The organism is Rhizobium sp. CCGE 510, from assembly GCF_000292525.1.
Taxonomy (GTDB): domain Bacteria; phylum Pseudomonadota; class Alphaproteobacteria; order Rhizobiales; family Rhizobiaceae; genus Rhizobium.
Window position 1 is genome coordinate 1 of record NZ_AEYF01000029.1, and the last position, 57,166, is coordinate 57,166.

Annotated in this window: 52 protein-coding genes (1 of these 52 cut by a window edge); 27 read left to right on the forward strand and 25 right to left on the reverse strand. The window is 60.6% G+C overall.

The genetic code is table 11. From position 1 onward, the window contains the following. The coding region (locus tag RCCGE510_RS14485) for an IS110 family transposase (protein WP_007629678.1) at positions 1-753 on the reverse strand (753 nt) is incomplete at its 3' end. Between the two features lie 270 nt (positions 754-1,023). Between RCCGE510_RS14485 and RCCGE510_RS14495 the strand changes: the two genes are divergently transcribed. Continuing rightward, positions 1,024-2,208, forward strand: a complete 1,185-nt coding sequence (locus RCCGE510_RS14495) for a YbfB/YjiJ family MFS transporter (protein ID WP_192815312.1) — start codon at positions 1,024-1,026, stop codon at positions 2,206-2,208. 217 nt (positions 2,209-2,425) lie between these two features. Next, entirely contained in the window at positions 2,426-3,691 is a 1,266-nt protein-coding gene (gene sbmA / locus RCCGE510_RS14500) for a peptide antibiotic transporter SbmA (protein WP_007630971.1), read from the forward strand. A 245-nt stretch (positions 3,692-3,936) separates the two neighbouring features. Here the strand turns inward: sbmA and RCCGE510_RS14505 are convergent, their stop codons facing one another. Continuing rightward, entirely contained in the window at positions 3,937-4,926 is a 990-nt protein-coding gene (locus tag RCCGE510_RS14505; RefSeq protein WP_007630973.1) for a hypothetical protein, read from the reverse strand. 122 nt (positions 4,927-5,048) lie between these two features. On the opposite strand from RCCGE510_RS14505, the gene RCCGE510_RS14510 reads away from it, so the two are divergent. The 3 genes from RCCGE510_RS14510 (at position 5,049) to der (ending at position 7,962) form a co-directional block, all read left to right on the forward strand. Next, positions 5,049-5,633, forward strand: a complete 585-nt coding sequence (locus tag RCCGE510_RS14510; protein WP_007630975.1) for an NnrU family protein — start codon at positions 5,049-5,051, stop codon at positions 5,631-5,633. Positions 5,634-5,840: 207 nt separating this feature from the next. Continuing rightward, positions 5,841-6,524 (forward strand): tetratricopeptide repeat protein, encoded by a 684-nt coding sequence (locus RCCGE510_RS14515; protein ID WP_007630976.1) that lies wholly within the window; start codon positions 5,841-5,843, stop codon positions 6,522-6,524. A gap of 16 nt (positions 6,525-6,540) precedes the next feature. Beyond that, a complete protein-coding gene (gene der / locus RCCGE510_RS14520; RefSeq protein WP_007630977.1) occupies positions 6,541-7,962 on the forward strand; it encodes a ribosome biogenesis GTPase Der in 1,422 nt (473 codons plus the stop codon). 245 nt (positions 7,963-8,207) lie between these two features. Here the strand turns inward: der and RCCGE510_RS14525 are convergent, their stop codons facing one another. Further along, positions 8,208-8,645 (reverse strand): MarR family transcriptional regulator, encoded by a 438-nt coding sequence (locus tag RCCGE510_RS14525; protein ID WP_007630978.1) that lies wholly within the window; start codon positions 8,643-8,645, stop codon positions 8,208-8,210. A gap of 159 nt (positions 8,646-8,804) precedes the next feature. Between RCCGE510_RS14525 and RCCGE510_RS14530 the strand changes: the two genes are divergently transcribed. Further along, complete coding sequence (locus RCCGE510_RS14530; RefSeq protein ID WP_007630979.1) at positions 8,805-9,818, forward strand: alpha/beta hydrolase; 1,014 nt, start codon at positions 8,805-8,807, stop codon at positions 9,816-9,818. Positions 9,819-9,824: 6 nt separating this feature from the next. Here the strand turns inward: RCCGE510_RS14530 and RCCGE510_RS14535 are convergent, their stop codons facing one another. Both RCCGE510_RS14535 and RCCGE510_RS14540 read right to left on the reverse strand, forming a co-directional pair. Next, positions 9,825-11,006, reverse strand: coding sequence for a glycosyltransferase family 1 protein (locus RCCGE510_RS14535; protein ID WP_007630980.1), 1,182 nt, complete (start codon positions 11,004-11,006; stop codon positions 9,825-9,827). Positions 11,007-11,244: 238 nt separating this feature from the next. Then, complete coding sequence (locus RCCGE510_RS14540) at positions 11,245-12,285, reverse strand: glutamine synthetase beta-grasp domain-containing protein (protein WP_007630981.1); 1,041 nt, start codon at positions 12,283-12,285, stop codon at positions 11,245-11,247. Between the two features lie 430 nt (positions 12,286-12,715). Between RCCGE510_RS14540 and gstI the strand changes: the two genes are divergently transcribed. Then, on the forward strand, positions 12,716-12,907 hold the full coding sequence (gstI, locus tag RCCGE510_RS14545) for a glutamine synthetase translation inhibitor GstI (RefSeq protein ID WP_007630982.1): 192 nt from the start codon (positions 12,716-12,718) through the stop codon (positions 12,905-12,907). A 50-nt stretch (positions 12,908-12,957) separates the two neighbouring features. On the opposite strand, the gene RCCGE510_RS14550 is transcribed toward gstI, so the two are convergent. From RCCGE510_RS14550 to RCCGE510_RS14580, 7 genes are all read right to left on the reverse strand, one after another. Further along, a complete protein-coding gene (locus RCCGE510_RS14550) occupies positions 12,958-13,878 on the reverse strand; it encodes a sugar kinase (RefSeq protein ID WP_037078735.1) in 921 nt (306 codons plus the stop codon). Between the two features lie 140 nt (positions 13,879-14,018). Further along, positions 14,019-14,360, reverse strand: coding sequence for a hypothetical protein (locus RCCGE510_RS14555; RefSeq protein ID WP_007630984.1), 342 nt, complete (start codon positions 14,358-14,360; stop codon positions 14,019-14,021). 337 nt (positions 14,361-14,697) lie between these two features. Continuing rightward, on the reverse strand, positions 14,698-15,684 hold the full coding sequence (locus RCCGE510_RS14560; protein ID WP_007630986.1) for an oligopeptide/dipeptide ABC transporter ATP-binding protein: 987 nt from the start codon (positions 15,682-15,684) through the stop codon (positions 14,698-14,700). Then, positions 15,677-16,684: an ABC transporter ATP-binding protein gene (locus tag RCCGE510_RS14565; protein ID WP_007630988.1), complete on the reverse strand. Its 1,008-nt coding sequence runs from the start codon at positions 16,682-16,684 to the stop codon at positions 15,677-15,679. Before RCCGE510_RS14565 ends, RCCGE510_RS14560 begins: the two co-directional genes overlap by 8 nt. 1 nt (position 16,685) lies before the next feature. After that, complete coding sequence (locus RCCGE510_RS14570; RefSeq protein ID WP_007630989.1) at positions 16,686-17,603, reverse strand: ABC transporter permease subunit; 918 nt, start codon at positions 17,601-17,603, stop codon at positions 16,686-16,688. Beyond that, complete coding sequence (locus RCCGE510_RS14575) at positions 17,600-18,523, reverse strand: ABC transporter permease subunit (RefSeq protein WP_007630990.1); 924 nt, start codon at positions 18,521-18,523, stop codon at positions 17,600-17,602. The genes RCCGE510_RS14570 and RCCGE510_RS14575 overlap by 4 nt, the downstream gene beginning before the upstream one ends. 48 nt (positions 18,524-18,571) lie before the next feature. After that, the gene (locus RCCGE510_RS14580; protein WP_007630992.1) at positions 18,572-20,152 is read right to left on the reverse strand and encodes a peptide ABC transporter substrate-binding protein; all 1,581 of its coding nucleotides are present in this window, start codon (positions 20,150-20,152) and stop codon (positions 18,572-18,574) included. A gap of 284 nt (positions 20,153-20,436) precedes the next feature. Between RCCGE510_RS14580 and RCCGE510_RS14585 the strand changes: the two genes are divergently transcribed. The 3 genes from RCCGE510_RS14585 to RCCGE510_RS14595 are packed head-to-tail and all read left to right on the forward strand — an operon-like array spanning position 20,437 to position 22,814. Further along, complete coding sequence (locus RCCGE510_RS14585) at positions 20,437-22,083, forward strand: alpha-glucosidase family protein (protein ID WP_007630994.1); 1,647 nt, start codon at positions 20,437-20,439, stop codon at positions 22,081-22,083. A 60-nt stretch (positions 22,084-22,143) separates the two neighbouring features. Continuing rightward, entirely contained in the window at positions 22,144-22,557 is a 414-nt protein-coding gene (locus RCCGE510_RS14590) for a putative toxin-antitoxin system toxin component, PIN family (RefSeq protein WP_240539657.1), read from the forward strand. After that, positions 22,554-22,814, forward strand: coding sequence for a toxin-antitoxin system HicB family antitoxin (locus RCCGE510_RS14595; protein ID WP_007630996.1), 261 nt, complete (start codon positions 22,554-22,556; stop codon positions 22,812-22,814). Before RCCGE510_RS14590 ends, RCCGE510_RS14595 begins: the two co-directional genes overlap by 4 nt. A gap of 36 nt (positions 22,815-22,850) precedes the next feature. Here RCCGE510_RS14595 and ade read toward each other — a convergent pair whose 3' ends face one another. Then, entirely contained in the window at positions 22,851-24,548 is a 1,698-nt protein-coding gene (ade, locus tag RCCGE510_RS14600) for an adenine deaminase (protein ID WP_007630997.1), read from the reverse strand. Positions 24,549-24,607: 59 nt separating this feature from the next. Between ade and RCCGE510_RS14605 the strand changes: the two genes are divergently transcribed. After that, entirely contained in the window at positions 24,608-25,000 is a 393-nt protein-coding gene (locus RCCGE510_RS14605) for a TonB C-terminal domain-containing protein (RefSeq protein ID WP_157179911.1), read from the forward strand. Between the two features lie 68 nt (positions 25,001-25,068). Here RCCGE510_RS14605 and RCCGE510_RS14610 read toward each other — a convergent pair whose 3' ends face one another. Further along, positions 25,069-26,172, reverse strand: a complete 1,104-nt coding sequence (locus tag RCCGE510_RS14610) for a branched-chain amino acid ABC transporter substrate-binding protein (RefSeq protein WP_007631000.1) — start codon at positions 26,170-26,172, stop codon at positions 25,069-25,071. Positions 26,173-26,652: 480 nt separating this feature from the next. Between RCCGE510_RS14610 and RCCGE510_RS14615 the strand changes: the two genes are divergently transcribed. Then, positions 26,653-27,567 carry an HD-GYP domain-containing protein gene (locus tag RCCGE510_RS14615; RefSeq protein WP_007631003.1) on the forward strand — a complete coding sequence of 305 codons (915 nt, stop codon included), beginning with the start codon at positions 26,653-26,655 and terminating at the stop codon, positions 27,565-27,567. Between the two features lie 80 nt (positions 27,568-27,647). On the opposite strand, the gene RCCGE510_RS14620 is transcribed toward RCCGE510_RS14615, so the two are convergent. The 6 genes from RCCGE510_RS14620 to RCCGE510_RS14645 form a co-directional block, all read right to left on the reverse strand. After that, positions 27,648-28,973, reverse strand: a complete 1,326-nt coding sequence (locus RCCGE510_RS14620) for an aspartate aminotransferase family protein (protein WP_003592983.1) — start codon at positions 28,971-28,973, stop codon at positions 27,648-27,650. 332 nt (positions 28,974-29,305) lie between these two features. After that, positions 29,306-29,623, reverse strand: a complete 318-nt coding sequence (locus tag RCCGE510_RS14625) for a metalloregulator ArsR/SmtB family transcription factor (protein ID WP_007631005.1) — start codon at positions 29,621-29,623, stop codon at positions 29,306-29,308. Positions 29,624-29,740: 117 nt separating this feature from the next. Then, positions 29,741-30,490, reverse strand: coding sequence for a pyridoxamine 5'-phosphate oxidase family protein (locus tag RCCGE510_RS14630; protein WP_007631006.1), 750 nt, complete (start codon positions 30,488-30,490; stop codon positions 29,741-29,743). 31 nt (positions 30,491-30,521) lie between these two features. Continuing rightward, the gene (choV, locus tag RCCGE510_RS14635) at positions 30,522-31,574 is read right to left on the reverse strand and encodes a choline ABC transporter ATP-binding protein (RefSeq protein WP_007631007.1); all 1,053 of its coding nucleotides are present in this window, start codon (positions 31,572-31,574) and stop codon (positions 30,522-30,524) included. Continuing rightward, positions 31,571-32,416: a choline ABC transporter permease subunit gene (choW, locus tag RCCGE510_RS14640; protein WP_037078742.1), complete on the reverse strand. Its 846-nt coding sequence runs from the start codon at positions 32,414-32,416 to the stop codon at positions 31,571-31,573. Before choW ends, choV begins: the two co-directional genes overlap by 4 nt. A 73-nt stretch (positions 32,417-32,489) precedes the next feature. Continuing rightward, positions 32,490-33,446, reverse strand: a complete 957-nt coding sequence (locus tag RCCGE510_RS14645; protein WP_007631010.1) for a choline ABC transporter substrate-binding protein — start codon at positions 33,444-33,446, stop codon at positions 32,490-32,492. Between the two features lie 236 nt (positions 33,447-33,682). Here RCCGE510_RS14645 and RCCGE510_RS14650 point away from each other — a divergent pair, with 236 nt between their 5' ends. The 3 genes from RCCGE510_RS14650 to RCCGE510_RS14660 all read left to right on the forward strand — a co-directional run bounded on the left by RCCGE510_RS14650 (position 33,683) and on the right by RCCGE510_RS14660 (position 36,811). Then, positions 33,683-34,285: a thymidine kinase gene (locus RCCGE510_RS14650; protein WP_007631011.1), complete on the forward strand. Its 603-nt coding sequence runs from the start codon at positions 33,683-33,685 to the stop codon at positions 34,283-34,285. Between the two features lie 137 nt (positions 34,286-34,422). Further along, entirely contained in the window at positions 34,423-35,496 is a 1,074-nt protein-coding gene (locus tag RCCGE510_RS14655; protein ID WP_007631012.1) for a hypothetical protein, read from the forward strand. A 184-nt stretch (positions 35,497-35,680) separates the two neighbouring features. Continuing rightward, the gene (locus tag RCCGE510_RS14660) at positions 35,681-36,811 is read left to right on the forward strand and encodes a DUF2333 family protein (protein ID WP_007631013.1); all 1,131 of its coding nucleotides are present in this window, start codon (positions 35,681-35,683) and stop codon (positions 36,809-36,811) included. Between the two features lie 8 nt (positions 36,812-36,819). Here RCCGE510_RS14660 and RCCGE510_RS14665 read toward each other — a convergent pair whose 3' ends face one another. After that, complete coding sequence (locus tag RCCGE510_RS14665) at positions 36,820-37,281, reverse strand: PAS domain-containing protein (RefSeq protein ID WP_007631014.1); 462 nt, start codon at positions 37,279-37,281, stop codon at positions 36,820-36,822. 46 nt (positions 37,282-37,327) lie between these two features. Next, a complete protein-coding gene (locus tag RCCGE510_RS14670; RefSeq protein WP_037078745.1) occupies positions 37,328-38,053 on the reverse strand; it encodes a helix-turn-helix transcriptional regulator in 726 nt (241 codons plus the stop codon). A 327-nt stretch (positions 38,054-38,380) separates the two neighbouring features. On the opposite strand from RCCGE510_RS14670, the gene RCCGE510_RS14675 reads away from it, so the two are divergent. Beyond that, entirely contained in the window at positions 38,381-40,042 is a 1,662-nt protein-coding gene (locus tag RCCGE510_RS14675) for a hypothetical protein (protein WP_037078748.1), read from the forward strand. Between the two features lie 186 nt (positions 40,043-40,228). On the opposite strand, the gene RCCGE510_RS14680 is transcribed toward RCCGE510_RS14675, so the two are convergent. Then, positions 40,229-40,759 (reverse strand): TIGR00645 family protein, encoded by a 531-nt coding sequence (locus RCCGE510_RS14680; RefSeq protein ID WP_007631018.1) that lies wholly within the window; start codon positions 40,757-40,759, stop codon positions 40,229-40,231. 160 nt (positions 40,760-40,919) lie between these two features. Here RCCGE510_RS14680 and RCCGE510_RS14685 point away from each other — a divergent pair, with 160 nt between their 5' ends. Beyond that, positions 40,920-42,599, forward strand: coding sequence for a formate--tetrahydrofolate ligase (locus tag RCCGE510_RS14685; protein WP_007631020.1), 1,680 nt, complete (start codon positions 40,920-40,922; stop codon positions 42,597-42,599). 157 nt (positions 42,600-42,756) lie between these two features. Here the strand turns inward: RCCGE510_RS14685 and RCCGE510_RS35980 are convergent, their stop codons facing one another. Then, positions 42,757-43,773 (reverse strand): extensin family protein, encoded by a 1,017-nt coding sequence (locus RCCGE510_RS35980; protein ID WP_346426504.1) that lies wholly within the window; start codon positions 43,771-43,773, stop codon positions 42,757-42,759. A gap of 236 nt (positions 43,774-44,009) precedes the next feature. Here RCCGE510_RS35980 and RCCGE510_RS14695 point away from each other — a divergent pair, with 236 nt between their 5' ends. The 7 genes from RCCGE510_RS14695 (at position 44,010) to RCCGE510_RS14725 (ending at position 52,115) form a co-directional block, all read left to right on the forward strand. Next, the gene (locus RCCGE510_RS14695; protein WP_007631022.1) at positions 44,010-46,259 is read left to right on the forward strand and encodes a TonB-dependent hemoglobin/transferrin/lactoferrin family receptor; all 2,250 of its coding nucleotides are present in this window, start codon (positions 44,010-44,012) and stop codon (positions 46,257-46,259) included. Positions 46,260-46,526: 267 nt separating this feature from the next. Continuing rightward, a complete protein-coding gene (locus RCCGE510_RS14700) occupies positions 46,527-48,716 on the forward strand; it encodes an anthranilate synthase (protein ID WP_007631023.1) in 2,190 nt (729 codons plus the stop codon). Between the two features lie 118 nt (positions 48,717-48,834). Beyond that, entirely contained in the window at positions 48,835-49,071 is a 237-nt protein-coding gene (locus RCCGE510_RS14705) for a hypothetical protein (protein ID WP_037078786.1), read from the forward strand. Positions 49,072-49,081: 10 nt separating this feature from the next. Next, positions 49,082-49,753, forward strand: a complete 672-nt coding sequence (locus tag RCCGE510_RS14710; RefSeq protein ID WP_007631025.1) for a DUF2161 family putative PD-(D/E)XK-type phosphodiesterase — start codon at positions 49,082-49,084, stop codon at positions 49,751-49,753. A 203-nt stretch (positions 49,754-49,956) separates the two neighbouring features. Further along, on the forward strand, positions 49,957-50,871 hold the full coding sequence (gene emfA / locus RCCGE510_RS14715) for a CDF family cation efflux transporter EmfA (protein WP_007631027.1): 915 nt from the start codon (positions 49,957-49,959) through the stop codon (positions 50,869-50,871). Then, a complete protein-coding gene (gene queF, locus RCCGE510_RS14720) occupies positions 50,871-51,335 on the forward strand; it encodes a preQ(1) synthase (RefSeq protein WP_007631029.1) in 465 nt (154 codons plus the stop codon). Before emfA ends, queF begins: the two co-directional genes overlap by 1 nt. Before the next feature lie 207 nt (positions 51,336-51,542). After that, positions 51,543-52,115: a cytochrome b/b6 domain-containing protein gene (locus tag RCCGE510_RS14725; protein ID WP_007631030.1), complete on the forward strand. Its 573-nt coding sequence runs from the start codon at positions 51,543-51,545 to the stop codon at positions 52,113-52,115. 39 nt (positions 52,116-52,154) lie between these two features. On the opposite strand, the gene RCCGE510_RS14730 is transcribed toward RCCGE510_RS14725, so the two are convergent. Then, a complete protein-coding gene (locus RCCGE510_RS14730; protein ID WP_007631031.1) occupies positions 52,155-52,937 on the reverse strand; it encodes a DUF2076 domain-containing protein in 783 nt (260 codons plus the stop codon). 278 nt (positions 52,938-53,215) lie between these two features. Here RCCGE510_RS14730 and RCCGE510_RS14735 point away from each other — a divergent pair, with 278 nt between their 5' ends. The 3 genes from RCCGE510_RS14735 to leuA form a co-directional block, all read left to right on the forward strand. Next, positions 53,216-53,800 (forward strand): ATP-dependent Clp protease proteolytic subunit, encoded by a 585-nt coding sequence (locus RCCGE510_RS14735; RefSeq protein ID WP_007631033.1) that lies wholly within the window; start codon positions 53,216-53,218, stop codon positions 53,798-53,800. 194 nt (positions 53,801-53,994) lie between these two features. Continuing rightward, positions 53,995-55,194, forward strand: coding sequence for a benzoate/H(+) symporter BenE family transporter (locus RCCGE510_RS14740; RefSeq protein ID WP_007631034.1), 1,200 nt, complete (start codon positions 53,995-53,997; stop codon positions 55,192-55,194). A gap of 361 nt (positions 55,195-55,555) precedes the next feature. After that, on the forward strand, positions 55,556-57,166 hold the 5' portion of the coding sequence (gene leuA, locus RCCGE510_RS14745; protein ID WP_007631035.1) for a 2-isopropylmalate synthase. It continues 123 nt past the right edge of the window; only the first 1,611 of its 1,734 coding nucleotides appear in the window; its start codon is at positions 55,556-55,558; the stop codon falls past the right edge of the window.

A 57,166-nucleotide genomic window follows, 5' to 3' on the forward strand; every position in this document is an offset into this window, starting at 1 on the left:
TCTGACGGTGGCGCGACCGCCGGCAATGTGGCGTTGTCCGCGCCAAGTGCCGCTGTCGTGGGCCATCGGTGCGACACCGACGAGGGCGGCAAGCTTCTTGTCGTCGATGGCGCCGAGTTCGGGCAGTTCGGCGATGAGCACGGCGGCGCCGACCTCGCCGATGCCCGGGATGGTCAGCAGCAGGTCGCGGCGTGCGGTCATATCGGGCTCGGCGTCGATGGCGAGCGCGATGGCGGCATCGACGCGGGCGAGCTGGGCCTTGAGGGCGGCGAGGGTCTCGGCAATCAACACGGCGACGGCTTGAGGGGCATGTTCGAGGCGGTTCTTCTCGGCGACCGCCATATCGACGAGCTGGCGGCGGCGGGTGACGAGGGCAGCAAGCGCGATGCGGCCGTCGTCGATATGGGGGATCTGTGCCGGCCGCATCGCTCTGGCGAAGTGGCGAATGACGCGGGCATCGACCTGATCGGTCTTGGCCAGACGTCCGCTGGCCCTGGCGAAATCGCGGATCTGGCGGGGATTGACGACGGCAACGGCAATGCCGGCGGCCATCAGTGTCCTGACGATCGCCATCTCGTAACCGCCGGTGGCTTCGACGACGACAAGCTCTGCGCCGATCACCGCGGCTGCGAGTGCGGCACAGCCTGCCGCATCGTTGTCGAAGCGGACAACGGCGGCTTTACCCTCGATGGCCACATCGAGATGGGCCTTCGAGACATCGATACCGACCATGAAAGTTTTGGGGGCATGCATGGGGTGCTCCTCCTTGCAACGCGGGCTCAAAGCCCAACCAACCGTTCGAGCGAAGATATGGCGACGGAGATGCTTGCTGAGGTACGAGTTCAAAACCCAAGGATGACACGCATCCCCGTCGCACAGCCGCATTATACAGCAACGGCAACGTACAAGGATGAGGCTCTCCTGGAGGCTGCGCCCATCCTCCTGCGCCTACTTTCGCAGAATTGATCAATTGATCAGAAATACTCGTTTGCAGTGCAGATGCTGCGGCGCGATAAGCGCTGCATGCTCGAGCGCATCCGTCACTCCCCGCCGAATCTTGTTTCCACCGCCGCTGCTGGCGCCGTCGCTATGGCCGCCGCGATGGGCTTCGGGCGCTTCTCGTACACGCCGATCCTACCGGGTATGATCAGCGGCGTGCCCCTTTCGGCGGCGGATGCCGGCTTCATCGCGTCGGCGAATTTCGTCGGTTATCTCGTCGGGGCCGTGCTTGCGGCTTATGGGTGGGCTGCGGGGCGCGAACGGCTGGTGGCGCTTCTGTCGCTGCTGGCGACCGCGATCCTGCTTGCGGCCATGGCCGCCACTCAATCCGTCGCGGTCTTTGCCGTCATCCGGTTCCTCGCCGGCCTTGCCAGCGCGTTTGCGATGGTCTTCACCTCGTCGATCGTGCTCAGCCACGGCGCTGCTGCCGGCAACGACCATGTGCAGGCGGCGCATTTTGGCGGGCCGGGGGCGGGCATTGCGCTGTCCTCGGTCATGGTATTTCTTATCGGCCTTGGTTATCACGACGGGCCGGGCGGCTGGCGAGCCGACTGGATCGGCGGCGCGCTCTATTGCGCGGCAAGTCTCGTCGTCGTGTTCCTATTGCTGCCGTCAGCCCCGGCGCAATCGGCGCAGGCGGGCAAGGAGCCGGCGCTCGTCTGGAACCGGCCGATGGTGCTGCTGACGCTGTCCTACGGCCTGTTCGGCTTCGGCTACGTTATCACCGCGACCTTCCTCGTCACCATAGCGCGCCTTTCTGCAACCGGGCCCTTCGTCGAATTCCTCTGCTGGTTTATTGCCGGGCTGACGGCGGCCGTGGCGTTGTTTGCCTGGAAGCCGCTGGTCAGGCCGCTCGGACTGGGCGGCGTGTATGTCGCGGCGCTTATGATTGAAGCCGCCGGCGTGCTCGCGACCGTGGCGCTGCCGCCTTCGGTCGCGCCGCTGATCGGTGGCGCGCTGTTCGGGGCGACTTTCCTGGCGATTACGGCTTACGGGCTGCAGATCGGCCGCAAGCTTTCCCCCGACAGCCCGCGTCGGATACTGGCGATGATGACGGCCGCCTTCGGTGTCGGCCAGATCGTCGGGCCTGTTGTTGCCGGCTGGATTGCCGAGCGCAGCGGCAGTTTCACCGTCCCGACGGTGATCGCCGCCATCGCGCTCGTCGCCTGCGCCGCGCTGGTGATGCCGGTGATCAAGAAAATCGCATAGAGCGGTTCAGCTTCGCAGAACCGCTCCATTATCTTGTCTCTACGCAATTCCGGACGGAAAACCGCGTCGCACTTTTCCTGGAATTGCTCTAACCCGTTACATCTCCGTAACAATGGGCCGAACCCATTGCTGCTTCCTTCGAACTGCCTTAGTTTCCGGCAAAATCAGTGTTCCATGACACTCCCGAGACTCACAGTTCAGGAAAGCAAAGCTCCCCGTGTTTCATTCCTTTTTTCCGCAGCCAAAGGCGTTCTTTACTTCGCTCGTGGTTTGGACCCTGATTTCCATTGCCGGCTGGTATCTCTTTGCCGCCGGTCTCGGTGCATCGCTCGGCTATGTGCCGGTTGCCGAGGAACAGCAGCCGATTGACCTCTCGTTCTTCCTGCTGCCCGAAAATATCTGGTTCTACAGCTATTTCCTTCTGTCGGCGGTAATCTTCTGCGGCGCATGGCATCTGAAGGCGTTACGCCACCCTTGGAAGCTGTGGTCGATCTGGGGTTCGGCGCTGATTATTTTCGTCACTTACTTCGGCGTCCAGATCAGCGTCGTGATCAACAACTGGCGCCGGCCATTTGGCGACCTGCTGCAGAACGCATTGTCGAAGCAGCCAGGCATTTCCGTCGACAATTTCTACAGCTTGATGTGGGTCTTCTGTCAGATCGCGTTCCTCAGCATGTTCGTGTCGATCATGACCGACTTTTTCACCAGCCACTACATCTTCCGCTGGCGCACGGCGATGAACAATTTCTACATGTCGAAGTGGGAAAAGCTGCGCCATATCGAAGGCGCCTCGCAGCGCGTTCAAGAAGACACGATGCGCTTTTCGAGCACGCTCGAAGGTCTGGGCATCAGCCTCATCAACTCGGTGATGACGCTCGTGGTCTTCCTGCCGATCCTTCTGGCGCTGTCGCATTACGTGACGGAACTGCCGTTCATTGGACCGGTGGCGAATTCGCTCTTCTGGCTGGCGCTCTTCTGGTCGGCGTTCGGCACGGTTTTGCTGGCGGTCGCAGGTGTCAAGCTGCCGGGCCTGAACTTCCGCAACCAACGCGTCGAAGCGGCCTATCGCAAGGAACTGGTCTATGGCGAGGACCATGCGGAACGGGCTCAGCCGCTGACCGTCACGGAACTCTTCGGGAACGTTCGCCGCAACTATTACCGCATGTATTTCCACTACATGTATTTCAATGTCGCCCGCTATTTCTACATCCAGGCCGACGCACTCTTCGTGGTCTTTATGCTGGTGCCGACGATCGTGGCGGGCACCATCACTTACGGTATCTTCCAGCAGATCTCGACTGCCTTCGGGCAGGTCAGCAACTCGTTCCAGTACCTGGTCAACTCCTGGACAACGATCATCGAACTGCTCTCCATCCACAAGCGCCTCAAGGCCTTCGAGGCAGCAATCGACGATGAGCCGCTGCCGGATATCGACCAGCGTTATCTGGAGCGTGATGCGGGTGTCGTGCACGCCGACGGCTGATGGGTAAGGTTTGGCCGGATGGGATTGGCTTCAATGCCTGGTGAGGCGCGTGGCCCCCTCATCCGGCTGCCGCCACCCTTCTCCCCGAGGGGAGAAGAGATTCGTGGCAACCTCGTCTCCATCTATCATTCCGGAGAGTATGTCTCGACGGTGCCTCATTCCCTTCTCCCCCAGCGGGGAGAAGGTGGCCCGAAGGGTCGGATGAGGAGGCCGCACGGCACCATGCCTCATCCCAAGATAACTTATTACAGTCCCGACGTCCGTTCCAGTTTCCCGCGCGCCTCGATCATCGGGATCGCTTCCGAGTAGCTGACGCAGGCGACGTCGGTGCGGTGGCAGACGTCGCCGACCAGGCGGTCGAGGGCGCGCCAGTAGGCGCCGCCGTTCATTTCGACGAAGTGGAAGCCGAGTTGGAGGGGGATGCGACCGCCGGCATATTGTTTGTCGAAAGCCTCTTTGAAGGCTGAATAGGCGCGGTCCTCGAATTCCTTTGAATCCGCGCTGTCTTCCTCACCCTTGGAGTGCCGCACGAAGAGATTGTAGTCCATGCCGATGATCGGCCTTTCGTTCGGGCCCTCGGGGATCAGCGGCAGACCGAAGCGGATGATGCCGTCTTCTTCGACAGGCATGGCCGGACCTTTGGTGACGAGGCTCGCATCATAGCTGAAGCCCGCCTTCTTTTCGGCGGCGATCATGTCGGCGCCCGCCGTTGCGGAAAGATAGGGGGCGCGAAAACCCTTGATGTCGTGATCCACAAGATCCTGCCAGCCGGCCGGCTCCTCAAGGCCGACGCTTTTCCAGGCATTTTTCAGGGTCGCGTGGAAGGTGGCATATTCGGCCGACCAGTCGGCCTCGCTCCAGAGACGGCCGTCGAAATGGCCGCAGGCATGGCTCGATATGTCGTGGCCTTCGAGATGAGCATGCCAGATATTGCCGAGCCTTTCGCGGATCTCGTCGTCGCTCTGGGCGAAGCCGACATTGGATTTTCCGCGCTTCTGGTGCGGTGCCTGGTAGGCCCTCTTGGCCGCCTCGTTCATCAGGAAAGTGCAGGAGAGGAAATAGCTGAAGTGGGCGCCGTTCTTCGCGGCCATCTCGCGGCTCTTCAGCCAGAGCGCATTGTCGTGGGCTCCGTCGAACGAGATGATGACCAGCTGTTTCGGCCGATCGGCCGCGTCTGCCGCCGTCGGCAGGAGGAACGATGCAGCCAGACAGGCGGAGAGGAAAGGACGAGACATGGACACCGCGACAATTTGTTCGCGGTTTCCCTCCGATAGAATTGCGGCGAAGCTGCGGTCTCAACTGGTATTTTTTCCCGCCAGCCGGTAAGTCATGACAAACGGCACGGAAGGGACCCGCCATGACTTTGCTTATCGTCGGCATCATACTTTTCCTCGGGGTGCATCTGGTGCGGGTGGTGGCCCCCGGCTTCCGCCGTTCGATGATCGCAAGCCTCGGCGAGAAGGGCTGGCGGGTGGCCTATTCGATCGCGAGTCTCGCCACGCTGATCCTGTTGATCTATGGCTTCGGGCAGGCCCGTGACGTAACCGGCATGCTCTACAATCCGCCGGTCTGGATGGCGCATATCACGATCACGCTAATGCTGATCGCAATGATCTGTCTCGTCGCCTCGCTGCTGCCTGCGGGGCATATCGCGACCAAGACCAAACATCCGATGGTGCTGTCAGTGAAGATCTGGGCGCTGGCGCATCTGCTCGCCAATGGCGAAACGTCGTCGGTGCTGCTGTTTGCGGCCTTCCTGGCCTGGGGCGTCATCCTGCGCATTTCGCTGAAAAGACGACAGAGGGCGGGAGATATCGTGCTCCGGCCGTTCGTCTCGGCCAAATACGATCTCTACGCGGTTATCATCGGCGTCGTCGTCTGGGCGCTGATCATCTGGAAGCTGCACGAATGGTTGATCGGCGTTTCGCCGCTCGTCATCTGACCTGCGCATACTCCCGAAAATCGATTCCGATTTTCGGAAAGGATTATGCGCGGATTCAAAGTGTTAGAGCGTCCTTGGCGCATCCTGTCGGATGAGCGGCGCTCTAATCTTTCATATCCCCCTTACAACGGCGGCAAAATGGGGTAGAAGGCCCGACAATGTGCGTTTTGCACAACGTATGGGTATTTTCCGCGGCCGGAGACGAGAATGGCATTCAACGACGACAGCTTCATCCGTGAAGTCAATGAGGAATTGCGCTCGGACCAGATGAAGGGCGTCTGGCGCCGGTTCGGCCGCTATATCATCGTCGTCGCCATCCTGATCGTCGCAGGCACCGCCGGCAAGGTTCTCTTTGAATATTGGGACGATACCCGCTCCTCGGGCGCCGGCGACCAGTTTCTGGCGGCGATGAAGCTTGCCGACGAGAACAAGAATGACGAGGCGCTGGCCGCGCTCGACAAGCTCGAAAAGGAAGGCCACGGTGCCTATCCGGTGCTGGCGCGCATGCGGGCCGCGACTGTCGAGGTCCAGAAGGGGGATACCGCCGCGGCGATCGCTTCCTTCAACGAGATCGGCAAGGACAATGGAGTTCCGGCCGCTGTGCGTGATGCCGCCAAAATGCGGGCCGGCTGGCTGCTGATCGAAAACGGCTCTTACGAACAGGTTTCGGCCGCGATCGAGGAAATGGCCGTGCCGGGCAACGCTTTCCGCCATTCGGCACGCGAAGCGCTCGGCCTTGCTTCCTATAAGGCCGGCAACATGGCGCAGGCGCGGCAGTGGTTCCAGTCGATCGTCGATGATACCGACAGCCCGCGCAATGTTGCCAATCGCGCCCACATGATGCTTGATCTCATTACCGCATCCGGCAAGGCGCCCGCCGCGCAGGGCTGAGTTTTAAGGAAAAAGAATGAGTTTCACGGTCGCGATCGTCGGTCGTCCGAATGTCGGCAAATCGACGCTTTTCAACCGCCTGGTGGGGAAGAAGCTGGCGCTTGTCGACGACACGCCGGGTGTTACCCGCGACCGTCGGCCGGGTGATGCGCGGCTGATGGGCCTGACCTTCACCATCATCGATACAGCTGGTCTGGAAGAGGCCGACGCGGAAAGCCTGCAGGGCCGGATGCGGGCGCAGACGGAAGCGGCGATCGACGAGGCGGATCTTTCGCTTTTCGTCGTCGACGCTAAGAGCGGATTGACGCCCGTCGATACCGACCTTGCCGAAATGCTGCGCCGGCGCGGCAAGCCGGTGGTGCTCGTCGCCAACAAATCCGAAGCGCGCGGTTCCGACAGCGGCTTCTACGACGCCTATACGCTTGGGCTTGGCGAGCCGACGCCGATTTCGGCCGAACACGGCCAGGGCATGCTTGACCTGCGCGATGCGATCGTCGCGGCAATCGGCGAGGAGCGGGCCTACCCCGCCAAGGAGGATGCCGCCGTCACCGACGTCGACATTCCGCAGTCTGAAGAGGGCAGCGACGAGGACGAAGAGCCCGCCTATGACGACACGAAGCCGCTGCGCGTGGCGATCGTCGGGCGGCCGAATGCCGGCAAGTCGACGCTGATCAACCGTTTCCTCGGCGAGGACCGGCTTTTGACCGGGCCGGAGGCGGGCATCACCCGCGATTCCATCTCGGTCGAATGGGACTGGCGCGGCCGCACCATCAAGATGTTCGATACGGCAGGCATGCGCCGCAAAGCACGGGTGATCGAGAAGCTGGAGAAGCTTTCGGTTGCCGACGCGTTGCGTGCCATCCGTTTTGCCGAGACAGTGGTCATCGTCTTCGATGCGACCATCCCTTTCGAAAAGCAGGATCTGCAGATCGTCGATCTGGTGCTACGCGAGGGCCGCGCCGCGGTTCTCGCTTTCAACAAGTGGGACATGATCGAAGACCGGCAGGCTGTGCTTGCCGACCTGCGCGAAAAGACCGACCGGCTGCTGCCGCAGGCGCGCGGTATCCGCGCCGTGCCGATCTCCGGTCAGACCGGTTGGGGCCTCGACAAGCTGATGCAGTCGATCATCGACACGGACAGGGTCTGGAACAAGCGCATTTCGACGGCGAAGCTTAATCGCTGGCTGGAGACGCAGCAGATCCAGCATCCGCCACCGGCCGTTTCCGGCCGCCGCATCAAGTTGAAGTACATGACGCAGGTCAAGGCCCGCCCACCGGCCTTCATGATTTCCTGCACCCGCTCCGACGCGCTGCCGGAATCCTATACGCGTTATCTGATCAACGGGTTGCGTGCCGATTTCGACATGCCGAGCGTGCCGATCCGTATTCATTTCCGTTCGGCGGAGAATCCGTTCGAAGGCAAGAAGAGACGGACCTAGGGTTTTTTTGGGGCGCTGGTTGGCGTTTGCGGAATGTCCGTTCACGTCGTGCCGTGGGGCGCCCCCCTCTGCCCTGCCGGGCATCTCCCCCACAGGTGGGGAGATCGGATGGGCGGACCCGCTCGCTCCAACATCAATTGCTTGGGGAGATACTATCCGCGAGTCGATCTCCCTCCTTGTGGGGGAGATGCCCGGCAGGGCAGAGGGGGGTGCCTCAGGCACGACCTATCTCGATCGTCTTGAACCTAAGCCACACTCTTGTTCAACGCCTCACGCAGCGCCACGATCTCGGCCTGGAGCCGGGTGAGATCCGCTGCATCGCGGCCGCTCGCTTCCACGATGCAGCCGGGGACGCCGATCGCTTTTTCCTTCAGTCGCTTGCCTTCGTCGCTGAGGCGGATGACGACGACGCGTTCGTCCTCGCTGCTGCGCTCGCGTCTGATGTAGCCGGCGCTTTCCAGGCGTTTGAGCAAAGGCGTCAGCGTGCTCGATTCCAAGAAGAGCTTTTCGCCCAAACCGCCGACGGTCTGGCCGTCCTGTTCCCACAGCGCGACCATGGCCAGATATTGCGGATAGGTCAGGCCGAGCGCGTCGAGAAGCGGCTTGTAAACGCGGTTCAATGCGTGGCTTGCCGTATAGACGGCGAAGCAGATGAAATTATCGAGCTTCAACTGATCCTGCATGGGTATCTCCACAACTGATCGAACTTATATCGCGCGATAAATAATCGCAAACGTCTTTTACGCATGGCAGGCATGCAGAAATTTTAATTGTCCAATAAATAATCGTGCGCGATATAAAAACGGTGTTCACGACGAACACCAAACCGAGAGGAGAAGACAATGTCGACCATCAAGACCGCAGTTTCCGCAGCAGCACTCCTGGCAGCCTCCGCCGTCGGCGCGCTTGCCGATCCGGTACTCGAGCCGACAACGCAGAAATTCATCGACGCCCTTGCCGGCGGCAAGCCGATCTACACGCTGTCACCGGCCGATGCCCGCAATGTTCTGGCCGGTGCGCAGAAGGGCGACGTCAAGAAGCTTGCCGCGCAGGAAGAGGATAAGGTCATCAAAACAGGCCCGACCGGCAGCATCAAGCTGCGCATCGTCCGCCCGGAACATGCCAAGGGCACGCTGCCGGTCATTCTCTATTTCCACGGCGGCGGCTGGGTGCTGGGCGATGCGGATACGCATGACCGCTTGGTGCGCGAGATCGCCAACGGCGCTGATGCCGCCGTCGTCTTCGTCGATTACGAACGCTCGCCGGAGGCCCGCTATCCCGTTGCCATCGAGCAGGCCTATGCGGCGACAAAATATGTCGCCGAGCATGCCAAGGAGTTCAACGTCGACGCCAGCAGGCTGGCGGTCGCAGGCGATAGCGTCGGCGGCAATATGGCGGCGGTGGTGACACTGCTTGCCAAGGAGCGCGGCGGTCCGGCCATCGACCAGCAAGTGCTGTTCTACCCGGTCACTGACGCCAATTTCGACAATGGCTCTTATAACCAGTTCGCCAATGGCCCGTGGTTGACCAAGGAAGGGATGAAGTGGTTCTGGAACGCCTACCTGCCGGACGAGGCCAAGCGCAAGGAGCCGACGGCTTCGCCGCTGCAGGCGTCGCTGGAGCAGTTGAACGGCCTGCCGCCAGCGCTCGTCATCGTCGACGAGAACGACGTGCTGCGCGACGAGGGCGAGGCCTATGCCCGCAAGCTCAGCCAGGCCGGCGTCCGCGTTACGTCAATGCGTTACAACGGCACGATCCACGACTTCGTGCTCCTGAACGCCATTGCCGAAACGCCTGCTGCACGCAGCGCGATTGCGGTTGCGAACGACACGCTTCGTAACGCCCTTCATAAGTAAGACGGGTCAGTCTGCGGATGGCAGAGGCCCGGCGGTTTCGCCGGGCTTTCTGCTTCTTGGCAGCGACTTGGCAAACTGCCAGGCCTTTTTCCATTTCGGCGTGATGACGCCGTTGGCAGCGCGGATGTTGTTGATGAACTGCAGCGTCGCCGCTTCCCAGGAATATTGCATGGCAAGCTCGCGCGCCTTGCCGCGCGAGCCGGAGATAGCGGCAAGGCAAGCGGCCTGAAGGTTTTGGTCCAGCGCGCCGACCTCGCTATCTTCGCCGATGATGTCGAGCGGGCCGGTCACGGGATAGGCTGCGACCGGCACGCCCGATGCCAGCGCTTCAAGGATGGTATTGCCGAAAGTGTCGGTGAGCGAGGGAAAGACGAAGACGTCGGCCTGGGCATAGGCTTTCGCCAGATCCTCGCCGAACTTCACGCCGGTAAAGTGCACATCGGGATACCGCTGCTCCAACTCAGCGCGTGCCGGTCCGTCGCCGACGACAACCTTCGAACCGGGCAGGTCGAGATCGAGAAAGGCCGGCAGGTTCTTTTCCAGCGCGACGCGGCCGACGGTCATGAAGATCGGGCGAGGGAGGCCGAATGGCTGCTCCTCAAGCGGCATGGGGTGGAATTGGGTGGCGTCGATGCCCCGGGTCCAGGGCATCAGGTTCTTGATGCCGCGTGCCGACAGCTCGCGAGCAAGGCTCGGGGTCGCGACCATGCAGCCGGCGCCGCCGTTGTGGAACCAGCGTACGAAGGCATAAAGCCAGCTCTGCGGTATCGGCAAGCGGGCGGACACATATTCGGGAAAGCGCGTGTGATAGCTGGTGGAGAAGGGCATGCCCTTGCGCAGGCACCAGCGGCGGGCGGTCAGCCCCAGCGGCCCTTCGGTGGCGATATGCACATAGGAAGGATTGTGTTTTTCGATCTCGCGGGCGATGCGGTGGTAATTGGCGATCGACAGGCGGATCTCGGGATAGGTCGGGCAGGGGATGCTGTTGAAGCGCTCCGGCGTGACCATCGAAACCGCAACGCCCATCTTCGCCAATTCGCGATTGGTGTTCTCGATTGAGCGCACGACGCCGTTGACCTGTGGATGCCAGGCATCGGTGACGATCACCAGACGTTCGGGCAGGTTGCCGGCGGCTGCAGCATTGGCCCAGCTCTCGCCATGATGAGTGTTTGCCGGACGTTGCAGCATGTCACGATTTCCATCCGCGTTGCCTCGATATGCCAACGCTTAGCCCCAAAGCGGGGTTCCGGAACGGCGATTCCCGCCTGCCTATTTTGAGACATGATCATGATGGAAATATTACAGCCGCATGCCAGCGTCTGCAGGGCTTTCAGCGGCCGGGTTTCCGCGAATATGTCAGCGGTCGATCCGGGTCTCATGCGGAGAGAATGACGGCGCCGGTCGTGGACCGGCGCCGTTTGGGAGGTTAAGCGGCAGCGGAAGCCGAGCTTGCAGTCGGAACTTCCGAAATCGTCTTCAGAACCTGCGAAGCGATCTGGTAGGGGCAGCCCTGAGAGTTCGGACGGCGGTCTTCCAGATAGCCCTTGTAGTCGTTCTTGACGAAGGAGTGCGGGACGCGGATCGAAGCGCCACGGTCGGCAACGCCGTAGGAGAACTTGTTCCACGGTGCCGTTTCGTGCTTGCCGGTCAGGCGCTTGTCGTTGTCAGGACCGTATACGTCGATGTGGTCCATCAGGTTCGTTTCGAACTGCGCCATCAGCGCTTCAAAATAGGCCTTGCCGCCGACTTCGCGCATGAACTTGGTCGAGAAGTTGCAATGCATGCCCGAACCGTTCCAGTCGGTGTCGCCGAGCGGCTTGCAGTGATACTCGATGTCGATGCCGTACTTTTCGGTCAGGCGCTGCAGCAGATAGCGGGCCATCCAAATCTGGTCGGCGGCTTTCTTGGAGCCCTTGCCGAAAATCTGGAACTCCCACTGACCCTTGGCCACTTCGGCATTGATGCCTTCGTGGTTGATGCCGGCAGCGAGGCAGAGGTCGAGATGTTCTTCGACGATTTCGCGTGCAACGTCGCCGACGTTCGAATAGCCGACGCCGGTGTAATAGGGACCCTGCGGAGCCGGGTAGCCCTGCTCGGGGAAGCCAAGCGGACGGCCGTTCTGGTAGAAGAAGTATTCCTGCTCAAAACCGAACCAGGCATCTTCATCGTCGAGAATGGTCGCGCGAGCGTTGCTCGCGTGCGGCGTGACGCCATCGGGCATCATGACTTCGCACATGACGAGCGCGCCGTTGGTGCGGGCCGGGTCGGGATAGATGGCGACGGGTTTCAGCACGCAATCGGAACTGCGGCCTTCGGCCTGCAAGGTCGACGAACCGTCGAAGCCCCAGAGCGGAAGCTGTTCCAGCGTCGGGAATACGTCGAATTCCTTGATCTGCGTCTTGCCACGCAGGTTCGGTACCGGAGTGTACCCATCGAGCCAAATATACTCGAGCTTATATTTTGTCATCGTGACTCTCTCAATGCGACAAAGGTGAGCAAATCCGGAAGCGATTTTGGCGCGCAAGCGCATCCGACCGCCAGGGGATGACACTTTAAAAGCACGTAGCATGCCAGTTTGGCTGAGGGAGAAGAAAAAATCGCAAATCGGCAGGCCAATATGCGTTTTGTTTTGCCAAAACCACCCCGTTTTGACGGCGGAAGGCCGTATCATCAGCAGGAAACCGAGTTTTTCGCTGCGGAACCGGATGAAAATTTCAGCGTTAGCTTAGGAGTGATGAAGTGTTGAACAAATAGGCGGACGCTCTCGGCATAGACAGCATATCGATCAATCATAACATGGTGATGCATATAATTTGTGCAATTTGCATAAACTATGTGCACCGTGCTATGGTCACGGCCTTGAATGTTGATGCGCCGAACTGAATGGAGGCGATCTCATGCCCACCGGTTTCTACCGTGAATCTGCAACGATCTACCAGTTTCCCGTCAATCCGACGCGGACCGCCAACCGGTTCGAACGCGCCCGGCTGATGGAGCGCGAGGCAGCCGACGTCTGCGACGCGGCGCTCGACAGCTGCTGGTACCATGACGAGGCGGTTCGCGAGTCCGATCGGCCGACGAAGTCCTGATTTTTTATCCCATCAACCCGGGGTAAAAACTTCAACAAGCGCGCGCGGATTTAGCCGCCCTTCAATCCAAGTTTGTCCTTCGCCACCAACGCGCCGTGTTCACTGACGACGCGGGCTGCAACGCCTGCGGCGAAACCGGCTGCTGCGGTTGCGTCTTCTGTTTCAAGATAGTGTGCGAGGAAGGCGCCGTTAAAGCTGTCGCCTGCGCTGGTGGTATCGACCACTTTCTCCACCTTTTCTGCCGGAACGAAGCTCTCTTCGCCGGCAAAATTCAGTCTGACGCCGTCCGCGCCGTTCTTGACGACGACGTTGGCAGCGCCGAGTCCGTGATAGCGGTGGATCGTCGCCTCGATGGAATCGTCACCGAAATGGGCAGCCTCGTCATCGAAGCTCGGCATCACGAGCACGGAGGAGCGGGCGCCCTCGCTGATCGTCGCGTGCATGATGTCATAGCTCGACCACAGGCGCGGGCGGATGTTCGGGTCGAACACCACCAGCTTGCCGGCGGCCTTGGCGCGGCGGATTTCGGCAAGCAGCGTCGCGGCATCCTCCTGCGGCAGGATGGCGAGGGTGATGCCGGAGAAGTAGACGACATCAGCACTTTCCACCGCCTCACGCAGGTGATCGGGATCGGCCGCGAGGCTGCGGGCAGCCGAATTATCGCGCCAGTAGCTGAAGGAGCGCTCGCCGTTCTTCAGGTTGATCATGTAAAGGCCGGGCGTCTTGCCCTTGATGCGGTGAATAAGGCTGGTGCCGATGCCTGCCTTGTCGATGAAGGCCACCATCTCATCCGACATGGCGTCTTCGCCAAGGGCGGTGAAATAATCGACCGACCAGTCGGATGCAAGGCAGGCGCGGGCATACCAGGCGGTGTTGAAAGTATCGCCGGCGAACCCTTTGCGCAGCAGGCCGTCACCTGCCTGCGACAGTTCCACCATGCATTCACCGATCGATAGAAACCGTCTGCTCACCTTGTCCTCCCGGCATTGCTCTGCATCGCTGATACGCGGAGCCGGGCGGAGTGACAAGCGCTGATATCATTGGCGCTGATATCGCCGGAGGTTAAGGCTCGCCCTCGCTGCGAGGCGAAGGCGAGCGCTGCGAAGGCTCTCTATTCGTGGATGGTGTAGCTGCCCATCTGGCAAAGATCCTGCGTATCTTCGGTGGTATCGAGGTTTGATCCTTCCTCGAACTCGAAGCGCATATCGTATTTGCAGACGGTGCGGCCATCGGCGATGGTGATATCCATGCTTTCGCCCGGGTTGAGAACCTCGTCGCCGAAGACGTCTTCTTCCCAGTTGTCGACGCCGGTCGGAGCGCTGTAGAAGCGCGCCAGGACGGAGTTCGTGCCGTTGGTCAGCTTGAACTTCAGATCTTCGGCATGTGACGAAACGGCGGAGGCGGCGATTATCGCGGCCGCAACCGCGATCAATCCTGATAGTTTCGATTTCATATATGCGTTCCCCAGCCCCTGATTGGGCGGAGACAGGGATAGCATATTGCATCTAAATCTTTGTTATCGGAGACTATAAATTCCGAAATAGGTCTGCTTTCGGAACACTTCACCCCCAAATGGATGGCCTAATATTCTGAAATCAGTGAAGGCGCTGCGCGCGACTTTCAGGCTTCGGAAAAGACAGTAAATCCGTCTTTCGTCATGCTTGAGCTTGTCCCGAGCATCTGCCTCCGGTCGATAGGGCAGCGGATCCTCGGCACAAGGCCGAGGATGACGTGCTGGGAGCAAGATTTGTCATCAACCCGAAGGCTGCAACACTCAGCCCTCACTCCATTCATGGCCTGTCCATATGATAACAGGCGGCCTTCTGGCCGGGGCGGACTTCCTCGGTCGGCGGCATTTCGGTGCGACAGATATCGGTCGCCTTCCAGCAGCGCGGCGAGAAGACGCAGCCTTTCGGCGGGTTGAGCGGCGAGGGCGGATCGCCCTGCAGGCGGATGCGGGTGCGCAGCCGCGCGAGCTTCGGATCCGGGATGGGTGCTGCGGAAAACAGCGCCTGCGTATAGGGATGGGCCGGATGATCGAAGACGGTGGCGCAGTCGCCGGCTTCCACCACCCTGCCGAGATAGAGCACCAGCACGTCGTCGGAGATCAGCCGCACGACGGAAAGGTCGTGGCTGATGAAGATCAGCGTCAGGCCGAATTCCTTGCGCAACTTGCGCAGAAGCGTGATGACCTGGCCCTGGATGGAAACGTCGAGGGCCGAAACCGGCTCGTCGCAGATGATGAGCTTCGGTTTGGTGATGACGGCGCGGGCAATGCCGATGCGTTGCGCCTGGCCGCCGGAGAATTCGTGCGGATAGCGGTTGATCATCTCCGGCACCAGACCGACGGCGGTCATGATCTTGCGGACACGGTCGGTGCGCCCCGCCTTCGAAAGCTTCGGCTCGAAGACCGTAAGCGGCTCGGCGATGATGTCGCCGACCGTCATGCGTGGGTCGAGCGAGGCGATCGGATCCTGGAAGATGATCTGCATGTCGCGCCGCGCGGCGCGCATTTCCTCTTCCGACAGGTCGAGAAGGTTGCGGCCCTGCCAGAGGATGCGGCCCTTCTGCGATTTCAAGAGCCGCAGGATCGAGCGGCCGAGTGTGGACTTGCCGCAGCCGGATTCGCCGACGATGCCGAGTGTGCGGCCTTCGCTCAAGTCAAAGCTGACATTGTTGACGGCGGTGAGGAAGATCGGCGGCTTGAAGAGGCCTTTCGCCGGCAGCTCGAACTGGGTCGTCAAGTTCTCGACCCTCAGAAGCGATCTTTCAGCCATGGCTCAGCAGCTCCTCACGACGCGGGAAGGGGTGGTAACAAGCGGCGCAATGGCGCGGCGCCAGGATCTCCAGCAGCGGCGGGCGGTCGATGCAATCGTCCTGAACCTGCGAACAGCGCGGCGAGAAATTGCAGCCCTTCGGCAGGTGCTGCAGGTTCGGCGGCCGCCCGGGGATGACGACGAGATCGTCGACATCCTGGTCCGGCCGCGGGATCGAGGCATGCAGCGCCGCGGTATAGGGATGTGCCGGGTTGTCGAAGAGCTCATCGACCGGCGCCTCCTCGACGATGCGGCCGGCATACATGACGGCGACACGGTCGGCGAGGCCGGCGACGACGCCGAGATCGTGGGTGATCATGATGAGAGCGGTGTTCATCTCCGCCGTCAGATCGTTGAACAGATCGAGGATCTGCGCCTGGATGGTGACGTCGAGCGCCGTCGTCGGTTCGTCGGCGATCAGCAGCTTCGGCTTGGTGAGCAGCGCCATGGCAATGACAATGCGCTGGCGCATGCCGCCGGAGAGCTCGTGCGGATAGAGGTGGAAGCGCCGCGTCGGGTCGGGGATGCCGACGCGTTTCAACATGTCGAGGGCGGCGTCGGATGCGGCTCGCGCCGTCAGTCCGTGGTGAACCTCGAGTTGTTCCGTCAGCTGCCGGGAGATCTTTAGCGACGGGTTCAAGGCGGTCATCGGGTCCTGGAAGACCATCGCCATGTCCTTGCCGCGGATCTGGTCGAGCTCGCGCGGCTTCAGCGACAGTACGTCCTTGCCTTCGAGCAGGGCCTGACCGGTGGTCCTGCCGTTCTTGGCGAGCAGGCCCATGATGCCGAGGAAGGTCTGGCTCTTGCCTGAGCCGGATTCGCCGACGATGGCGATGCGTTCGCCGCGCCGGACGGTGAGGTTCATGCTCGAGACCGCCTTCACCTCGCCGTCGGGCGTTTTGAAGATGATCGAATAGTCCTTGAGTTCAAGGAGTATGTCTTTTTGGGTTTCGTGGGGCATTCTAGCGATCCTTCGGGTCGAACGCGTCGCGCAGGCCGTCGCCGATGAAGAGCAGGCTGAGCAGCAGCGCCACGAGGAAGCTTGCCGGGAAGATCAGCAGCCACGGCATGCTTTCCATCGCATCGCTCCCCTCGGCGATCAACGTGCCGAGCGAGGTCAGCGGTTCCTGGACGCCGAAGCCGAGATAGGAAAGAAAGCTTTCGGTGGCGATGATCTCCGGCACGGTCAGTGCTGCGAAGATCACCACGGGTCCGACGAGGTTCGGAATGATGTGCTTGAGGATGATCTTGAGCGGCCTCTGCCCGGAGGCACGGGCCGCCTCGATAAATTCCCGGTGCTTGATCGACAGCGTCTGGCCACGCACGATGCGGGCCATGGTCAACCATTCCAGCGCGCCGATCGCGGCGAAAAGCAGATAGACGTTGCGGCCGAAGATCACCATCAGCAGGATGACGAAGAGGATGTAGGGGAACGCGTACATGATGTCGACGAAGCGCATCATGATCGCGTCCAGCCTGCCGCCGATATAGCCCGAAATCGCACCGTAGAGCACGCCGATGACGACCGAGACGACGGTCGCCGTCAACGCCACGGCAAGCGAGATGCGGGTGCCGTAAAGCACGCGGGCGAGAAGGTCGCGGCCGTTCGGGTCGGTGCCGAAATAATGGCCGGTCTCGATCGAGGGCGGGATGCGGAAGGCGGCCCAATCCGGATCCTCGTAGTTGAAAGGAACGAACCAGGGGCCGAGGAAGGCTGCGAGGATCAGCAGCGCCAGGACCACGATCGATAAGACGGCCGCCTTGTTGCGCCCGAGACGGCGCAGTGCATCCTTGGTCAGCGAACGGCCTTCGGGTGCGAGACCCTCCGCTTCGAGAAGCTCCTGGGCGAGCAGCTCGCGTTTTGCGGGGTTGAGAATCATCGGTTTCTCACTTTCGGGTCGAGCCAAGCATAGGCGATATCGACCAGAAGGTTCAGGAATACGATCAGCACCATGTAGAAGATGACCGTACCGAGAACCATGCCGTAATCGCGGTTCAGCGCTGCGTTGACGAAGTAGCGCCCGATGCCGGGCAATCCGAAGATGCTTTCGACAACCAGCGAACCGGTGAGAAGGTAGCTTGCCGCCGGCCCGAGATAGGAGACGACAGGCATCAGCGCCGGTTTCAGCGCATGACGCATCACCGTCAGCCGTGGGCCGATGCCTTTGGCCTTGGCGGTGCGGATGAAGTTCTGGTTCATCACCTCGATCATCGAGCCACGGGTGATGCGCGAGATGCGGCCTGCATGCGGCAGGGCCAGAACGACGATCGGCAGGATCAGGTATTTGATCGAGCCGTCACCCCAGCCGCCGACCGGAAACCAGGCGAGATGGATGCCGAAGATAAGCTGCAGGATCGGCGCGATCAGGAAGTTCGGCAGCACGACGCCGACCAGGATGAGAGCGCCGAGAATGTAGTCCGGCGTCTTGTTCTGGTAGAGCGCCCCAAGACAGCCAACGGCGACGCCGATGATGATGGCGAGCAGGAAAGCGGCCGTCCCGATTGTGAAGGTGTAGGGCAGACCGATCATGATCTGCTGGGCGACGGTGAAATCCTCGCTGGCGAAGGAGGGGCCGAGATCACCACGCAGCAGGTCGCCGACATAGATCAGATACTGCTGGATCAGCGGTTTATCGAGGTTGTAGTGGATAGCGAGGTTTTTCAGGATCACCGGCGGCAATGGCCTTTCGCCATCGAACGGGCCGCCGGGGGCAAGGCGCAAAACGAAAAAACAGGCTGTGACGGCGATCCACAGTACGGGGATCGTCGATAGCAGGCGACGGAGGGCGTATTTGATCATGGTCGTGGGCCGGCCCTTCCCGCTAGAGACGGGAAGGGCCGTTTTCCCTTACTCTTTCATCGACAGCCAGCGGGTGCGGTGGATGTCCTGAATATTGTCGACGAAGCCTTCAATCTTCGGCGAAACGACGTTTTTCGAAACGTAGTAGTAGATCGGCAGGGCGGCAGAATCATCAAGCGCCAGCTGCTCGGCCTTCTTGAAGATTTCGGCCCGCTTCTTCAGATCCGTCTCGGCGTTGCCGTCCTTGATCAACTTGTCGTACTCAGGATTGGACCAACGGCCGTAGTTCATCTGGACGCCTGTAACCAGGAGGTTCAGGAAATTGTCCGGATCGTTGTAATCGGCGAGCCAGCCGGCACGGCCGATCTGTACTTCGCCGCGCTGCAACTGGTCATAGTGCACTTTGGTCTCGGCATTGACGAGTTCGACATTGACGCCGAGCGGCTTCCACATCGAGGCGATCGCCACGGCGATGCGTTTGTGGTTGTCGTTGGTGTTATATTTGAGCTCGGCAGTCAGCGGATGATCCGGACCGAAACCGGCTTCCTTCAGCAGCTTCTTGGCTTCTTCGACCTTGTCCTTATAGGGAAGATCCTTCCAGGAGACGTAGGCCGGTTCGCCGTAGTTTGCCGTGCCCGGCGGGACCCAGGAATAGGCCGGCAGTTCGCCGGTTCCGAGAATCTGCGGGCCGATGACTTCGCGGTTGATCGCCATGGAGAGCGCCTGGCGCACCCGCTTGTCGGCGAAGGGCGGTTTGGTCGAATTGATGACATAGTAGTAGAGGCCGGAAAAGGGCGCGACATGCGCCTGGCCAGGCAGGTTCTTCTTCATCCACTCGTACTGGTCGGTCGGGAAGTCGGTGAGGATATCGAATTCGCCGGCGCGGTAGCGTTTCAGCGCGGCTTCCTGGTCTTCGAGTACGAAGAACTTCGCGCCGTCGATCTTCAGATCCTTGGCGCCGTACCACTGATCGTTCTTGACCGTGGTGACATGCGAACCCGGAACCCATTCGACCGGCTTATAGGGACCGTTGGTGACGATGTTGCCGATCTTGACCCAATCCTGACCCTTCGCCTCGACGACGTGCTTGGGCAGCGGATAGGCGGTGTAATGCATCAGGGCATTGAGGAAATAGGGGGTCGGATTTTCGAGGGTGATTTCGAGTGTCTTGTCGTCGATCGCCTTGACGCCGAGTTGGTTGAGATCGGTGATCTCACCCTTGTTGATCTTTTCGGCATTTTTGATGGTGAACTGCAGATAGGCATAGTCGGCGGCGTTCTTCGGGTCGACGAGGCGCTGGAAGGCGAAGACGAAGTCTCCCGCCGTTACCGGCTGGCCATCGGACCACTTGATGCCGTCGCGAAGCTTGAAGGTGTAAACCTTGCCATCAGGCGAAATCGTCCAGCTTTCTGCCTGGCCGGGGACCGGATTGTCCTTGGCGTCCTCGGTGACGAGGCCTTCGAAGATGTCGCCGGCGATACGGTTTTCCCAGTCGCCGGAAAGCTTCTGCGGATCGAGCGACTGCGGGTCGCCACCATTGTGAATATTCAGCGTGGCCGCATGCGCCGAAAACGCCAGCAAAGTGCCAAGCATTGCGGAGGCGAGAAATTTTTTCGTGAACTGGTTCATGGTGGGTCCACCTTTCTAGGCTTTGCGCCTTTATTAGATATCTGTTCCCGACATTTGACCTCTTACGTGCAGGTCAGCGCGCACCTTATCGCAAAGGAATCGCGTTGCAACCCCAAATGCGGAGCTGGGAACGGGTTGTGGGCAAGCCTGTATACGTCTCCTCCTTGTCGGATCGCGACGATCTGTCGCTACCGCGTAACCGCCGCCATTAAGGCCCCACCCCGGTTGTCTTTTGCCCCGTCCGCTTTAGTGTGACGAGCGCAAACGAGCAGGAGATGTAGCTGATGGCATTGCAGGCAGGCGGGAATGCGGACTGGTGGCGCGGCGCGGTGATCTATCAGGTATACCCGCGCTCGTTTCAAGACACCAACAGCGATGGGCTCGGCGACCTCAAGGGGATCACCCGCCGGCTGCCGCATATCGCCAGCCTTGGGGTCGATGCGATCTGGCTCTCGCCCTTCTTCAAGTCGCCGATGGCCGACATGGGCTATGACGTTTCCGATTATTGCGATGTCGACCCGATCTTTGGGACGCTCGCCGATTTCGACGAGATGATGGCCGAGGCGCACAGGCTCGGCATCAAGGTCGTCATCGATCAGGTGATCTCGCACACATCAGACCGGCATCCGTGGTTCGTCGAGAGCCGGACCAGCCGGACCAATCCGAAGGCGGACTGGTATGTCTGGGCCGACCCGAAGCCGGATGGCACGGCGCCGAACAATTGGCTGTCGATCTTCGGCGGGCCGGGCTGGGAGTGGGACGGCGTGCGCCGGCAATATTACCAGCACAATTTCCTGACCTCGCAGCCGGACCTGAATTTCCACAGCAAGGAAGTGCAGGATGCGGTGCTGGAGACGGTGAAGTTCTGGCTTGACCGTGGCGTCGACGGTTTTCGGCTGGATACGGTCAACTATTATTTCTGCGACCAGCAGCTCAGAAGCAATCCGCCGCACGAGCCTGATGAGGATGACGCCGGTCTCGATGCGCCCGACAGCAATCCCTACGGCATGCAGAACCACCTCTACGACAAGACGCAGCCGGAAAACGTCGATTTTCTCAAACGCTTCCGGGTGCTGCTCGATCAGTACGAGGATCGCACGACCGTTGGCGAGGTGGGCGACGGTGCGCGTTCGCTGAAGACGGTGGCCGCCTATACGAGCGGCGGCGATAAGCTGCATATGTGCTACACGTTCGATCTCTTGGGACCGGATTTTACCGCCGAGCATATTCGCGGCTGCGTCGAGGCTTTTCAGAAGTCGGTGACCGACGGCTGGGTCTGCTGGGCTTTCTCAAACCACGACGTCATGCGTCATGTCAGCCGTTTTGCGCTGACGGCCGATGAGCGCCCTGCCATCGCTAAGCTGGCGATCTCGGTGCTTGCGGCGCTGCGCGGCTCGATCTGCCTCTATCAGGGCGAGGAACTCGGTCTGCCGGAGGCGGAGCTCGCCTTCGAGGATCTGCGCGACCCCTATGGCATCCGCTTCTGGCCGGCCTTCAAGGGACGCGACGGATGCCGCACACCGATGCCCTGGGAGGCCGGCAAGGCGCATGCGGGCTTCACGTCTGCAGAAAAGAGCTGGTTGCCGGTGCCCTACGAACAGGCGGCACTTTCCGTAGATACGCAGGAGGGAAGCAACAGCTCGGTGCTGCACCACTACCGCAGGACACTCGCCTTCCGGAAGAGCCACCCGGCGCTGACCGACGGCGAAATGACCTTTATCGGCACCAATCAAGACCTGCTGGCGTTTACCCGCGAGAAGGAGGGGGAAAAGCTACTTTTCGTTTTCAACCTGACGCGCGAACCGGCGGAATTCCGCCTGCCTGAAGGCGTGGTGCTCGGGGAACGGCTTGAACTGCCGGGCTTTGAAGCGGTGGCAGGTTCGGGGCTGGTGAAGCTTGCGGCGCTGGACGGGTTCTGTGCGCGAGTGTGACGTCCAATTCCAATTGAAACATCCCATGGGATGTATCATGTTAGTTCTATGAAGAGGGTCGTGCTTGATACCAACATATTGACCGCCGCTCTTCGCAGCAGAACCGGTGCATCTTTCGCAATATTGCAGCTGACAGCGAAGAGGGCGATCAGGCCGCTGGTCACGACGGCGCTTTTTCTGGAGTACGAAGCGGTGCTGAAGCGTCCGGAGCACGTCGCAGTTCATCGGTTTACGCCGCCGGAGATCGATGACCTGATGGCGGAAATGGCTGCGTTGGCCGAGGCGGTGGATGTGCATTTCCGCTGGCGGCCCCAACTGTCGTATCCGCAGGACGAACTGGTACTCGAGGCGGCGGTCAATGGACGTGCGGATGCGCTTGTGACGTACAATATCCGGGATTTCGAAGCGGTGAAGGACCGGTTCGGGCTCCGGGTGATTCGTCCCTCGGAGTTGCTGGAGGAAATCAGGAAATGAGCACGAACACCTATCCGCTCAAACTTCCAAGCTCAATCAGGGCGGCTGCTGCCCGCCTTGCGAGGGAAGACGGCGTGTCTCTCAATCAGTGGATCGCATCGGCGGTCGCGCAAAAGGTCGGTGCCGTCGAAACTGCCGAGGAATTTCTCAAGAGACGGGCAGGCGGCGCGACTGGTGATGGTCTTTTGAAGCTGCTCGACAACGTGCTGGAAGCAGAACCCGCCGAGAATGATGAATTACCGGAAGGCTGGCGATAGGCACAGTCTGTCTTCCTCCGTTGCTCGGCAGGCAGATCACCCGATCAGCGCGAACTTGTTTACGTCGACCATTCCCTTGTCCGAGATCTTCAGGTGCGGGATGACCGGCAGTGGCAGGAAAGCGAGTTGGAGGAAGGGTTCCTCCAGCGTGGCGCCGAGCGCGAAGGCGGCTTTGCGCAGATGGTGCAGCGTATCGCGGACCGTCTCATAGGGCTCGAGGCTCATCAGGCCGGCGATGGGCAGGGCGATTTCGCCGGTGACCTTGCCGTCTTCGACGACGACGAAGCCGCCCTTGATCTCGCCAAGGCGGTTTGCGGCGCGCGCCATGTCGTCCTCGTCGACGCCGACGACGCAAATATTGTGGCTGTCATGGCCGACGGTGGAGGCGATCGCGCCCTTCTTCAGACCGAAACCCTGGACGAAGCCGTTGGCGTGGTTGCCGTTCTTGCCGTGGCGCTCGATGACGGCGACCTTGATGATGTCGTTGGCAAGATCGACCGATGTTTCGTTGCCCCTGACAGGCAAGCGGTAGCGGCGATGCTCGGTGATGATCTTGCCCGGCATGACGCCGATAACCGGCGTTTCGCCTTCGGTGACCGGCACGCCGAAATGGGCGGCGTTGACCGGCCGGGCCTTGACGCTGTCGAGGCCGATTGGCGCAACCGGCCTGCGTGAGGAAAAGAGCGCATCGGTGACGCGGCGGCCGGCGGAGAAGACCATGTCGGCACGGCAATCTTCCAGGCTGTCGAGTACCACCAGATCGGCGCGCCAGCCCGGCGCCACCAGGCCGCGGTCCCTGAGGCCGAAGGCGCGGGCGGCTGAGATCGAGGCGGCGCGGTAGATCGCCAGGGGCTCGACGCCGCTTGCGATGGCCGTGCGGATCATGTGATCGAGATGACCCTGTTCGGCGATGTCGAGCGGATTGCGGTCGTCGGTGCAGAGCGCCAGGTAAGGCGAAAGCCGCTCGGTGATAATGGGCATCAGCGCGGCAAGATCCTTGGACACCGAGCCCTCGCGGACCAGGATATGCATGCCTTTGCGGATCTTTTCCAGCGCCTCGGTGGCGGTCGTGCATTCGTGCTCTGTGCGGATACCGGCTGCGAGGTAGCCGTTGAGGTCGTTGCCGGTCAGCAGCGGCGCATGACCGTCGATGTGGCCGCCCTGGAAGGCGTCGAGCTTGGCCAAGCAGACGGGATCCTTGTGGATCACGCCGGGGAAATTCATGAATTCGGCAAGGCCGATGACCTTCGGATGGTGGCGGTAGGGCAGGAGGCGTTCGATCGGCAGGTCGGCGCCGGAGGTTTCGAGATGGGTTGCCGGAACGCAGGAGGAGAGCTGGACGCGGATGTCCATGATCGTCTCGAGTGCGGATTGGAGAAAGAACTCGATGCCGGCGGCGCCGAGCACATTGGCGATTTCGTGCGGATCGCAGATCGCGGTGGTGACGCCGTAGGGCAGGACGCAGCGGTCGAATTCATGCGGTGTGACGAGCGAGGATTCGATATGCAGATGCGTGTCGATAAAGCCGGGAACGACTGTTTTTCCCGATATGTCGATCTCGGTTTCGCCCTGATAATTGCCCGAAGTGCCGACGATGCGATCGGCGCCGATGGCGATGTCCGACTGGACGAGTTCACCGGTGACGAGGTCGAAGAAGCGGCCACCCTTCAGCACGATATCGGCAGGCACCCGGCCGACGCCCTGGTCGATGAGACGTTCGAGTTTGGTGGTCATGATCTACCTCTTCGACTGATTTCTACCTCTGACGCCGGGTGAATGATGGAAAACATCGAGTGGTATTTTCAGCTGCTTTTATCCTGGTGTCAGCGGTGCTAGTGACGCGAGAATACAGATCTCAATTCCCAACTCAAGGTCATGATATGAAAGCAATTATTTCGACGGTCTGCGCGGCGGTTTTTCTGTTGAGCGGCTGTGCGACTACAACGACAACTCAGAATTGGGCCAAATTCACAATCGATAAGCACGGAAGAGTTAGTGACGTCACCTTCGAAAAGCCTTCTGGAAGCGACATTATGGATGCAAGCCTCAAGCGCAATGTCGTTTCTCGTTTCTATGAGATAGTTCCAAGGCCTCTACCCAACAGGACCTATCTTCAGCCGCTGGTTCTCGTTACACCCACGACGCTGGAAGACTATATGGATCAAGATGCGAAAAAGCCGGACTGATCTGCAGTCTAGGCCTGCAAAACCGGGCGCCGCGAGGCGCCCGATCCTGCTTCCGTCAATACTGCCTGTCACTCAGCGGCGACGATCTTGCCGCCTTCCCATTTGTAGAGCGAAAAGCTCTGCGAAGTCAGGTCGCCGGTCTCGCCATAGGTGACCTTGCCAATCGCGGTCGGGATTTCCTTGCCGTCTTTCAGCGCGGCCGCGACGGCTGTACCATCCTCGGCGCTGCCTGCCTTCTCGATGCCGGCCTTCAGCACTTCGACGGCGGCATAGGCGTTGAGTGTGAAGGCTTCGGCCGGGATGTTCTTGGCAGCGAGCGCTTCGGCAGCGGCCTTGGAATCCGGGCTCTTCGTGGCGTCCGAGGCGTTGGTGAAGACGGTTCCGGCGGCGGCATCCGTGCCGATTGCCCAGAATTCGGTGTTGGAGAGGCCGTCGCCACCGATGATCGTGGCGTTGGCGGCGAGGTCATGCAGCTGGCGGGCGAGCAGGCCGCCTTCCGGATGATAGCCGCCAAAATAGACGACGTCGACTTTCTCCGACTTGATGCGGGTGGTCAGCGCGCTGAAATCTTTGTCGCCGGGGGTGATCGCGTCATTGACGACTTCGGTGATGCCGCCGGCGTTCAGCGTCGCCTTGAAGGCGTCGGCGAGGCCTTTGCCATAGGCGCCCTTGTCGTTGACGATGGCGACGCGCTTGTCCTTGAAATTCTTCAGCACGTAGTTGGCGGCAACTTCGGCCTGCTGGTCGTCGCGGCCGCAGGTGCGCAGCACGTTGGTGAGACCGCGCTTGGTCAGGTCGGGGGCCGTCGCGGTCGGGGTGACCATCAGCACGCCGTTTTCAGCAAGCACGTCCGAAACCGGAATGGCGACACCCGAGGTGACCGGGCCGACGACGAAGCGAATGCCGTCGGCGACGACCTTGTTGGCGGCGGAAACGCCCTGCTTCGGTTCGCCGGCATCGTCGGCCAGTTCAAGGACCACCTTCTCGCCGAGAATGCCGCCCTTCTTGTTGATCTCGTCGACGGCGGTCTGAGCGCCGTTCTTCACCTGGTCGCCATAGGCAGCGACGGGGCCGGTCAGCGGCGCAATCAGGCCGATGGTGATATCGGCGTGGGCTAGCGGCGCAAAGGCGAGCGACGCAACCAGGGTCGCCGTCAAGGTCTTGAGGGTCATAGTCTGTCTCCTTGGATGGGGTCATTGACCCGCGATGAGGTGCCGCGCCGGTTTTCCGGATCGTTCAACAGCGCCAGGCTGTGCCAAGGACGATCGATTTTGGCGCGATCAATACGCCCTCCGGCCATATTTGGCTCGGATGGGTGCAACGGCAAGATTTCTAGGAATTTTGGTGAGATTCCGCAAGATCATAACAAAATGAAACGAAAATCGAGGCGGTCCGGCACGGTTTCGTCGAAAATCGTTCGATCCGGCGCCGTTTTCCGCTTTTCGGAGGAGACTCGGGGAGCCCGTATCAGCGATGAGCGGATGAAGGCTCTCGAATTTCGCGGATGTTCTCTCATATCTGGAACTTCAATTTTGTTTGAGATTAACATTTGATTCTACCAATCGGAGTAGAACCATTGTTCGTGCATATATTGTTGCGATGCAAAAACGGTCGACGACAAATAGAGAGATATTTCAGGAACAGAGATCTGCATGCTCAAGCGTATCGAAGCCAGACAGGTGCGCACCGGAATGTTTGTCGAGGCGATCGAGGGTGTATGGCAAGATCCTCTTCTGTCCAAGAGAAGATTTCTCCTGCGCCGTGAAATGGATGCCGTGACTCTTCGCAAGAGTGGCATTCCAGGCGTGGTCATCAATACCAGCAGGGGCCTCGATATTGATGGCCTGCCAGGCGGCAATCTCGAGATCGACACCAAGGCCGCACACGAGACGATTCAGAAATCCGTGCAGGTGCTGGAGAACGTTTTCGGTCGGTTGCAGCATGGCGATGGGATCAGCGTCGATCAGGTGGCGCCGGTGATTTCCTCGGTCTCCAAGTCGATCGATCAGAACCCGACCGTCTTCCTAAGCGTTACGCGCCTGAAATCCAGGGACGAGGTGACGTTCCTGCATTCCATTTCTGTGAGTGCGCTGATGATCCTTTTCAGCCGCCATCTCGGACTTGACGAGACAACCGTGCAGATGCTCGGCACAGCAGGATTACTGCACGACGTCGGCAAGCTCGAAATTCCGCTGGAGGTGCTCAACAAGGAAGGACGTCTGGATGAAGACGAGATCAAGATGATCCGCGACCATCCGGAAAAGGGACACGCAATCCTGTCGCGCCAGGAAGGCATGTCGGAGATCGTTCTCGACGTCTGCCTCAACCATCATGAGCGGATCGACGGCAAGGGTTATCCCCGCAAGCTTTCTGAGACGCAGGTCAGCTTTCATGCACGTCTTGCGGCGATTTGCGACGTGTATGACGCCGTCACCTCGGTGCGGCCCTACAGGGCGCCATGGAGCGCCAGCCAGGCACTGAAATGGATGCTTGGCAATGAAGGGCATTTCGATCGCCGGCTGCTGAAGAAATTCGCCCTCTGTCTGTCCGTCGCCGCCGTGACCTGAGGTCGATCCATCGCGGCAACAAAAGGCCTGCGTGGGTTTGAGTCCCCGCAGGCCATGATGCCGAAAGCTTGAGAGTTTTCTCAGATGTTGTTCTGCAGGATGGTCCGCAGCTTGCCGAAAAGCTCGTCGATATGCTGCTTCTCGATGATCAGCGGCGGAGAGAGCGCGATGATATCGCCGGTGGTGCGGATCAGCAGGCCGCTTTCATAGGCTTTCAGGAAAGCGGTGAAGGCGCGCTTGGTCGGCTCGCCGGCAATCGGATCGAGTTCGATCGCGCCGATCAAGCCGGTGTTCCTGATGTCGATGACATTGGGGCAGTCTTTCAGCGAATGCAGCGCGTCGGCCCAGTAATCGGAAAGCTCGGCGGCGCGTGTCAACAGCCCTTCTTCCTTGTAGGTGTCGAGTGTGGCGAGGGCGGCGGCGGAGGCGATCGGGTTGCCGGAATAGGTATAGCCGTGGAAGAACTCGATCATATGCTCCGGACCGTTCATGAAGGCATCATGGATCTCGGAGGTGACGAAGACGGCGCCCATCGGAATGACGCCGTTGGTCAGTCCCTTGGCTGCGGTGATCATGTCGGGCTTGACGTCGTAATATTGCGCGGCGAAGGGGGCGCCGAGGCGGCCGAAGCCGGTGATGACCTCGTCGAAGATCAGAAGGATGCCGTGTTTGGTGCAGATCTCGCGCAGCTTCTGCAGATAGCCCTTCGGCGGGATCAGGACGCCGGTGGAGCCGGCCACCGGCTCGACGATGACGGCGGCAACGGTGGAGGCGTCGTGCAGGGTGACGATACGCTCGAGCTCGGTGGCGATGTCGCCGCCATGCTCGGGCTCGCCGCGGGTGAAGTTGTTCTTTCCGGGCTGGTGGGTATGCGGCATGTGATCGACCCCGGTCAGCAGCGTGCCGAACATCTTGCGATTGGTGACGATGCCGCCGACGGAGATGCCGCCGAAGTTGACGCCGTGATAGCCGCGCTCGCGGCCGATCAGGCGGAAACGAGAACCATTGCCCTTCACGCGGTGATAGGCGAGCGCCACCTTGAGCGCTGTCTCGACGGATTCGGATCCGGAATTGGTATAGAGAACGTGGTTCAGGCCTTCGGGAGCGATGTCGACTAGGCGGTTCGCCAGTTCGAAGGCTTTGGGGTGGCCGAGCTGGAAGGCCGGGGCGTAATCGAGCTCGCCGGCCTGCTCACGGATTGCCTCGGTGATTTTCGGACGGCAGTGGCCGGCGTTGACGCACCAGAGGCCGGCAGTGCCGTCCAGCACCTGACGGCCGTCATGGGTGGTATAATACATGTCCTTGGCGCCGACGAACATGCGCGGCTCCTTCTTGAACTGGCGATTTGCTGTGAAGGGCATCCAGAAGGCGCGAAGATCGTTCGGTGCGTTGAGGCGATTGGACATGCTGTTCTCCTGGCCGCTGACGGCCCTTTCCCGGGGCTTCACGCCCAAATTTTGACTGCCCGGTCAAATTATCAGGGCTTCCCGATGCGTCAACGGGAAAACGCCAGAGAGCCACTGGTGGCGGGAGGCTCGAGTTGCCCCATCAATCTGGGAATAGCTCGGGCAATCTGGGAACAGCTCGGGGCCGACAGACGCAATTAAAAAGGCACGACCGGCAAATCGCAAGTTTGCCGGTCGTGCCATAAGGTTCAGGTGCTAAAATATCGTTGCCGCGCCTCCGGGAACATCCCCTTACGCCACGACATCGGCCGACATTCATGTCAGCGCTATCATCAAGCGGCGGATCTGTTCCGGTTCTGCACGAGGTAGATGTCTTCGAGCGTCGCCAGGATCCTTATCACCGGCTCGGAGGTGCTCGAATAATAAATGGTTTGTGCGTCGCGGCGGGTCTTGACCAGCTTTTGAGCGCGCAGTTTCGATAGGTGCTGGGAAAGAGCCGACTGGCTGAGGCCGACCTGCGTTGCAAGTACGCCGACGGCCACTTCGCCCTTCACGAGGCTACACAGGATCAGCAATCTCTTCGGGTTGGCCATGGCCGATAATAACGCCGCCGCCACATTGGTGTGATCGGCCAAATCCGTGGTTTCCATATTGTTATCTTCCTAATGCGAAACGTACATCATCCGTGTGGGCACTGGCCGCCAGCCGGGATTTTAACCGACGCCCGAAAACTAGCAACTGCGGGCGAAGATTGTATATACCTAAATTTAAGGTATCGAGTATGCTATTTTAGATATGTTTGAACAAATGTGATCGGCGTCCCCAGCGAGGGTTTCGAATTCGTATCGCAGCAGATAATCGCCGGAAATCATGTCGAAACCTGAGGGATCGACACCACAAATGCGCCAGGAAGCCGATTCCGGAGCCTTTAGCCTGGTAGCGAGGGTCTCGGCCACATCGGGGTAGCGCGCTACTAAATCTCGCACTGCTTCTGCCGCTCTGGCGGCGACTTCTTCATTCGCGGACGACTGGATTACGAGATCGTTTGCGCCGAGCAGGTAAGCGCGGCCGAAGCCGCCATTGAGGCTGGCCCGTTCCGGCTTGAGACGGAAGAACAGGAAATCAGGAAAGTCGAGATAAAGCTTCGCCTTGGCGTGGCGAGCGAGAAAACGCGTGCGTATGCGCTCGTAGAACACATTGTCGCGCTCGACGGGTTCAGCCAGGCATTGGGTTGTCAGGCGAGGGTGGGCGAGCGGATCGCCTTTGCCGGGCTCGCCGGTCAGGAGTGAGGCGCGCGGGTCGCTGGCGAGCGCCCTGGTATGGGCCGACAGCTTCGAAACGAGGATGACGGGGGTGCCGTCAATATCGGTCGCGACCAGCACGCGGCTGGCGAAGGGGAAGCCGGTCTCGGGGTCGAGAACGGCAATCGCCGCGTGCCGCGCGGAGCGCAGAAGCACGCGGGCGAGCTTGCGGGCATCGTCGTCGGTTTCGCGTATGGGCGAGGGTTGATCTTTCATATCCGCTTTGTGGCAAAGCGGATTGAAAACATCAAGCGTCCTGCCTGCGGCGATGGCGGGTGAGGCCGGCAACGATATCTTGGGCCGAGATGGTGCCCACGATCGTGCCGTTCTCGACGATGCCGATGCTGCCGGGCTGGCGGGCAAGGGCATCGAGGATATCGACGAGCGGGGTCGCGGCGCGGGCCGTGGCGCTGACGCTCATGCCGGCGGCCGTCTGGCCGAGGCCGGGCTGCATCACGTCGGCCGCCGTCAGCATGCTGATCGGGTTGAGATGCTGCACGAAATCGGCGACATACTGGTCGGCGGGGTTCTTGACGATGTCGTGCGGCGTTCCGCACTGGATGATGTGGCCACCCTCCATGATGGCGATGCGGTTGCCGATGCGGAAGGCCTCGTCGAGATCGTGGCTGACGAAGAGGATGGTCTTCTTCAGACGCCGCTGGAACTCCAGGAGCTCGTCCTGCAGGCGGGTACGGATCAAGGGATCAAGCGCCGAAAACGGCTCGTCCATTAGCAGGATAGGGGCGCCGGTGGCAAATGCGCGCGCAAGCCCGACGCGCTGCTGCATGCCGCCCGAGAGTTCGTTGACCTTGCGGTCGGCCCATTTCGTCAGGTTGACGAGCTCGAGCTGTTCGCCGACGCGCCGCTTGCGTTCGGGCTCCGGCATGCCGGCGAGTTCAAGGCCAAAGCCGACATTCTCGGCGACTGTTCGCCAGGGCAGAAGAGCGAATTGCTGGAACACCATGGAGACGGTGTGGGTGCGCAGCTCCCGCAGCGCCTTGGCGTTACATCTGTAAGGGTTGACCGGACCATTGGAGGTCGAGACCGAGACGTCGCCGCGCACCACCGGGGCGAGCCCGTTGACAGCGCGCAGCAGCGTCGACTTGCCCGAGCCGGAAAGGCCCATCAGCACCAGGATTTCGCCTTCTTCGATGGTCAGCGAGGCATTGGCGACGCCGAGCACCAGGCCGGTGGCGGCGCCGATTTCGTCACGTGTTTTGCCCTGGTCGACCATGGCAAGCGCTGTTTCCGGCCGATCGCCGAAGATGATGCTGACATCCTTGAAGCTTACTGCGGTCATGCGCCGCCTCCTTCACCCGCGGTGCGGAATATGCGGTCGAGAATGATCGCCAGGATGACGATGCAGAAACCGGCTTCGAAGCCCTTGGCGATATTGACGGTGTTGAGCGCGCGCACGACCGGCACGCCAAGCCCGGGAGCCCCTACGAGGGCGGCGATGACCACCATCGACAGGGACAGCATGATGGTTTGGGTGAGGCCGGCCATGATCTGCGGCATGGCAAAGGGAAGTTCGATCTTGCGCAGCACCTGGATTGGCGTTGCGCCAAAAGCAACGGCGGCTTCGACGAGGGAACGCGGCGTCGAGATGATGCCGAGGCGCGTCAGCCGGATGGGGGCGGGGATGGCGAAGATGACCGTCGCGATCAGGCCCGGGACCATGCCGAGGCCGAAGAGGATGAGCGCCGGAATCAGATAGACGAATGTCGGAATGGTCTGCATCAGATCGAGCACCGGGCGCATGGCGGCATAGACCCAAGGGCGGCGGGCGGCGGCAATGCCGAAGGGAATGCCGATCACCATGCAAACGAAGGTGGCGGCGAGCACCAGGGCGAGCGTCTCCGTCGTCTCTTTCCAATACCCTTGGTTTACGATGAGCAGCAGCCCAAGACAGGTGAAGAGCGTAACTGCGATCGACCGGCGCAGCCAGAAGGCAAGGGCGGTGATGGCAGCGATGACGATCAGCGGGTGGGGCTTCTGCAGCACGAAGAGTAGGCCGTCTATGGCGCTCGACAGCAGGAAGGCGAGCTGGTTGAAGAACCACTCGCCGTTCGATGTCAGCCAGTCCACGAAGGATTTGGCCATTGAGCCGATGGGAATCTTAGCGTCGGTGATCCAATTCAAGGGGCGCGCCTATCCAAAAAAATCAACAATCGGACAAAAATAAAATGGGGCGGCGAGCCGCCCCATCATATCGTCAAAGGCCGAGGCCGGTCTTGGCAGCCGCCAGCGCGTCGCCCTTGCCGTCGCGGGTCTTGACGCCCGCAAGCCAGGGATCGAGGGCGGAGGGGTTGGCCTTCAGCCATTCGGTCGCCGCAGCTTCCGGCTCCTTGCCGTCGTCGAGGATCTTGCCCATGATCTGGTTCTCCATCTCGAGGGAGAACGTCAGGTTCTTCAGCATCGCGCCGACATTCGGGCATTCGCCGACATAGCCGGCGCGAACATTGGTGTAGACCTTGGCGCCGCCGAAGTCCGGGCCGAAGACGTCGTCACCGCCTGTGAGATAGGTCAGCTTGAAATTCGTGTTCATCGGATGGGGTTCCCAGCCGAGGAAGACGATGGGCTTGCCTGCTTTTTCGGCGCGAGCGACCTGGGCGAGCATGCCCTGTTCGGAGGATTCGACGACTTCCAAATCCTTCATGCCGAAGGTATTCTTTTCGATCAGATCCATGACGAGGCGGTTGCCGTCATTGCCTGGCTCGATGCCGTAGATCTTGCCGTCGAGATCGTCCTTGTGGGCGGCGATATCCTTGAAGTCCTTGATGCCGAGTTCCGCACCCTTGGCGTTGGTGGCGAGCGTGTACTTGGCGCCGACGAGGTTGGGGCCGAAGGATTCGACCGACTTGTCGTCGAGATAGGGGCGGACGTCCTTTTCCTGGGTCGGCATCCAGTTGCCGAGGAAGATGTCGATGTCCTTGTTCTTCAGCGAGGTATAGGTGACCGGTACCGAAAGGACCTTGATATCGGTCTGATAGCCGATGCTCTTCAGGACGACGGAGGCAGTGGCGGTGGTGGCGGTAATGTCGGTCCAGCCGACGTCCGAGAAATGAACGGTGGAGCAGCTGTCGGGATCCGCGGCGAAGGCAGCGGTCGCAATGGAGAGAGTAGCGATGGCAGTGGCAGTGACGAATTTGAATGTGCTTGTTGTTTTCATTTTAGACTCCCAGTCTTTAAGTTCCCAAGCCAACCACCAATAGCCGAGTTTGACAAGCGACCTCAGTGCGTTTGCGTCGTATCGACCCATGCGATTGCGACGTCGGGCAGATTTTTGGAAGCAGCTTGTTTTTGGAGTTTTCAGCAGTTTTTGAGCGGAATTTCTGTGATTATCACTGTTGCGGGGCTTTTCTTTGCCATTGTGAGCTTTCAATAAGCCGATCAAGGAGAGATTGAATGGCAAAACTCTATTTCAACTACTCGACGATGAATGCCGGCAAGTCGACGATGCTGCTGCAGGCCTCCTACAATTATCAGGAGCGCGGCATGCGCACGGTGCAGCTGATCGCTGCCTTCGACGAGCGTACCGGCCGAGGCGTCATCGGTTCGCGCATCGGGCTGGAGGCGAGCGCCATTCCCTTCGAACCGCACGAGGACCTGTTCCGGCTGATCGCGACGCTGAGCGGTGAAGGGGCGCCGATTGCCTGCATCTTCGTCGACGAGGCGCATTTCATGACGCCTGTCCAGGTCTGGCAGCTTGCCCGCGTCGTCGACAGGCTCGGCATTCCTGTGATGGTCTACGGATTGAGAACCGATTTCCAGGGCAAATTGTTTCCTGCGTCGCAGGAGTTGTTGGCGATCGCCGACGAAATGCGCGAGGTGCGCACGATCTGCCATTGCGGGCGCAAGGCGACGATGGTGGTGCGGCTCGACGCGGCGGGGAAGGTGCTGCACGAAGGCGCGCAGATCGAAGTCGGCGGCAATGAGAAATATGTCTCGCTCTGCCGCAGGCATTGGGACGAAGCGATGAACGGGACCTGGATCGCCGAGCCGGTCTGAAGCCGCGATGCGGCCTGCTTTCTTTGGCGCCGGAAAGCGACATGCTTTCTATTTTACGCAGTTTCGGACGGAAACCGCTCACACTTTTCGGCATCATGCTCTAGCTTGGGACGAATGAGATTCCCTGGAGAAGCCTGGTGCGTAAACCTCCGCCATTCGACGGCCGATACGAAGCTGCAGGCATCCTTGCCGAGAGGATTGCGGCCGACGGAGACTATTGCGTGGCCGCGATCAACGCCTTCAGCGGCGATGAAGCACGGTCGGCCGACGAGGTCTTCCTCGAGCAGAATTCTCGTTTCCAGGCCCATATCGCCGATGCTGCCGCACTCGACGCCCTGCAGGCGGAGCTGGTCTTTTCCCTCGACCGGCTAACGGCGGAGGTTTCGGCGGATCTCGACAGCTTCCGAGGGCTGACGCTGCGCGAGAAGATGGCCGGCTGGACGTCGCGCCAGCGGATGTGGCGCAGGTATACCGAACGCGTGCGCGAGGCCCCCGTCATCGAACGGCTGCTCGAACTTCTGACGAAATCGGATGCGCTCGCCAGGTTGATCGGCGGCCAGCGCGCTTCGATCATCGAACGGCACAGGGCCGCCGAGCGCGGTCTCGTCGACATCGTCGAGCAACGGCGCCGGCTGGTCGATTCCATCGATATTGCCCGCCTCAAGATGAAGGAACTCAATGCCAAGGCGTTGACGACGCAGGGCCGTATCGGCGTCTACGGCAACAGGGCGCATTGGGAGCAGATGGAGGCGGAGCGGCGGGCGCTGAAGGCGCAGGCCGAGCAGATTTCTGCCGGCGAGCACGAGATGCGCGACGACAGCCAGCGGCGCGAGCGTTTCATCGGCCTGTTCCAGGCCTTTGTCGATTCGCTGAACGGCCGGATCGCCGGTTGTAACGTGCTGCTGCGCAAGCTGATGATCGACGTCGAGGAGCGGTTGATCATCTACCAGGCGCAGGTCGATACCGACCGGCCGGGTATGAAGATGCGGATCAAGCCGGAACTCTTTCCCGATATCGCCGCGCCGATCAGGCTGTTCGAGAAAGGCATGCTGGTCGCCCAGGATCTGGAGCGGCGCAAGAGCCGCGCTGATCTGGAATTTACCGGGAGGTTTCCGACCTATGCCGAGCCGGCGCCGGAAAAATCGGGAGCGCCTCTGATCGACACAGAGCGCAGGTCCTTGCGTTTCAACCTGCCTTTCCTGCGTTCCTGATCTGCAATACACAGTCAGCGCCTCTTTTCCGCATGGCGCACTTGCGAAAAATCGGATGGCTCGTGTTGTGCTCGGCCCATCGAGCGCATATGTGGATGCAGCAACTCAAAGTGTTGCAGCGTCCTTAGCGGTCTGAAAAGACGCGCGGCGCTGTAGTGTTCGCCTCGCCTGACAGGAGACGACGATGCTTGACCGGATAGCCGGTTTTTTCAGGCTGATCGGCCAGACGATCGGTCGCTGGGCTCGCCTATTTTGCGCCTGGGCTTTCTGGCCCTTCCTTGCCGCGCACGGCTGGTATCAGCGTCGGAGCTGGATGGTCCGGCTGCCGGTCATCGCTTTCGTGGCGCTGCTCGTCGCGCTCTACAGCTATTTCTTCTGGCAGACGCAGGTGTGGTCGAATTTCAACACCGCTTTCGTCGAACAGTATCGTCTTTCCGACCGCAAGGTTGCCGCCGGGCAGGAAGTGCCAGTCGCCGCGGGAGCCAATGCGACGGCGCAGAAGACCTGCCAGCGCTCGGCGATCGTCGATGTCACAGCCGATCTGACCGATTTCAACGTCAACCAGAATGCATGGATCTCCTCCATGCTGCTGTACAAGATGGGCTTCTTCGGCGTCGACTGGGATCACACGCCCTTCCTCGACAACAAGGCATCGTTCCAGCGCGGCGTCAATCAGGCGATTCGGAGGACCTCGGCGGAGCTTGTCGACACGCTGGGACGCGTGCGCGGCACGTCGGGCATCAACAACGACCTGCAGAGCGCGCGCGGCAATCTGCAGTTCGATGAATACAGCTGGTATTTCGGGCTCAATCCGTTCGGACCGAAGACGCCGACACCTTCCTATTACCGCTCGGCGATCGGCAGCCTGCGCAAATTCAACACCGATCTCGCCCTCTGCAACGCGATTTTTGACGGCCGTGCGGACAATCTCATCCAATTCATCGACCGCATCGCCAACGACCTCGGTGGTACTTCCGACATGCTCGCGGAGCGCTCGGAAAACCATAATCGCGGCTGGTTCGACACACGCGCCGACGACCGGTTCTGGTTCGCCTACGGCCAGCTCTACGGCTACTACGCGATCATGGCGGCAGCGCAGGCGGATTTCTCGCAGGTGGTGCAGGAGCGCAATCTCGGAGCAATCTGGGGCGGGACCATGCGGCAGTTCCAGGCGGCCTTGCGCATCCAGCCGGCGATCATCTCGAATGGCCGCGAGGATGGCTGGATCATGCCGAGCCATCTTGCCACCATGGGCTTCTATATTCTGAGGGTGCGCTCGAACATAGTCGAGATCCGCTCGGTGCTCGATCGCTAAAACTGGCGTCAGCGGCGCCCCGTATTGTCCTCGAAGCCGACGACGCGCAGTTTCTCGACAAATTCATAGGTAATGCCGACGATGCCGCCGCCGCTTTCATCGTCACGGAAGCGGCCGACGCTGCGCACCAGCTTGTAGCCGCCAAGCCGGTTATCCACGCGGTATACGAAATGGAAACCGACGCCGTGAAGGCTCGCCTCTTCGAAGGTCTGGGCGATCAGGCTGCGGTCCTCCTCGTGGATGCGCGACATCAACTCGGTCAGATTGACGGGGCCGTTGCTGTAGGGGAGATTGAAGATCTCGTGCACATCCTCGCTTGCAAAGAAATGCCCCGTCTCGATGTCGATGCGCCAGAAGCCGAAAAGGCGATAGGCGGCAAGCATCCGAACGATTTCCGCATCGGTGATGCCGATGTGGGCGCGGGATTGCTCTGCCTTGTCGATGACGGGCTGTTCGAAGCGAAGAGACACGATTCCCCCAGATCACGGGACGACGTGCCGACTCTCTTCCGATTCCTCAGTTGATCAGCTTCAATCGAATTGCCTTAGCTACCAACTGGGTACGGTTGACGCAATCGAGTTTTTTGATCGCGTTCGTCATATAGGCATTCACCGTATGGTCCGAGAGCGCAAGGATCTGGCCGATTTCGATCGAGGTCTTGCCCTGAGCAGTCCAGCGCACAACCTCTAGTTCTCGAGTCGATAGCGCGTTATAGGCGCATTCCTCGTTGCGTTTGACTGCATTGTATGCGTCGAGGGCATGCAGAATGATCATTGCCAGCTCGTTGACCTCGCTCTGGCCAAGTGCGGCGCGCTCGCCGCAGAACCAGAAGACCAGGCGCTGGCCATTCGCTGCAATGGTCGGCATGGCAACGCCCGCCGGTATGGCATGGCGCAGCATCAGGGCACGCAGTTCGGCGGGGAAGGCCTGACCATTGACGGCGTCGTTGAGGTGCCAGGCCGGCGGGACGGCAGATTCTCTCAGCCGCAAGCCAAAAGGACAGCCGCGCATCATGTGGGCGCGGTCGAACTCCCTGACATAGGCGGCCGGAAGCGAACTTTCGATCAGCAGGGGTTTCAACAGGAGGTCTTCCGGGGAGGGAGCGTGCATCAGCGTCGCATGCGACAATCCGAAAGCGGCGGAGACCCGGCCGAGCGCTTGCGCAAACAGACTGCGCGTTCGGGCAGTGGCGAGTCCTGCCGAAAGCAATGACTGTCTTTCAGAGGTGGTCATGTAAGACATTTATACGCCCCCGGCAGTCCCAAATGTTAACGCTATCAAACACAGAAAGGCGGCTGAATGCTAGTCCCAATTGACTTCACGTCGGCGATTTACTCACATTGTGTAAAATTATTGACAGGGGATCGCGCATTGGTTGAATTTCAACTTGTGGATATAGAGTTCTGGTATCTTTGATCTCCTCCATGCCCAGACTCATGGGTCTCGCGCAGTGATGCGGGGAGAGAATCACCTTGGAGAAAGCCGGAGCAACACGTGTCGAAAAGCGGCTTGCTGGCGATCAATGCAATTGCTAAGCGTTTTACCATGTATAATTGAGGCAATTTAATCGTGCGCTCTGCGATTTCTTTTTTTGTGAAATCCCTATTTTCCCTGATATTACTTGCTTTATTATTTCTGACGCTGGCGATAGGAGCGGCAACTTCGCAGGCTGCCGGGCAGAAGAAGCAGGCAGGGCAGCCGCCGATGCGGTTCATCCTCGTGCGCAGCCTCCTCTGCATGGAAGACTGTCCGGAATGGATATCGGCAGAGGGACGCATAACCTCCGATACGCCGGCGCAGCTCCGAAAAATTCTGAAGACAATCGGCAACCGGAAAATGCCGATCGTGTTTCTTTCAGAGGGTGGTGAAGTCGACGCCGCTTATGCGATGGGCCGGATGATCCGCAAGGCCGGTCTTGAAACGGCCGTGGGCGGCACACGGCTGAAGGATTGTCCAGAAGATGATATGCGTTGCGACGCCGCTATCGCAAAGAATGTACCCTCGCTTGGTAATACCTATTCCTATGGCGCGTACTGCTTTTCCGCTTGTCCGCTGGTCTTCTCCGGCGGAACCTCGCGGGTCGCGTCGCAATGGGCATTCATCGGCGTTCACCAGATCACGACAATCTACAGCAAGGTGCGTGTTTCCTACCGCATCGAATACAAGATGGTGAACGGCAGGAAGACCGAAATCTCCCGCAAGGAGGTGGGCCGAAAGTCAGCGGGGAGGAGCAGCTCCACCAAGCTGGGCAAGAAGGCCACTGCCGCTCTTACGGCCTATCTGAAGGAAATGGGCGTCAGCGCCGATTTGATTGGACTGATGATGAGCGCCACCCCTGACCGCATCAACATCGTGCCGGCCGCAGACGCACTTGAAATAGGTCTCATGACGGACATGTTGGCTTACAACGAATGGCCTGGCATGCCGCTCTGTGCTGCGGATGCTGCGGCTGAGGCCGTTTGTCATCGCCGTGCGGCGGCGGAGACGCCTGTATCCAAGGCACCCGCGCAGGCTGCGGCCGCGGTCACCAGCGAAACTCCGCCGGAAACCCGGCCGATGGATTTTCTGCTGATGTATCATGGCAATTGCCAGGATGAGTGCACACAGTGGATTTCTGCGGAAGGAGACATCACGCCGGATACGCCGGCTCGGCTGGAGGCGACCTTGAAGGCGCTCGGCGGAAGAAAGCTGCCGGTCGTCCTTCAATCCAATGGCGGGGATATGGATGCGGCTTTCGCGATGGGGCGTATGATCCGGGCTGCAGGTCTGGAGACGTCGATTGGCAGAACGCGGTTGCCGAACTGCCCGACGCTGGATCCGCGTTGCAAAGCGAGCATGGCCAAAAGCGGACCGACCCAGGGCGAGGTTTCTGCCGGCGGTGCATACTGTCTTTCGACCTGTACTCTAGTCTTGACCAGCGGAACGCCGCGGCTTGTCGGATATTCCGATATCGGCCTCGTCAGACCCACGACGGCTGAATATACGAAATTCCTCGCCTATTTCGACGAGATGGGCGTCAATGCCGAGTCTTACGAGACGATGATGCTCGCGACATCGATTGAGCGAAAGAATATACTTCGTTCTCAGGCGCTCGATCTCGGCATCGTCAATGGTATCATCCCTTATGGTGAAGAACCCGGTTCTCGCCTGTGTGGACCCGATGCCAAGGAAAGTCTTCGATGCCCCAGAAAAGCTGCAGAGATGGTTCCTGCTGCTGCTTCGCTACATTGACATCAGGATGCGAAAGAGCAGCTCGGCGTTTTACGTCGGGCGGCTGCGTGTTCACCGTTCGAAGGTGCCTCTTTGCGGTGCTCTAAAGCGCGACGCAGTTAACTTGGTTCATGCGACGCGTTTTAGCTCTTTGTTTTTATGCGTGTCGTTATCCGGGAATCGCTGCACACTTCCCGGCGACAGGCATTAAGCCTTGTCCTTCAAGTCATTCTTCGATGTCGCGCTCATCAGCTTCTCCAGGTAGCCGAGCATGACGGCTGAGACGACGAACGCGAGGTGCATCAGGGTCAGCCACATGATCTTGCCGTCCTCGTATTTGTCGGCATTGAGAAAGACCTGCAGCAGGTGGATGGAGGAGATGGCAACGATCGAGGAGGCGACCTTGATCTTCAGGCTGCCTGAATCGAGCTTGCCGAGAAAGGAGACTTCGTTGTCAGCTTCGGTCGCCTCATCGAAGCGGCTAACGAAATTCTCATACCCCGAGATCATCACCATGACGATCAGGCTTGCGACAAGGGCTGCGTCGATGAGGCTGAGCATGGCAAGGATCATCTCCGCCTCGTCCAGGGCAAAGACGCCGGAAGCGATCTTCAGGAGCTTGTAGCCGAAGGAAACGGCATAGACGGCGAGCGCCGCCACCAGGCCGATATAGAAGGCGACGAGGATCCAGCGGCTCGACAGGATGATGCGCTCGATGATGAGTTCCAGTGCTTTCATGTCTTCACCTTGTAAAACCGCGATCGTTGACCGCCACATAAACGTCCAGCGTGTCGGCCGCAAGGCGCGGCGCTATTCACACCCCGCCGATATTTCGCTATCCCGATAAAGAGAGAACAAATACCTCCGCGTCTGCGGACGGCCGGGACGGGGAAGATCCATGCCATCAATCAAGTCCGATATCGAAATCGCGCGCGCTGCGGCCAAAAAGCCGATCTTCGAGATCGGGGCGAAACTCGGCATTCCGGTCGAACAGCTCGTTCCCTACGGTCACGACAAGGCAAAGGTCAGCGCCGAATTCATCGCCGGCCAGGCGGGCAAGAAGGACGGCAAGCTGATCCTTGTCACCGCGATCAATCCGACACCGGCGGGCGAGGGCAAGACGACGACCACCGTCGGGCTCGGCGACGGGCTGAACCGGATCAGCAAGAAAGCCATCGTCTGCATCCGCGAGGCTTCGCTCGGTCCCTGCTTCGGCGTCAAGGGCGGCGCGGCCGGCGGCGGTTATGCGCAGGTCGTGCCGATGGAGGACATCAACCTGCATTTCACCGGCGATTTCCATGCGATCACCTCGGCGCACAATCTGCTGGCGGCGATGATCGACAATCACATCTACTGGGGCAACGAAGAGAATATCGATATCCGCCGCATCACCTGGCGGCGGGTCATGGACATGAACGACCGGGCGCTCAGAAGCATGGTGTCCTCGCTGGGCGGCGTTGCCAATGGTTTCCCGCGCCAGGGCGGGTTCGACATCACCGTCGCCTCCGAAGTGATGGCGATCCTCTGCCTCGCCACCGACCTGAAGGATCTGGAGAGGCGGCTCGGCGACATCATCGTCGGCTATCGCTTCGACAGGACGCCGGTGCATGCGCGCGACCTGAAAGCTGATGGGGCCATGGCGGTGCTCTTAAAGGATGCGATGCAGCCGAACCTGGTGCAGACGCTGGAAAACAATCCGGCCTTCGTGCATGGCGGGCCTTTCGCCAATATTGCCCATGGCTGCAATTCGGTGACGGCGACGAAGACGGCGCTGAAACTCGGCGACTATGTGGTAACGGAGGCGGGCTTCGGGGCCGATCTCGGCGCCGAGAAATTTTTCGACATCAAGTGCCGCAAGGCCGGGCTGAAACCGGATGCGGCGGTCATCGTCGCCACCGTCAGGGCGCTGAAGATGAATGGCGGGGTGAAGAAGGACGATCTCGGCACGGAGGATGTCGCGGCGGTGAAGAAGGGCTGCGCCAATCTTGGCCGGCACGTCGCCAATGTTCGGCGGTTCGGCGTGCCGGTGGTCGTGGCGATCAACCATTTCGTCTCCGATACCGACGCCGAGATCGCGGCAGTGAAGGAATTTGTCTCGAGGCTCGGTGCCGAGGCGATCCTTTGCCGCCACTGGGCGCTGGGTTCGGCCGGCATCGAGGAACTGGCGCACAAGGTGGTGGAATTGGCCGAATCCGGACAGGCGAAATTCCAGCCGCTTTACGGCGACGATCTTTCGCTGTTCGAGAAGATCGAGATCGTCGCCTCGAAGATCTATCACGCCGGCGAGGTGACGGCCGACAAGGCGGTGCGCGACCAGTTGCAGACATGGGAGGAGCAGGGTTACGGCAAGCTGCCGGTCTGCATGGCGAAGACGCAATATTCCTTCTCCACCGATCCGAGCCTGCGCGGCGCGCCGGAAGGCCACATCGTCACGGTGCGGGAGGTGCGGCTTTCGGCAGGAGCCGGCTTCGTCGTCGCCATTACCGGCGAGATCATGACAATGCCCGGCCTGCCGAAATCACCGTCGGCGGAACGGATTTTCCTGAACGACCAAGGTTATATCGAGGGGTTGTTCTGATCCTGCACGCGACATCCTCTCTCACCAGATCGGCGACACCAGCCCCTTGCATATTCAATTCGCACTTTCACGTTCAATGCGCACCAAACATCTAACAATTAGCGCGAATTGAACATGCAAGGGGCTGCGCTTCAAGCGAGACCCAGCCACTCAGCGACTAATGGCAATAACGATAGGCGCCCTTTCTTTCGATCACGTCGAGATGGAAATGGGTCTCGTGAGCGGCGTCGCTTTCGGGGTCGAGGACGGTGGTAAAATAGAGGCAGCCGGCGGCGCTGACTGTGCGCTGGAAGGCGCCGGTCAACGTCGGATCCTCGCGGCGGGAGCGGACGGCGACATCCTCACCCTTTTCGAAATGGAAGCTCGCAATATCGATGGCGTTGCCGCGGGCATGTTCGGAGACCTTGCCGGTTCCGGCGCCGTTGCGCAGGCGGCACATATAGGACGTTGCCTGGTTGACGGTGGTGATGCGGCCCTGCTCCGGCAGGGCGGCGGAAGCCGCCGGGATGACGCTGTCCTTCATCCAGCGGGCAAGGGCGAGTGCCGCCGGGCAGCGCATCGTCGCCTCCGGCTTCAGCTTGATGCCGGGCAGGGCTTCTGAGACGATGATCGGCTTGTCGATGCCGCAGCCGTTGCCGTCGTCGATGCGCGGCGTTTCCTTGAAGACGGCGCCCAAGGTCTCAAGCGCAGCAGTGCATTCGGTGTGCTCGGCGTCGCTTTCGGGTTCGATCGTCAGATGCTGCTCTTCAAGTGTCTGTTCGGCCGGCGGTTTATTCTCCTCCGCCGGAGCCTGCGGGCCTTCGAGCTTGCCTGGCGGAAGCGGCGGACCTTGCAGCGGTTCTGCCGGCGCGGACTTTTTCGGTTCTGGCTTTGCCGGTTCGGTCTTTCCCGGTTCGGTTTGGGGCGGCGACGGCTGGTCTGGCGCCGGTGCCTCCGGCTCCTTCACATCAGGCTTTAGCTGAGGCGCGGGCACATCGTCCGGTGCGGGCGGTTCAGCCTTGTCAGGAAGCGGGGTAGGGCTGGTTGCAGCGCTGGCGTCCGGTCGAGGTTGGGGTAAAGGGCCGTGCGGGGGCAGGCGAGCGCCGGCAAGAAAGGCGGTTGCGGCGAGAAGGATCGCCAGTATCGAAAGTTTTCTCAACGCATCCGGTTCCGTCATGTCGATTGCGTAGGGCATAACGCATCAGCGCGGCTTTCGTTGCAATTGCGCAACGCCAGTAAAGATCGTTAAAACTTGATAGATTAAATCAACATAATGCGTCAGTTTATGTTGACAAAATATCTCATGTTTTTTATGCGGCGAAAAGAAGGCGAAATTCAGCGTCGCCTTCATCCGCAAAAGCCCAGCCAGCCCCTCGAGCGTTCGACGCGCCACGACCAGCCAGCCCGGTAATCATCATGAGAGGGTAGGTTATGATCGTCCGGTATTGGCACTCGGTTCTATTGGTCTGCACAGCAGCCGCAGTTGTTCTTCCTGTTTCGCAGTCTTTCGCGCAAAGCGCTTCGGCCACCACGCCGCAAGCAACGGCCGACGACAGCACCGTCCTGCAGAAGATCGTCGTCAAGGGCAAACGCGTGGCGCCGGGCAGCGTCGCCGATACGCCGCTGGCGACGGAGATCACCGCCAAGCAGCTCGACGAGAAACAGGTTACCAATCTGGAAGACCTCGGGCGGAGTGTTGATCCCGGCGTGAATTTTTCGCGCGGCGATGCCGGCGTCAATCTGCGCGGCCTCTCCGGCGCACGCATCCTGACTGTCGTCGACGGCATTCCGATTCCCTATCTCTCGAACAGCTCGCGCCAGGGTGCCTTCGCGCCGGCCAACGCCAATGGCGGCGGCGATACGTTCGATTTCAACTCGCTCTCGTCGCTTGATATCGTGCGCGGCGCGGATTCGAGCAAGGGCGGCTCGGGCATGCTCGGCGGCGCCATCGTCGTCAATACGCTGGAGCCGGAGGATATCATTCCCGAAGGCCGCGACTGGGGCGCGATCGTCAAGTCAACCTATGACAGCGAAGACAGCAGCCTTTCCGGTTCGGCTGCCGCTGCCAAGAAGATCGGCAACACGTCGATCCTGTTTCAGGGCGGCTACCGCAAAGGGCATGAACGCGACAATATGGGCGACAACGACAGTTACGGTCGTTTGCGGACCGAGGCGGATCCCGCCGATTTCGACCAGCACAACCTGCTCTTCAAAGTTCGCCAGGAACTGGAAGGCGGTCATCGCATCGGCCTGACGGCGGAGCGGTTTCGTCGCGATCTCCAGACCGACCTGAGAGATCTGCAGGGAACCGGACGCACCTACATGATCGACAATTATGACGGCCGCGAACTGCGCGACCGCGATCGCGTTTCGCTCGACTATGACTATGAAGCGCAGTCCTCAGATGCATTCTTCACCAGTGCCCGGGCCACGCTCTATTGGCAGGATCTGAAAAAGGAGTCGGGCAGCAAAGGACGCACAGCGGCCAATGTCGCCTACGGCCGAAACAACGAGATCGAAAATAAGACCTGGGGCATCCACGGCACGGTCACCAAGGATTTCGAATATTCGAACGTCCGTCATTCCGTGAAGGCAACGCTCGACGCGACCACGTCGGCCTGGAGCCAGTACAGCTCCGCCCTATGCCCGACGCCGACCACGTGCCCTTCGCTCAACAATCAGTCGGAGGTGCCGGACGTTGACAACAAGACGATCGGCCTGTCGATCGAAGATAAAATCGAATTCGGCGATACGAATTTTGCGCTGACGCCGGGCATTCGTTTCGATTGGTTCAGCTATGATCCGTCGACGGGTGGCGGTTTCGCCAGCAACCCCGCGCTTGCAAAATTCGGTGCCCTGTCCGACCGCAGCGATCAGCATGCTTCGCCGAAGGTGCTCGCCACCTACGAACTGACACCCGATGTGCAGCTGTACACCCAGCTGTCATCGGCCTTCCGCGCCCCGACCGTCGACGAGCTCTATAGCCGCTTCTACAATGCGGGCGGCAATTATGCCCAGCTCGGCAATCCCGACCTGAAGCCGGAGACCGGCTATGGTGTCGAAATGGGCGCCAATTTCGATACTGGCGATTTTAACGGCCGCCTGGCGCTCTTCCACAACCGCTATCACAACTTCATCGAAACGAAGACGAGTGTCAACGCCTCCACCGGCATCACCGAGTTCAACTATACCAACGTCAGCAGTGTGACGATCTCGGGTGTCGAAGCGAGCGCCGACAAGACGTTCAACAACGGCATCAACCTGCACGCAGCACTGGCCTACGCCTATGGCAGAAACGAGGAAACCGCCCAGCGCCTGCGCTCGGTGGCGCCGTTCAAGGCGATCGTCGGCGGCGGCTGGAGCAACGAGAGTTTCGGCTTCGATCTGTCCTCGACGCTTTCAGCCGGCATGCTCACCGACCATCTGAATACCGTCGGCACGAAGCCCGATACGACCTTCGATGCACCCGGCTATGCGGTCGTGGACCTGACCGGCTGGTGGACGCCGGAACAGGTGCCGGGCCTGCGCGTGCAGGCCGGCGTCTACAATATCTTCGACCAGGAATATTTCAATTCGCTTGCAGTGCGCGACGTCAACCTGAGTTCGACGGCCTCGCAGCCGCAAGATTGGTATTCCGAGCCTGGCCGCACCTTTAAGGTCTCGCTGACGAAAACTTTCTGATCGGCTCCAGAGCAGGACATCAGATCGGGCGGCTTTCGGGCCGCCCTTTTTCAATCCCGCATTCGCCTCTTGCGTGGCGGTCGATCTCAGGCTAACAATTTTCCCATGATCAAGTCCTTGAACATTGCTGTTTGGTGGTGGGCTCGCTAAGGCGGCCTCGACCAATCGTGTCCAAAGACGACGACGAGTGAGCCGCCCGAAACTTCGAGGCGGCTTTTTTTGTTTTGTGGCCGCCTGTCGTCCGGGCCCCGATAACGGAGTGGAACTATGGTAACGATCCTGCGGGATGATGGTGCGGAAATATACGAGACCAAGGGCGGCATATCAGTCACGCGGCAGCGGCGGGCAATCCCCTACGGCGATGCGGTCTCATCCTATATCGACAAGCTCGACGAGCGCCGCGGCGCGGTGTTCTCGTCGAACTACGAATATCCGGGACGTTATACGCGCTGGGATACTGCCGTTGTCGATCCGCCGCTCGGCATCTCTTCCTTCGGGCGCGACGTCTGGATCGAAGCCTATAACGAACGCGGCGAGGTTCTTCTCGGCTTCGTGGCCGAGCGGCTGAAGACTGTGTCCGACCTCGTGCTCGGCGCTTGTTCCGCCCGCCGCCTCGACCTCTCGGTCAAGAAGCCGGACCGGGTATTCACCGAGGAAGAGCGCTCGAAGATGCCGACGGTCTTCACTGTGCTGCGCGCCGTGACCGATTTGTTCTATTCGCAGGCGGATGCGAGCCTCGGGCTATACGGCGCCTTCGGCTACGACATCGCCTTCCAGTTCGACGCGATCGATCTGAAGCTGACGCGGCCCTCCGACCAGCGCGACATGGTGCTCTACCTGCCCGACGAAATCCTCGTCGTCGACAATTACGCCGCCAAAGCCTGGATCGACCGTTACGATTTCGAAAAGGGCGGCTTGTCGACCGAGGGCAAGGCCGGCGATATCGCGCCGGAACCGTTCAAGCACACGGATTCCATCCCGCCGAAGAGCGATCATCGGCCCGGCGAATATGCCGAGCTCGTCACCAAGGCGAAGGAAAGTTTCCGCAAGGGCGATCTCTTCGAAGTGGTTCCCGGACAGAAATTCATGGAGCGCTGCGACAGCAAGCCTTCCGACATTTCCAAGCGGCTGAAGGCGATCAATCCGTCGCCCTATTCCTTCTTCATCAATCTCGGCCATCAGGAATATCTGGTCGGCGCCTCCCCGGAAATGTTCGTGCGGGTTTCCGGCCGCCGGATCGAGACCTGCCCGATCTCGGGTACGATCAAGCGCGGTGACGACCCGATCGCCGACAGCGAGCAGATCCTGAAGCTTCTGAATTCGAAGAAGGACGAATCCGAGCTGACCATGTGCTCCGACGTCGATCGCAACGACAAGAGCCGCGTCTGCGAGCCCGGTTCGGTCAAGGTGATCGGCCGCCGGCAGATCGAGATGTATTCGCGCCTCATCCACACAGTCGACCATATCGAGGGACGGCTGCGCGACGACATGGACGCCTTCGACGGTTTTCTCAGCCACGCCTGGGCCGTCACCGTCACCGGCGCCCCGAAGCTCTGGGCGATGCGCTTCATCGAGAGCCGTGAAAAAAGCCCGCGCGCATGGTATGGTGGGGCGATCGGCATGGTCGGCTTCAACGGCGACATGAACACCGGCCTGACGTTGCGCACCGTGCGCATCAAGGACGGGATCGCCGAGGTGCGCGCCGGTGCAACGCTGCTCAACGATTCCATCCCTGAGGAAGAAGAAGCCGAAACAGAACTGAAGGCCTCCGCCATGCTTTCCGCCATCCGCGACGCCAAGGCCGGCAATTCCGGCAAGACCCAGCGCGACGTTGCAAGCGTCGGCAAGGGCGTCAGCATCCTGCTCGTCGACCATGAAGACAGCTTCGTCCACACGCTTGCCAATTATTTCCGCCAGACGGGGGCGACCGTTTCGACCGTGCGCTCACCGGTGCCGGAGGAAATCTTCGATCGGCTGAACCCGGATCTCGTCGTGCTGTCGCCGGGGCCTGGAACGCCCAAGGATTTCGACTGCAAGGCGACGATCAAGAAGGCGCGGGCGCGCAACCTGCCGATCTTCGGCGTCTGCCTCGGGCTGCAGGCGCTCGCCGAAGCCTATGGCGGGGAACTCCGCCATCTGGCGCTGCCGATGCACGGCAAGCCCTCGCGCATCCGTGTGCTGGAGCCCGGCATCGTCTTCTCCGGCCTTTCGAAGGAAGTGACGGTCGGCCGTTATCACTCGATCTTTGCCGATCCCTCGACGCTGCCGCGCGAGTTCATCATCACGGCGGAAAGCGAGGACGGCACGATCATGGGCATCGAGCACGAGAAGGAGCCGATCGCCGCGGTGCAGTTCCATCCGGAATCGATCATGACGCTCGGCGGCGACGCCGGCATGCGGATGATCGAAAACGTCGTGGCGCATCTGGCGCGCAAGGTGAAAACGAAGGCTGCCTAAGCGTAATTCCCTCGCCCTTCCCGGGTTTGCGGGAAGGGCGAGCTTCCACCGAAGAGTTCGGTTGACTTTCTCACGCAAATCAGAACATTTCAGGAACGATCAACCGGAGCCCGTCGCCGTGGCCAGTGAAAAATTCATCGTTCTCCCTTACCGCAAGAACCGCGGCAATCTCGTACCCGGCGAAATGCGCCAGGCATCGAACTCTGTCAGCGCAGAAAAGATCGCTTCGGCGATGGCTGAGCGTTTCGTCGGTGTGGCGGCCTATGCCGTGATTGTCGACGAGGAAACCGGCGACATGTCCTCGCCGCGGTTGCTCGCGCGATATGGCGAGATTGCCGATCTCAACGCCGCCTGATCGTCCCGCCATGGAGACATCGCTTTACCTGCCCGTCAAAGCTTTCCTGGAGGCGGCTGGTTATGTCGTGAAGGGCGAGGTCGGAACGTGCGATCTCGTTGGCTTGAGCGATGGCGAGCCGCCGGTCGTGGTGGTCTGCGAACTGAAACTCTCCTTCAACCTCGAACTGCTTCTGCAGGCGGTCGACCGCGCGGCGATGAGCGATGAAGTCTGGATTGCCGCCCGCGTTTCCGCCAAGGGCCGCGGGCGGGAGGCCGACAGGCGTTACCGCGACCTCTGCCGGCGGCTCGGTATCGGCATGCTCGGCGTCTCCGACGGCGGCGAGGTCAGCATTATCGTCAGTTCCATTTCGCCGATGCCGCGGACCAACTCAAAGCGGCGATCGCGCCTCGTCAGCGAGCACCAGCGGCGCCGTGGCGATCCTGCCGTCGGCGGCGGTTCGAGAGCCCCGATCATGACCGCTTATCGCCAGCAGGCACTGCTCTGCGCCTCAGCACTCGAACGAGGTCTGGTACGACCTCGAGACATAAAGGCGCTTGCGGCTAATGCCGGCCCGATCCTGCGCGACAACGTCTACGGATGGTTCGAGCGTATAGAGAAGGGTATCTATGCCCTGACGCCCGCAGGGCAGGCCGCGCTCTTGCGCTGGCCGCAACCTGTCCTTTCCTACCCGGCCCCTTGAACCGCCCGGCGCCCGCCATCCGAGGTTACACAGCTGTCCATGGGGGAGGCACTGCCTGTGAACGGCGTTTCATTCCCTTTGACAAATCCTCCTTCATCGCCCATATCACCTCGATCTGAACCGCCTTCGCGATCGTCGCGTGGGCGGTTTTGCGTTTCAACGGCTTGAGAGCTGCAATTCATTCGCAACCGCAGGGGGACGATATGAGTGACAACGGCGACCTTACGGTTCGGACGCTGGCGATGTGGGGGATTCCGCTATCGCTTGGCGTGATGGGCCTGAAGATGGTGGCCTGGTGGGTCACCGGGTCGGTAGCGCTGCTATCTGACGGGCTCGAATCGACGGTCAACGTCGTTGCCGCCTTCATCGCCTTTTTCGTCATTCGCTATGCGCAGAAGCCGGCCGATCACGACCATCCCTTCGGCCATCACAAGGCGGAATATCTGTCGGCGGTTACCGAGGGCGTGCTGATCGTCGTCGCGGCGCTGCTGATCGTCAACGAGGCGGTTGGTTACCTCGCCGAGCCGCACATGCTCGACGCACCTGTGCTCGGCCTTGCGATCAATTTCGCGGCCGGTGTGATCAATGCGGTCTGGGCGCGGCTGTTGATCCGGACAGGGCGCAGGTATCGCTCGGCGGCGCTGGCGGCTGATGGCCAGCATATCATGTCCGATGTGGTGACCTCGGTCGGCGTGCTCGTCGGCCTGCTGCTGGCGCTGGCGACAGGCTATGCGATCTTCGATCCGGTGCTTGCCATTCTCGTCGCCGTCAACATCCTCTATCAGGGCTGGAAGGTGATTTCCCAATCGATCGGCGGGCTGATGGACCAGGCGGTCGAGCCTCAGGAGGAGGCAGCGATCAAGCAGGCGATCGCTACCCACGCGGCGGGTTCGATCGGCGTGCATGACCTGAAAACCAGGCGGGCCGGCACCGTTACCTTCATCGATTTTCACATGGTGGTGCCAGGCGGCATGTCGGTGCGCCAGGCGCATGATATCTGCGACCGCCTTGAGGATGCCATCAGGGCGGTGCACGAGGGCGCCACCATTGCAATTCATGTGGAGCCGGAGGGCGAAAAGGCTCACGGCATCCGCGTCAAAGTCGTCAAGGAGGCATGATGCCGAATACCGATACCTCCAGCCTGTCGATGCTGGGCCAGCAAACCGAAACCGCGCAGTCGCCAGAGGCGGCGGTGCTTGAAAAAGTGCCGTCCAACCATGCCGGCACCGATTACGTCGTACGCTTTACTGCGCCGGAATTCACCTCGCTCTGCCCGATGACCGGGCAGCCGGATTTCGCCCATATCGTCATCGACTACATTCCAGGCGAATGGCTGGTGGAATCGAAGTCGTTGAAGCTCTTCCTGCATTCCTTCCGCAATCACGGCGCTTTCCACGAGGATTGCTCGATCTACATCGCCAAGCGCATCGTCGAGCTGCTCGATCCCAGGTGGCTGAGGATCGGCGCCTACTGGTATCCGCGCGGCGGCATTCCGATCGACGTCTTCTGGCAGACCGGCAAGCCGCCGGAAGGCGTGTGGCTGCCGGAGCAGGGCGTCGCCACCTATCGTGGGCGCGGCTGATCTCTTTGGTCCGATGCGCACGAAGATGTGATTGAGCCGATGCCGGCGCCGCATCGGCGTTAAGTCGATACTTGTAATCATGTTTTAGCGGCAGCGAAAATTTGGCTGCCGTCTTTCGTATGCATCGGCTGGGATTGCAGCTGAGTTTGCTCCCGGCTATGTGCGCGGGCGCATCCTGTCACCAACTGCAACCTCACGAGAAATAACATGGCCCTTGACCAAGCTGCCGCACCTCCGCGCGCGCTCGCCGATGCCTCGCGTTACGACCGACTGACGATCAGCCTGCACTGGCTGACCGCACTGCTGGTGGTTGCGCTTTTTGCCGCCGCCTATGTCTGGAATGCCCTGCCGCACGGCACGCCGATGCGCAAGAGCCTGCAGGCGATTCATATCTCGCTTGGCCTGCTCTTCACTGTTGCCTTCATTGTCAGATTGGTCTGGCGTTCCTCGGGCGGCCGCCGGCTCGCCCCGGCGGAGGCCGGCATCACCTCCGTCCTTTCCAAGGGCATGCACTGGCTGCTTTACGGGCTGCTCATTGCACAGATGGTTCTCGGCTTCCTGCTGCGCTGGGCGCAGGGCGAACCCTTCTCCTTTTTCGGCCTGTTTTCGGTGCCGAGCCTGCTCGCACCCGATAAGCCTCTCTCAAAGACCTATGAATGGCTGCACAATGATGCGGCCTGGATCATCATCGTGCTCGCAGCCGGGCATGCGCTGGCTGCACTCGCTCACCACTACTTCCTTCGCGACAGCGTGCTCAAGCGGATGCTGCCGCACGGCTGACACCGTCAGGATGTGGCGCACGCCGCCGCATCCCCGCTGTCAGACATCCGTGACATCGCCACCGGATGAGTCGTCGGCAGAATCGTCGCCGTCGTCGTAATCGGCCTGCTGCACATTGGCATTGTCGTTGTCATCGGCAGCGTTGTCCGAGGCCTGGCGGATGTCGTCATTGCCGTAATAGTTGTTGATGACGGTTTCCTCAGTGGGGGCGCTGGCATTGCCGAAGGGGTTGGCGCCGAAGGGCGAGCCCCAGCCGAGCGAGGATATGTGATTGCCGAAGATGCCACTCAGCGAGTTGGCAAGCAGCATGCCGCCGGCAACGCCGGCTGCCGTGCCGAGCGCGCCGTGCAGGAAGCTGCCGCCGGCCGATGGCGCAGAAGCCTGCTGGCTCCAGGGACCGGTCGGCTGCTGCTGCGGCTGGCGGGTATCACGGTCGTAGCCGCGGATATCGTCATAGGCGCGGGATTGCTGGCCCCAAGGACCGGAAGCGCCAGGGCTGGACGGAACGGGTGCCGGCTGCTGCGTCTGGGTGTTGCCGAAGATCGAACTCAGGAAGCCGCCGCCCTGTTCGGCCTGGCGGTGATCGTTCGCGCCGGCTTCCAGCTGGCGGACATGCTCCTCGAGTTCCTTGATATGGTTGGCCGCCGCCTCCAGCCCTTTTTCCTGAACGATGACCGCCTGGGCGAGATAATAGGTGGCCGAGGGCTGCTCGCGCGTCGCCTGGTCGATCAGGGCTTCGGCGTCGCGGTCGCGCGGTTGGGCGGCAGCGGTGCGCACACGGTCGAAGAGGGCGGTCAGCAATTGGCGTTCTTCGGGTGACATATCCTGTCTCCTGTTGCTCCAGAGCGCTCCCGTGTCCGACCGGACGCGTTAGGAATGCTCGATGTTTCGGTGCAGCTTTCGCTGCGTGAGGTTGAGGTAGGAACCGATTTAGGCTTTTCAAAGCCTTTGCCGGTTACAATTCAGTAAGGCTTGCAGAACGGCGCGCGGCTTCTTAAGGATATCTCCATCGCTTCGGTGCCTTGTGTTTTTCCCACATTGTTTTAGGCATTGAGTCGCACTATGTGCGGGGAAGCCGAATTCATCTCCAAGAGGTTCGAATGAACGACGAAGACCAGGACGACAAGACGAAGGAACTGCCGCTCGGCAAGGAAACGGAGGCGAATCTTTTCAAGTCGCGTTCGATCTTCATCTACGGACCGATCAATCAGGAATTGGCGCAGAAGGTCTGCTCGCAGCTCGTGGCGCTTGCCGCAGCCAGCGACGAGGACATCCGCATTTATGTCAATTCGCCCGGTGGCCACGTCGAATCCGGCGATTCCATCCATGACATGATCAAGTTCATCAAGCCGAAGGTCTGGATGATTGGCACCGGCTGGGTCGCCTCGGCCGGCGCGCTGATCTATGTCGCCGCTCCGAAGGAGCGGCGCCTGTGCCTGCCGAACACCCGCTTCCTGCTGCATCAGCCCTCCGGCGGCACACGCGGCATGGCATCCGATATCGAGATCCAGGCGCGCGAGATCATCAAGATGAATGACCGCCTGAACAAGATCATGGCTGAAGCTACCGGCCAGCCGCTCGACAAGATCGCCAGGGATACCGATCGCGACTACTGGCTTTCGGCCGAAGAGGCGAAGGACTATGGCCTCGTCTCGCGGATCGTGACGTCGCAGGCCGATATCTGAGTCCTGTCATTCAAAGCTGCTAACAAACCGCCCTTGCCTGCAAATCGCAGGTGAGGGCGGTTTGCATTCAGCCGTGCTTAGGTGGAGACAGCACTCCTATGGGCGAGGACTGAACGGAAAGGCGTGAATCCGGACTTGCGCCTGCGGCAACCATCATGCTCCATGCGCCGTACTCACAGTCCAAGAGTCCCGCCATGCTCAAAGATTTTTCCGTCCAGGCCCTGTTCATGGGGCTGCTGACCGCCTTCGTCGGTTCTGCCAGCTCGTTCGCCGTCGTGTTGCACGGGCTCGAAGCGGTCGGTGCGACGGATGCGCAAGCGGCCTCGGGGCTGATGGCATTGTCGATCTCCATGGGCGTTTGCGCAATCGTGCTCTGTGCCGTGACGCGATTGCCGATCAGTATCGCCTGGTCGACGCCGGGAGCGGCGCTGCTGGCAAGCACCGGGGCGATCGAGGGCGGTTTCAATGCCGCGGTCGGCGCATTTCTGATCTGTGCTGCGTTGATTGTCGTCGCCGGACTTTTCAAGCCACTCGGCCGGGCGGTCGCCGCCATTCCAGCGCCGCTCGCCAATGCGATGCTATCAGGCGTGCTGATCGGCCTCTGCTTCGCGCCGGTGAAGGCGATCGGCTTCAATCCGCTGCTCGGCCTGCCGATCGTCGTCGCCTGGATCGTCGTCGGCGCCTTCAAGCGGCTAGGGGCGGTCCCGGCAGCGCTCGCGGCCTTCGTGCTGGTGCTGGTCTTTGGCGTCGATATTCCCGACGGTGCACTCAGTTCGCTCGAACGGTCGCTGGTGCCGACGGCGGCGATCGTCTGGCCGGTGTTCAATGTTGCCGGCCTCGTCTCGATCGCGCTGCCGCTGTTCATCGTCACCATGGCATCGCAGAATATTCCGGGTATCGCGGTCCTCAAGGTCAATCACTACGATCCGAAACCCGGTCCTCTCTTCGCCGTCACCGGCTTTTTTTCTCTGCTGTCGGCGCCGTTCGGCGGCCATGCCGTCAATCTGGCGGCAATAACCGCGGCGATGTGCGCCGGACAGGATGCCCATTCTGATCCGAAGAGGCGCTATTGGGCGGCACTGATCGCCGGCGTCGGTTATGTCATCCTCGGGCTGCTCGCCGGGGCGGTGACGGCTTTCGTGGCGCTCGCGCCCCCCGTCCTGATCCAGGCAGTGGCGGGATTGGCGCTGGTCGGCGCCTTCTCCTCCTCGGCAATGTCGGCCTTTCAGGCCCCGGAGTCGCGCGAGGCGGCGGCGATCACCTTCCTCGTCACCGCTTCGGGCGTTTCCTTCGGCGGCATTTCTGGTGCCTTCTGGGGCCTGATCGCGGGGGGGCTGATGCTGGCGCTGGCGCGGCTGGTGAGTGTTTGGAAAGACAGAAGCCAACCGCGGTAGCGGAATGTCGTTGCTCCGTTGACGGCCAAAAGCCTGGCAAGGGCTTGTCAGTTTCACTGCGCGAGGTTATAAGCCCGGCCATGAAGACCACAGGCGCCAGAATTTCTGACACGATTGCACGCGGCCGCATCGCCCTGCGTGACAATACGCGCGCCCTGACCTCGCTTCTTCTCCTCGGCCTTACGCGCGGTTGCCGAGTCCTTTGAGGAGCGCTCGGCGGCCGAAAGCCCGCCCGGCCATCGCTCCTCGCGACTCACTTTCAAAATTGACCTAACGACCGACAAAGGTCCGCATTTGTTTATCGCCAAGCCTCACACGATCGGCTAAGAGCGGGCAAATGCCGGGACGAGGAGACGATACGATGGACGCGAAGACGCAATCCTCTGAAGGAAAAGTGGCCTCCGAAAAAGGAATGCCCGACGCTGCGGTGAAATACCGGGCGTATCCGCAGGTGAACATTCCCGACCGCACCTGGCCGACGAAAACCATCACCAAGGCGCCGGTCTGGTGCTCGGTCGACCTGCGTGACGGTAACCAGGCGCTGGTCGACCCGATGGGTCACGACCGCAAGGCGCGCATGTTCCAGCTGCTGCTGGAGATGGGCTTCAAGGAAATCGAGATCGGTTTTCCCTCGGCCTCGCAGACGGATTTCGATTTCGCCCGCTGGTGCGTGGAAGAAAGCAACGTGCCCGCCGACGTCTCCCTGCAGGTGTTGGTGCAGTGCCGCCCGGAACTCATCACCCGCACTTTCGAGGCGCTGGAAGGCGCAAACCGGCCGATCGTGCATTTCTATAACTCGACCAGCGAGCTGCAGCGCCGCGTCGTCTTCGCCAAGGATGTGCAGGGCATCAAGCAGATCGCCGTCGATGCCGCCAAGATGATCACCGACATGGCCGCCAAGGCCGGCGGTGGCTATCGTTTCGAATATTCGCCCGAGAGCTTCACCGGCACCGAGCTGGAGGTGGCTTTGGAAATTTGCAATGCCGTCATCGAGGTCGTCAAGCCGACGCCTGATAACAAGCTGATCATCAACCTGCCGTCCACTGTCGAGATGGCGACGCCGAACGTCTATGCCGACCAGATCGAATGGATGTGCCGCAACCTCGACAATCGCGAGAACCTGATTGTTTCCCTGCATCCGCATAACGACCGCGGCACAGGGATCGCCGCTGCCGAATTGGCATTGCTGGCCGGCGCCGACCGCGTCGAAGGCACGCTCTTCGGCAATGGCGAGCGCACCGGCAATGTCGACATGGTGACGATGGCGCTGAACATGTTCACGCAAGGCGTCGATCCCGAGATCGACTGCTCCAACATCGAGCGCATCAAGGAAGTGTTCGAATATTCGAACCAGATGGCGATCTCCGAGCGGCATCCTTACGTCGGCGAGCTGGTCTATACGGCTTTTTCAGGCTCGCATCAGGATGCTATCAACAAGGGCATGAAGGCGGCGCAGGTCGCCAACCATCCCGTCTGGGAAGTCCCATACCTGCCTATCGATCCGCGCGATGTCGGTCGTTCCTATGAGGCGATCATCCGCATCAACTCGCAGTCCGGCAAGGGCGGCATCGCCTATATCCTGCAGCAGGATTACGGGCTGAACCTGCCGCGCAACCTGCAGGTGGAGTTTCGCGAGGATATCCAGCGCATTACCGACGTAGAGGGCAAGGAGCTTCCTTCGAAGCGGATCTACGACCGTTTCATCGAGCGTTACGTAACGCAGCCGAGCGCGCGCCTCAAATTCGTTGACCACCACACCTATCCCGACACCGAGCACAGGGGCCAGCGGATCGTCGCGGCTGAGATCACCGACAATGGTGAGATCAAGCGCATCGAAGGGCGTGGCAACGGCCCGATCGACGGCTTCATCAACGCGCTGTCGCATTATCTCGGCATCGAAATGTCGGTCGAAGATTATTCCGAACATTCGTTGCAGCACGGCTCGAACGCGGCGGCGATCTCTTATGTCGAG

Bases quoted from the DNA above. Each gene is read 5' to 3' on its own strand.
- RCCGE510_RS14495 (WP_192815312.1), top strand. From the start codon at position 1,024: ATGCTCGAGCGCATCCGTCACTCCCCGCCGAATCTTGTTTCCACCGCC.
- RCCGE510_RS14505 (WP_007630973.1), bottom strand. From the start codon at position 4,926: ATGTCTCGTCCTTTCCTCTCCGCCTGTCTGGCTGCATCGTTCCTCCTG.
- RCCGE510_RS14510 (WP_007630975.1), top strand. From the start codon at position 5,049: ATGACTTTGCTTATCGTCGGCATCATACTTTTCCTCGGGGTGCATCTG.
- RCCGE510_RS14515 (WP_007630976.1), top strand. From the start codon at position 5,841: ATGGCATTCAACGACGACAGCTTCATCCGTGAAGTCAATGAGGAATTG.
- der (WP_007630977.1), top strand. From the start codon at position 6,541: ATGAGTTTCACGGTCGCGATCGTCGGTCGTCCGAATGTCGGCAAATCG.
- RCCGE510_RS14525 (WP_007630978.1), bottom strand. From the start codon at position 8,645: ATGCAGGATCAGTTGAAGCTCGATAATTTCATCTGCTTCGCCGTCTAT.
- RCCGE510_RS14530 (WP_007630979.1), top strand. From the start codon at position 8,805: ATGTCGACCATCAAGACCGCAGTTTCCGCAGCAGCACTCCTGGCAGCC.
- RCCGE510_RS14535 (WP_007630980.1), bottom strand. From the start codon at position 11,006: ATGCTGCAACGTCCGGCAAACACTCATCATGGCGAGAGCTGGGCCAAT.
- RCCGE510_RS14540 (WP_007630981.1), bottom strand. From the start codon at position 12,285: ATGACAAAATATAAGCTCGAGTATATTTGGCTCGATGGGTACACTCCG.
- gstI (WP_007630982.1), top strand. From the start codon at position 12,716: ATGCCCACCGGTTTCTACCGTGAATCTGCAACGATCTACCAGTTTCCC.
- RCCGE510_RS14555 (WP_007630984.1), bottom strand. From the start codon at position 14,360: ATGAAATCGAAACTATCAGGATTGATCGCGGTTGCGGCCGCGATAATC.
- RCCGE510_RS14560 (WP_007630986.1), bottom strand. From the start codon at position 15,684: ATGGCTGAAAGATCGCTTCTGAGGGTCGAGAACTTGACGACCCAGTTC.
- RCCGE510_RS14565 (WP_007630988.1), bottom strand. From the start codon at position 16,684: ATGCCCCACGAAACCCAAAAAGACATACTCCTTGAACTCAAGGACTAT.
- RCCGE510_RS14570 (WP_007630989.1), bottom strand. From the start codon at position 17,603: ATGATTCTCAACCCCGCAAAACGCGAGCTGCTCGCCCAGGAGCTTCTC.
- RCCGE510_RS14575 (WP_007630990.1), bottom strand. From the start codon at position 18,523: ATGATCAAATACGCCCTCCGTCGCCTGCTATCGACGATCCCCGTACTG.
- RCCGE510_RS14580 (WP_007630992.1), bottom strand. From the start codon at position 20,152: ATGAACCAGTTCACGAAAAAATTTCTCGCCTCCGCAATGCTTGGCACT.
- RCCGE510_RS14585 (WP_007630994.1), top strand. From the start codon at position 20,437: ATGGCATTGCAGGCAGGCGGGAATGCGGACTGGTGGCGCGGCGCGGTG.
- RCCGE510_RS14595 (WP_007630996.1), top strand. From the start codon at position 22,554: ATGAGCACGAACACCTATCCGCTCAAACTTCCAAGCTCAATCAGGGCG.
- ade (WP_007630997.1), bottom strand. From the start codon at position 24,548: ATGACCACCAAACTCGAACGTCTCATCGACCAGGGCGTCGGCCGGGTG.
- RCCGE510_RS14610 (WP_007631000.1), bottom strand. From the start codon at position 26,172: ATGACCCTCAAGACCTTGACGGCGACCCTGGTTGCGTCGCTCGCCTTT.
- RCCGE510_RS14615 (WP_007631003.1), top strand. From the start codon at position 26,653: ATGCTCAAGCGTATCGAAGCCAGACAGGTGCGCACCGGAATGTTTGTC.
- RCCGE510_RS14620 (WP_003592983.1), bottom strand. From the start codon at position 28,973: ATGTCCAATCGCCTCAACGCACCGAACGATCTTCGCGCCTTCTGGATG.
- RCCGE510_RS14625 (WP_007631005.1), bottom strand. From the start codon at position 29,623: ATGGAAACCACGGATTTGGCCGATCACACCAATGTGGCGGCGGCGTTA.
- RCCGE510_RS14630 (WP_007631006.1), bottom strand. From the start codon at position 30,490: ATGAAAGATCAACCCTCGCCCATACGCGAAACCGACGACGATGCCCGC.
- choV (WP_007631007.1), bottom strand. From the start codon at position 31,574: ATGACCGCAGTAAGCTTCAAGGATGTCAGCATCATCTTCGGCGATCGG.
- RCCGE510_RS14645 (WP_007631010.1), bottom strand. From the start codon at position 33,446: ATGAAAACAACAAGCACATTCAAATTCGTCACTGCCACTGCCATCGCT.
- RCCGE510_RS14650 (WP_007631011.1), top strand. From the start codon at position 33,683: ATGGCAAAACTCTATTTCAACTACTCGACGATGAATGCCGGCAAGTCG.
- RCCGE510_RS14660 (WP_007631013.1), top strand. From the start codon at position 35,681: ATGCTTGACCGGATAGCCGGTTTTTTCAGGCTGATCGGCCAGACGATC.
- RCCGE510_RS14670 (WP_037078745.1), bottom strand. From the start codon at position 38,053: ATGTCTTACATGACCACCTCTGAAAGACAGTCATTGCTTTCGGCAGGA.
- RCCGE510_RS14680 (WP_007631018.1), bottom strand. From the start codon at position 40,759: ATGAAAGCACTGGAACTCATCATCGAGCGCATCATCCTGTCGAGCCGC.
- RCCGE510_RS14685 (WP_007631020.1), top strand. From the start codon at position 40,920: ATGCCATCAATCAAGTCCGATATCGAAATCGCGCGCGCTGCGGCCAAA.
- RCCGE510_RS35980 (WP_346426504.1), bottom strand. From the start codon at position 43,773: ATGCCCTACGCAATCGACATGACGGAACCGGATGCGTTGAGAAAACTT.
- RCCGE510_RS14695 (WP_007631022.1), top strand. From the start codon at position 44,010: ATGATCGTCCGGTATTGGCACTCGGTTCTATTGGTCTGCACAGCAGCC.
- RCCGE510_RS14700 (WP_007631023.1), top strand. From the start codon at position 46,527: ATGGTAACGATCCTGCGGGATGATGGTGCGGAAATATACGAGACCAAG.
- RCCGE510_RS14710 (WP_007631025.1), top strand. From the start codon at position 49,082: ATGGAGACATCGCTTTACCTGCCCGTCAAAGCTTTCCTGGAGGCGGCT.
- emfA (WP_007631027.1), top strand. From the start codon at position 49,957: ATGAGTGACAACGGCGACCTTACGGTTCGGACGCTGGCGATGTGGGGG.
- queF (WP_007631029.1), top strand. From the start codon at position 50,871: ATGCCGAATACCGATACCTCCAGCCTGTCGATGCTGGGCCAGCAAACC.
- RCCGE510_RS14725 (WP_007631030.1), top strand. From the start codon at position 51,543: ATGGCCCTTGACCAAGCTGCCGCACCTCCGCGCGCGCTCGCCGATGCC.
- RCCGE510_RS14730 (WP_007631031.1), bottom strand. From the start codon at position 52,937: ATGTCACCCGAAGAACGCCAATTGCTGACCGCCCTCTTCGACCGTGTG.
- RCCGE510_RS14735 (WP_007631033.1), top strand. From the start codon at position 53,216: ATGAACGACGAAGACCAGGACGACAAGACGAAGGAACTGCCGCTCGGC.
- RCCGE510_RS14740 (WP_007631034.1), top strand. From the start codon at position 53,995: ATGCTCAAAGATTTTTCCGTCCAGGCCCTGTTCATGGGGCTGCTGACC.